This window comes from Candidatus Fusobacterium pullicola (assembly GCA_018883725.1).
GTDB lineage: Bacteria > Fusobacteriota > Fusobacteriia > Fusobacteriales > Fusobacteriaceae > Fusobacterium_A > Fusobacterium_A pullicola.
In genome coordinates this window covers 1-54582 of sequence record JAHLFN010000081.1, presented here as the reverse complement: position 1 = coordinate 54582, position 54582 = coordinate 1, and the positions used below count along the sequence as shown (strand labels likewise).

Genomic DNA, 54582 nt, shown 5'->3' with positions numbered 1-54582 from the left:
TTGCTAAAGTAATTTCTGGTGTTTCAGTAGGAAAACTAACTTTTTCAAAAATTTCTCCCTTTTCATTTCCAACACCACAGATAAATTTTGTTCCTCCAGCTTCTATTGCACCTATTATCATAAATTTCTCCACTGAGTTAATATAATCTTGCTTTGTCAATACAATTAAATAACTCTAATTTATGTTTTACAACTTTTTTTGCTTCATTTATTGCAGTTGAAAAAATTTCATGAGGCTCCATTAGTTTTTCATTTTCTTTTAATGTTTCTCTTACTTTTTTAAAGAATACACTTTTTATATCGCTAGAAATATTTATTTTACAAATACCTAATTTAACCGATTCCGCAATTTCATTATCAGGATTAGCAGATCCTCCATGTAATACTAATGGTATTCCTACTTGACTCTTTATTTCTTTTAATAATTCCAAATTTAATTTAGGAGTCATCCATTTAGGATATAACCCATGCGATGTTCCTATAGCAACAGCTAAAGTATCTATCCCTGTTCTCTCGACTAGTTCCCTTGCTTTAACTGGATCTGTATAAATTATTTCACTTGCTCCTCCTTCATATGAATCTCCTAAATTTCCAATTGTTCCTAACTCAGCTTCAACAGATACATTTAAAGGTTTCGCTATTTCAACTATCTCTTTTGTAATTCTTACATTTTCTTCAAATGAATAGTGCGAAGCATCTATCATAACTGAAGTAAATCCACATCTAATCGCTCTTATAACTTGCTCTTTAGTTCCACCATGATCTAAATGAATTACTGCTGGAATATGTGTTTTCATCGCTCTTACTTTTACATATTCTATAAACTCATCTGTTAAGTATTCTAACTCTGAGGGGTGAATAGCTAAAATTATCGGTGCATTATTCGCTTCACATTCTTCTAAAGCTGTTTTTAATAATTCTGCACTTCCTATGTTATAAGCTCCTACAGCAAACTTCTCCTTTTGTGCAACTTGTAATAATTCTTTCATGTTCATTAACATAATTTTACCTCCACTCAATTATTTTATATTTTAATAAAATTTTTAACTCCTTATAAACTTTCTATCTCAAAATCATCCAAATTCATATCCTCTTCCATAATTAACTCTCCTTCTTCTTCTTCAGGAGTAGGTACTTTTTTAGTTATTGAAAGAATTGCCGCCATTACACAACTTCCTATAATTAAAGCAGCTATAAATCCTAATGGATTTTGAACAAACGGTATTATAAACACTCCCCCTGATGGAATACTCGATCCTACATTCCACAACATTGATAATCCTCCAGCTATCATCCCACTTATTGTACTTGCTGCTATAACTCTAATTGGATCTCTTGCTGCTATTGGTATTACTCCCTCTGTTATCATACATAATCCCATTGGAAAAGCTACTTTTGCTCCTTCTATTTCTGCCTTAGTATACTTATTTTTAGTTAATAAAACAGATAATCCTAATCCTAATGGTGGAACCATTGCCACCATTACTTTAACTGCTTCTGGACCATATATTCCATTTAATAAAAGCCCATCAACAAAAATAGAAGCAGTTTTATTCACTGGTCCTCCAAAATCAAATCCTACCATTCCCCCTAATATTGCTCCTGTAAGAAATTTTCCCTTACCGTCCAAATTAACTAAAAAATCTAAAAGAAAATTTTGTAATGCTACTATGGGAACACCTACAATAAAATATGCACCTAAACCACAAATAATTATTGATAGTAATGGCAATAACATTACTGGAACTAATCCTTCCATTGATTTAGGAACTTTTATATTTTTCTTTAACCAAAGTACCACAAATCCAACAACAAATCCAAATAATATTCCTCCTAAAAATCCAGCTTTTATTTCATTCGCTAAATATCCTAAAACTAATCCTGGAGCTATTCCAGGCTTATCTGCTATTGAATATGCTATAGAGGCACAAAATACAGGTACTAATAAATTCATACCATAAACACCTAAATTCACAAGAACTTCACTAATTTTGGTTTCTATTCCAAACCTAGGTATAATTTGACCTATTGCTATACATAATCCTGCTGCTACAACTAGCGGTAACATAAATGATATTCCTGTTAATAAATGTTTTTTTATTTGTAAATTTTTTATCATAATCTTTCACCTCTTACTTATCTATATTTTCCTCCAATTTTTCATATAACTTTACTGTTCCTTTTATTGCTACATTAGTAGGAATTTTTATAACTTTCTTACCTTTAAATCTCTCAGTACCAATTTTTATATCTGTAGCTAATATTACAAAATCAGCATTTTTTATTTCTTCTGGAGAAAGTTCATTCTCAACCCCCATTGATCCTTGGGTTTCAATACTAACAAGATGTCCCCTTTCTTTACCAACGCTTAATAATTTCTTTTGAGCCATAAAAGTATGAGCTAATCCAGCTGTACATGCACAAACTCCAACAATTTTCATAATTACCACTCCTTTTCTAAAATTTTTATAATTTCTTTTTTATCATTTATTTCTTTTATCCTATTTATATTTTCTTCTTCTGATAAATTTCCAGCTATTTTAGCCAATAATTTTAAATGCAATTCATTTTTATCTTCTAACCTAACAGCAAATAAAACAACTAGATCAACTTTTGAATTATCTAAAGTTTCCCATTCAATTGCTTTTTTCAATTTTGCTACTACAATAGTTGTTTCTTTTACTCCTTCTGATTTACCATGTGGTAATGCTAATCCATTTTCAATTCCTGTAATACCTTCATTCTCTCTAATATATATATCTTTGATAAAGGTTGATTTGTTTATCAATTTTCCTGCTTTGTTTAACTTTTCAGCAAGTAACTCTAGCAACTCATCTTTTGTTTTAGCTTCAATTTCTAAAAAAATATTTTCTTCACTTAGAATCTTTTCCATTTTTATCACCTCTTTTTATTCTATACACAAATTTTACCAGTTTTTTTGTTTTTTTCAAGATAAATAACACTTCATTTTAAAACGAAATATTTTTTTTCAAAACAAAAAGAATAAATTATTTTCATTATATTTTGAAATAAATTTTAGAAGCATCTTCTCATAAAAAATGATATAATAAATTAAATATTTTTTTAAGGTGAAAACTATGAGTTTAAATAAAAAACATTTTGAATTACTTCTATCTTTAGAAAAATTAAACACTTTAAATGATCTATCTATATTTTTAAATACTTCTGAAAGAAATATACGTTACCAAATAGAAGAATTAAATTTTGAATTAAAAAATGAATATCAAATTTTAATAAATAAACAAAATATAAGTTGGAATGGTATCCATATACCTCTCGAAATTGTTTTTAATGATATTAACAAAATTTACTATTCATTTTCTACAAATGAAAGAATTGCATTATTTATACTTTTTTCTTTAATTTTTAAAGAAAATATAAATATAGCATTATTTAGTAAAAAATTAGAAGTTTCTAAACCTACTTTAAAAACAGATATTAAATTATTACAGAGTATATTAAAAGAAAATAAAATATATCTACTTCAAAATGAAAATTTAGAATATTATTTTAAATATACAGATATTGATTTTATTTTTTTTATGGTTTCATTTTTAAATAAATATATTATTTTTAAAAATGGAAAGTTTAAACCAAGAAAAAAATCTTTTTTCTATTCCTATTTTTTTGAATATTTAAATCCTAATAAAATATTTAAAATTAATAGTACTTCTTTAATGAATATTAGAGATAATGTTTATACCTCTGATGAAGCTTTTAATTTATTTATTATTTTTATTTGTCTTTTAAAATTTTACAAACCAAGATTACAATATAGAGAAAATATAAATTTTTTTAAATATTCTTCTGAATTTACAATTATAGATAAAAATTTTCCCAATCTAAATTTAGATGATAAATTATGGCTTTGTGATTTTTTAATTGGTACATCTTATAATATAAAAAATCCATTAAATATTTTTAAAAATTGGCTAAATATTGAAATTGAAACTTATAAGATTATTTTAGAGTATTCAAATTTAAAAAATATTACATTAACTGGAGATAAAATTTTATACCACGAATTATTAAACCATTTAAAACCCTTACTTTACAGAAGTTTAAAGAATATTACATTAGGTAATTCTATATTGAGAGAAATTAAACATGATTATAGTGATTCTTTTGAAATCTGTAAAAATATTTTTCTTAATTTTGAAAAAAACTTAAATTTAAAAATCTCTGAAGATGAAATTGCCTTTGTAGTATTATTATTTGAAAGAGCTATTCAAAGAACTTTAATAAATAAAAAAATCAAAAACATTGCTATAGTTTGTAATTTTGGTATTAGTACATCTAGTTTTTTAAAAATGAGATTAAAAGAATTATTTAAAATTAATTGTATTCAAACTTATTCATTACAAGAATACCAGAATATTAATAGTCAGTTTGACTTAATAATTACAACAATTGATCTAGAAGAGAGAAATGACAAAACTCCAATTGTCAAAGTTAGCCCTATATTAACTAAAGCTGACATAGAAAACTTGAAAAATTTTTCATTTGATATTTCTATGATAAATACTGAAGAATTTATTTATGAACTTGAAAAATTTTGTGATAATTTAGAAATCGAAAAATTAAAAATCTTTCTCAAAGATAACTACTCTCCTTTTTTTTATGAAAAGCCCTTAGATAATAAAGAAAAATTTATTGAACCATTTTTGATCAATGAAGTTGATGAAATTAGTTCAATAGAAGAAGGAATAAAACTTTGTACTGCTCCTCTTCTTGAACATAGATATATTGAAAATTCATATGTAGATTCATTAATAAAAGAAAGTATTTCAAATAAAAATAATAATATCTATATTGGAAATAGGACTATCTTTCCACATTATTTAAATGAAAATAATGTGTTTAGTACCAAATTTAGTTTTTTAAAATTAAAAAAACCTATTTTTTTTAAAGAGAAATATTGTAGTTTAATTATTTGTTTTTGTACAAATAAAAAAAATATTTATCATAACTTTTTATTTAATTTATTTGAACTTTTAGAAACAAAAGAAGATGAATTTCTTAATTTATCTTTATCTGAACTCTACAATTATCTAAAAGCTTTATAATCATTTAAAAATAAGAGGACTTTAGCTCATTTGCCAAAGTCCTCTTCAATTTTATCTCATCCCAACTTCTATCTTCGCTTTCTCTAGCTCAAAATATAGGATCCCATTTTTTAAAATTCCCTCTTTATCTAAATCCTCGTCAGAAAAATCAAATATAACCTCATTTAAAACAAGTGTGTAATTTCCTACTCCGACAGGAATTAAATCTAGTTTTGAGATATTTGAGCTCGAATATGTCATATCCTCACTCTCAATTATCATACTTATAATATTTTTTCCCTCTTCCATTAATAACTCTCTTAATCTCATTTTATCCCACCTCTATTTTTATTATTTTAATATAAGCCCTTCATCCATTACAAAGTTTGGTACTACTTCAATCTCTAATTCAGCTAAGCTTGCTCTTACTAAAGTTACCTTATATCTATCACCTATACTATAGAATTTACCAGTATCAGTATCTCTCATCACATACTCTCTATCATCAAACTCATAATAGTGTTTAGCTGAAACAACATCCCAGAAACACTCTACATGATCTTCAGTTTCAAAGAATACTCTCTTATTACTAAATCCTACTATTGTAGCTTCGTACTCTTCTCCAACCTTATCCATCATATATTCAACTAATTTTATTTTAACACTTTCATCTTCGATTTTCATTGCTGCTCTCTCTGTTTTAGATATGTGTGCACATGTTACTGGTAATTCTTCCATATTTCTCATTATAGTTTTCTTATTTGGATAACCATGTAATACAGAGTTTAATATTCTATGAACAGTCAAATCTGCATATCTTCTTATTGGAGATGTAAAATGAGTGTAGTACCCAGAAGCCAGTCCAAAGTGTCCATAGTTTTCAACTGTGTATTTAGCTTGTTTTAATGCCATTAATATCATCTTATGTACTAATAGATTAATTCCTCTCTCTTTAGAATCCTCTATTATTTTTTGGAATTGTTTTGGATGTATCTCCTCTAAAGAGTGTATTCTGTACTTAAACTTAGCTAAAGTTTCATTTAGATTTTTTATTCTTTCCATATCTGGTTTTTCGTGAGTTCTATATACAGATGGAATCTCTAACCAAAATAGCTTTTCTGCCACCGTTTCATTGGCTGCTATCATAAAATCCTCTATGATTCTTTCTGATTCTCCTCTATCTCTACTTTTTATATACTCAACTTTTCCCTTTTCGTCCAACACAAGTTTTATTTCTGGAATATCAAAATCTATACTTCCTCTTTTATATTTTACCTCTCTAATTATTTTAGAAAGTTCTAACATATCCATAACCATATCTTTTATAGGAGCATAAGTTTTTAAAGCCTCTTCATCTCCAGCTATCATCTTATTAACATTGTTATATGTCATTCTATAGACAGTTTTTATCACTGATTTATATGTATCAGAGTCTACAACTTTTCCCCTTTGGTCTATCTCCATCTCACAAGTAAAAGTCAGTTTATCCTCATTAGGATTTAAAGAGCATATTCCGTTTGATATCTCCTTTGGAAACATTGGTAACACTCTATCTACTAAATATACCGAGTTCCCTCTTTTATATGCTTCTCTATCCAATGCAGATCCTTCTGGAATATAGTGAGAAACATCAGCTATACTTACGATTAGTTTATAGTTTCCATTTTTTAATTTTTCTACATAGACAGCATCATCTAAGTCTTTAGCATCATCACCATCTATTGTTATAATTGGTAGGTGTCTTAAATCTCTTCTTCCTTCTAACTCCTTCTTACCTATCTCTACAGGTATACTTCTAGCTTCTGCCATCGCTTCTGGTGGAAAGCTTTCAGACATTCCCTCTCTAATAATCAATGCTTCTATCATATTTTTAGTATCATATGGATTTCCTAGTATCTCTACTATCTCTCCCTCTGGTTTTCTCTCATTATCTCCCCAGAAAGTTATTCTTACTACTACTAGTTGATTATTTTCAGCATTTTTCATTCTAATAGCTGGAATATAGATATCTCTTCCAAAAGAGTGAGTAGGAGTTACAAATCCAAAATTTTTATTTTTTTGGAATATTCCAATAACTATATCCTTATCTCTACTTATTACTCTTACTACTTCTCCCTCTTTTTTTCTATCTCCCTTCATTCCAGCTGTCAGTCTTACAAAAACTGTATCTCCATCAAGAGCTCCATTAAAACCACTTTTAGGAATGAAAATTCCCTCATCTTCAGTATCAACAAAGGCAAATCTATCTTTAATTATACTAAATACCCCTTTAATATATCCTTGAGTTTCTGGAAGATTGTATTTACCTCTATTATTTTTGATAAGTTCACCATCACTTACCCATTTCTCTATTATATCTCTATTCTCCTTTTTAAACTTTGGAGACCACCCCAATAACTTAGTTATCTCATCTAATTTTAAACCCTTTCCCTTTGTATTTTTAAATATTTCTTTTAATTTTTCTAACTCTTTTTCTATCTTCATAATTACCCCCTTAGGCTCTTTAGCCAATCTCTCATCTCTAAAGTATTTTTGTGTATTTTTCCTCCACAACTATCTAAATACTCTATCTTTCTATCTATCTCATAGATGATTCCTTCATCTAAATCTCTATCTGTTATCTCTCTTATCTTATCCACATTTGGATAATCTCTATTTTTTTCTATCCCATCAGCTATATATATCACTCTACCTAGCTTTGATAGTCCTTTTTTTCCTATAGTATGATATTTTATAGCTTCTAATATCTCTTCATCCTCTATTTTTAACTCATCTCTAGCTATCATATATCCTACAAAACCATGTAGTATCTCTGTTATCTTTATATCCTCTTCAGATAACTCATCTGAAAAATATTTTCTACATACCTCTTCTAAGCTATCTACATCTACACTTTTAGCAATATCATGTAGTATTGCTGCCACTCTAGCTTTCTCTTCATCAACACCATATTTATTAGCTAATTCTACAGCCTTCTCCTCTACTCCTAAGGTATGTATATATCTTTTCTGAGTAACTCTTGATTTTACAAGTTCCCTTAATCTATCTAACATTTCTCGGCTCTAACCCCCCTTAAAAAATACTCTTTTCCATTTTAATTATACCATATTTATTTAATTATATAAAAAATAGAGCAAATAAGCAAAGGAGAATGTAAAAAACACAACTTTTAAACAAAATAAATTTGTGTTTTTAGTACTCCAAGCTATACTTGCTCTTTATTCTTAATAACCACACCAAATTATTAAATATTTGTATTTCTAGTATAGACTTTTGAGAAACTTCCCTCTTCTTCCTCTCTTCCATCTATTAAAAATTTAATTTTTTGTATATTTCCTATCTCTGTAACACTATTTACTATTGAGTATATTGCCAATAAATTTTTTCTATTTTCAGATTTTAATTCTAACATATTAGCATCTACATCTATATATACCATATCTCCAGTTATAAAGATATTTCCTATCTCCACTTGAGAAGTTTTCAACACTTTATTTTTCCATAAATTTTCTATGCTAAGCTGTGTAATTTTTCTTATTTTATCCTTTGGTTTTATATATTGTGGAATCTCGTCCTCTTTTTTTATCAACCTATCTCCCTTATCAGAAAGTGTATAAAGAGTTATCTTCTCTACTTTTCCCTCTTCAACTACCATATTCTCTTTTTTATCCAGTTCAACTATATTTATTTGTTCAGAAGATTTTTTCATTTGAAAATATGCTATTCCAGTTACTACTACCAATCCCCATATTATTCCAACTACTACCAATACTTTTTTATTCAACTCTACACCTCTTTAATATTAATAGAAATTCTCTCTTACCATCTTAGCTATCTCTTGGGCCATCTTTTTTTGAGAGTTTGTATTAATCAATTTATTAATATCATCTTTATTGTTAATAAATCCCAACTCCACAAGCACTCCAGGTCCGTTAAAACCTCTTAGAACAGCAAAGTTTGCCCCATGAATTCCTCTATCCTTCATTCCCAATCCTTTAGCTAAAGCAGCAGATGTTTTTTTAGCAAATCCTATAGATATTTCTTGATTTTTCTTGTAAGCTAATTCTCCCATTATCTGCACTATATTACTAGTTTTCTCTCCATATTTATCCCCAACACTGTTTTCAAATGCAGCTATTCTTTCAGCATAAGGAGATGATTTTTTAGAGAAATAGAATACCTCCATACCTGATAAAGTATTTTTTACTGCCGAGTTCACATGTATACTTATAAACATATCAGCTTTAGCCCTATTAGCTATCCTTGGTCTCTCTCCAAGTGTTACGAACACATCACTGTCCCTAGTCATTACTATATTAAAATCCTTTTTCAAATCATCTCTTAAATATTTTGCTACAGCTAGGGCAATATTCTTTTCATAGTACTTATTGAATCCAATAGCTCCAGGGTCTTTTCCTCCATGTCCAGCATCAATAGCTATTGTATATTGTTTTTTAGCACTCTTATCATTAAATGTAAAAACAAAATCATTACCGCTAAAAGATGTTGAATAGGATATATTTTTATTAAGTTTTATGAAGAAACCTACTGAGCCCCCATAATCAATAGTAGAAAATTCTTCAACATACTTTGATGAGTAATTTTTATCATTAATTTTTGTTGATAGGTTACTTCCTGGAAATTCCACAAATATCAATCTATTGTATGAATCATAGTTTATTTGGTAAGCTGATTTATTACTCCCAGTAAAATTAAAAGTAAGCTTACTTCCACTTTTACTTACAGAGCTTATTGTTCCTCCAAAACAGAAACTTGTTATAATCAGAAATAATATAAAAAATTTTTTCATCAATCTCTCCATCTCTATCATGAAAAAAGAGGGTAGGGAATTGTCCCTTAAACCCTCCTTAAAATTTCTTTAATTATTATTGTAATACTGTTGATATAGCAGTTTTTCTAAAAGTTATTTTTACACCTTTATCTACTCTTACTTCTACATAATCTCCTAATACTGCTACTACTGTTCCCTTTATTCCTCCAACAGTAATAATCTCAGATCCTTCTTTTATAGAGTCTAACATCTCTTGTTGTTTCTTTTGTTTCTTTTTATTTGGTAATATTAATAGAAAATAGAATACTGCTATCCATATAGCAAAAGTAAGTATCATTCCACCATATTTACCTAGTAATTGTTCCATTATTATCCCCCTCTAACCAAATTTTTCTTCTCTTTAGTATAGCATAAAAACTTTTATTTTTCAAACTATTTAAAAAATGCTTTTACTTTATCTAACCATGTTTTATGCTTCGTATAGTTTTTATCTTTTAAGCTATCTTCAAAGGCTCTTAGTAATTCTCTTTGTTTTTCATTTAAATCTATTGGAGTTTCTACAACAACTTTTACAATTTCATCTCCTACCATAGATCCTCTCAATGCTGGTAATCCCTCTCCTCTCATTCTAAAGCTCTTACCTGTTTGAGTTCCTGCTGGTATTTTTATTATTTTCTTACCTTTTAAAGTAGGTACTTCTACCTCTCCACCTAGAGCAGCTGTTGTAAATTTAATAGGGATTTCACACATAATATCCATTTCATCTCTTTCAAAGATTGCATGGTCTTTAACTTTTACTATCACATATAAATCTCCATTTGGTCCACCAGATTCACTAGCTTCTCCCATACCATCAAGTCTTAATTTTTGTCCATTCTCTATTCCCGCTGGTATTCTTACTTTCTTTTCAACTGTCTCTTTTGCTATTCCAGTTCCACCACAAGATTTACATTTTTTCTCAGGTACTTTTCCTTTTCCATGGCACTCATCACATTCCATTTGACTTACCATATTACCTAAGATTGTTCTTTGAGTTACCTCTACATAACCTCTTCCATTACATTTTGGACAAGTTTTCATTGCACTTCCAGATTCTGCACCTGTTCCATCACAACTTTTACACTTTCCATTTCTCTTATATTTCAGAGTTTTTTCTACTCCTGTTGCTACCTCTTCAAGTGTTATCTCAACTTGGTATCTTAAGTCTCTTCCTGGCTCTACATAACTTCTTCTTGATGAACCTCCAAATCCACCACCGAATCCTCCAAATCCAGAACCTCCTCCACCGAAGAATGAACTGAATATATCTTCAAATCCTCCAGCTCCACCAAAGCCACCAAATCCACCACCGAATCCTCCAGCTCCTTGCTCAAATGCTGCATGTCCAAACTGATCATATTGAGCTTTCTTTTGTGCATCTGATAAAACTTGATAAGCTTCATTTACCTCTTTAAATTTTTCTTCAGCTTCTTTTTTCTCTTTTTCACTTGCATTACTGAACTTATCAGGGTGGTATTTCATGGCTGCTTTTCTATATGCTTTTTTTATTTCATCTTCTGAAGCTCCTTTAGATATTCCTAGGACTTCATAGTAATCTCTTTTATCTGCCATTTAATATTCTCTCTCCTTCAACAATAATTTTACACTCTTTTTTAATTATATCATAGATTTTAAATTTATAGAATTTCTATATCTATATTTCTTATAAATTTTTCTCCAACACCAATTACTTCAATACCTTTTTTTTCTTCTATATTACCACTACAATTATCATAATCAGATATTCCACACCAAGGCTCTAAACAAACATACTCAGCTCCTACCATATTCCAGAAAGCCATATACGTAAATCCTTTATATGTAAAACTTACATTGTAGTTAGTTTTATCATTTTTAATATTTACTTTTGAAGAGTTAGGATTCTCTATTATCAAAGCATCATTTTTGAATCTCTCTTTTGTTAAAACTATTTTTTTACCATCAAAAGCTTTTTCTGTTTTTTGAGAGTCAATTAGTGCATTATTTACTATTTTTATCTCTCCACTCTCCTCTTTTTCAAACTCTATATAGTAATCAGAATAGTCTATCCCATTACCTACTGGTAGTGCAAATGCTGGGTGTGCTCCTAAAGAGAAATACATCTTTTTATCTCCTAAATTTTCAACTCTATACTCCATCTTAAGCTTTTTTCCCTCTAGGATATATTTTAAATAAAGTTTAAAATTAAAAGGATAAATTTTTAGTGTTTCATCATTACTTTCAAATAGAAACTCAACACTTTTTTCATCTTGATGATTTACTTTAAACTCATAATCTCTTGCAAATCCATGTCTTGTTTTTACTTGATACTCTTTTCCTTCATAAAAATATCTGTTTTCTTTCAAAGCTCCAACAAAAGGAAATAGTATAGGAGAACATTTAGCCCAGAATCTTGGATCCTTTTGCCACATATACTCTCTACCATTTTTTAAATCTTTAAGCCCTACTAATTCTGCACCAAAACTTTCTAATCTAACTTCTAATAAACCATTATTTAATCTTATCTCCATATTCCATTCTCCCTTATAATTATAAGATAAGGGAAGAGGGGTATAACCCCTTCTCCCCTTCTATACTTTCATTAGAACTTTTTATCTATATTAGTCTACTACTTCAGCTTCAGCTACATCGTCATCTGCTTTTTTATTTTCTTGAGCTCCTGCTTGTTGTCCAGCTTGTGCCTTAGCTTGAGCTTCTTTATAGATCTCTTCAGCAAATTTGTGAGCTACTTGAGATAGGTGTTCCATAGCTTTGTCTATAGCTTCCTTATCTTCTCCATCTTTTACTTTTTTAAGCTCTTCTATAGCCGCTTCGATATCTTTTTTCTCTTGCTCAGAAGCTTTATCTCCATACTCTTTTAATGATTTTTCAGTAGAAGAGATTAACATATCTGCTTTATTTCTTGTTTCAACTAATTCTTTGAATTTTCTATCTTCAGCTTCATTAGCTTCAGCTTCTTTAGTCATTCTTTCGATATCTTCTTTAGATAGGTTAGTTGATCCAGAAATAGTTACTGTATTTTGTTTTCCAGTTCCTAAATCTTTTGCTGATACGTGTACGATTCCGTTTGCGTCGATATCAAATGTTACTTCGATTTGAGGTACTCCTCTAGGAGCTGCTGGAATTCCTTCTAAGTTGAATTCTCCTAATTTATGGTTGTCAGAAGCTTTCGCTCTTTCTCCTTGTAATACATTGATTGTAACAGCTGGTTGGTTATCTACTGCTGTTGAGAACACTTGAGATTTCTTAACTGGGATAGTTGTATTTTTCTCTATCATCTTAGTGAATACTCCTCCAAGAGTTTCAATTCCTAATGATAATGGAGTTACATCTAGTAATAATACGTCTTTAACGTCTCCCATTAATACTCCACCTTGAATAGCCGCTCCTGCTGCAACTACTTCATCTGGGTTGATTCCTTTATTTGGTTTTTTACCGAAGAATGATTCTACCCACTCTTGAACAGCTGGTATTCTTGTAGATCCTCCTACTAATAATACTTCATCTATTTCAGATGGATTTAATTTAGCATCTGCTAAAGCTGTTTTTGTAGGTCCTTGAGTTGCTTCTACTAAGTGTCTTGTTAAATCATTAAACTTAGCTCTTGTTAATTTCATCTCTAAGTGTTTAGGTCCTGTAGCATCCATAGTGATGAATGGTAAAGATATTGAAGTTTCCATCATTGATGATAACTCTTTTTTAGCTTTTTCAGCTGCATCTTTTAATCTTTGGTATGCCATTTTATCATTTGATAAATCTATTCCTGTTTCTTTCTTGAATTCTGAAGTTAACCAGTTGATGATAGCCGCGTCAAAGTCGTCTCCTCCTAAGTGGTTGTTTCCTGCAGTTGCTATAACTTCGATTACTCCATCAGCTATTTCAAGTACAGATACGTCAAAAGTTCCTCCTCCAAGGTCAAATACTAGAACTTTTTCCTCTTTTTTCTTTTCAAGTCCATAAGCTAGTGCTGCTGCAGTTGGTTCGTTAATGATTCTTTTTACATCTAATCCAGCTATTGCTCCAGCGTCTTTAGTTGCTTGTCTTTGAGAATCTGTAAAGTAAGCTGGTACAGTGATTACTGCTTCTTTGATTTCTTCTCCTAAGTAAGCTTCAGCATCTTTTTTAAGTTTTTTAAGTATCATAGCAGAAATTTCTTGTGGAGTGTATTTTTTTCCAAATATTTCCACTTTATAGTCAGAACCCATGTGAGTTTTGATTGAACTTACTGTTGAGTTTGGATTTGTTATAGCTTGTCTTTTTGCTATCTCCCCTACTATGATCTCTCCATTTTCTTTTATGTTTACTACTGATGGAGTAGTTCTTGCTCCTTCAGAGTTAGGGATAACTGTTACGTTACCTCCTTCCATTATTGCTACACAAGAGTTTGTTGTTCCTAAGTCAATACCAATTATTTTACTCATTTTAAAACCTCCTAAAATACTCTATCTATATTAAAACTTTATTTACTATGATTTGATTATCCTTTTTTACAAACTTTAACCATTGATGGTCTGATTACTTTTCCCTTCATTGTATATCCTTTTTGTAACTCTAATACAATGTGATCATCTTCAAACTCTGGGTTATCCTCTACCATTACGGCATGATGATACATAGGGTCATACTTTCCTTCTGACTTTATAGCCTCTACTCCCTCAGATTCCATAATTCCTTTTAATTGTCCTAGTATCATATCTACTCCTTTTACTAGTCCATCAAAGTCTTTAGTTGCTGATGAAGCTGCTATAGCTCTCTCTAAGTTATCTAGTCCATCTAAAAGTTTAGTTATTATCTTTTCAGAAGCAAACTTTCTAAGTTCTTCCATCTCTTTTTCTTTTCTCTTTGTAAAGTTTTGGAATTCAGCTTGCTTTCTTAAGTATGATTGTTTCCAATCCTCTACTTCAGCCTTTAATTTTCCTATTTCTTCATCTTTTTGTGCTAATATATCCTCTTGCTTTGGCTCTTCTACTTTCTCATCTTTACAAGAGCACTCACATTCAGGTCCACATCCACACTCTTTTTTATCTTCTTCTTTTTTTCCAAACATCTCTTTTATTTTATCTTTCATCAATTTCATCCTTTCTCTCAATCTGATTTTGATTTATTACCTTATTTACCTCTTGAGTTACATATTTTATAAGTCCCATTGTCTTCGAATAAGCCATTCTCTTAGGTCCTATTACTCCGATTACCCCTTGTGAATCTCCAATGCTATATGTTGAATATACAAAGCTATAATCCTCTAGTTCCTTTATTCCTAGCTCATCTCCAAATACTACCTCTACTCTTCCATTTGTAGTATTTCTTGTATTTATTATATGCTCAAATATTCCTCTGATATCTTTTCTTTGATTAAATAGTTCCAATGCTTCTGAAACTTCATTTACATTTTTATCTCTAAATATACTTGGTACATTATTAATAAATAGCTTCCCATCATCCTCATAATGCTGTGCTACCTTAGGAATAATTTTCTTCTTACCTAATATAAAATTTTCAATCTCTGTTGAACTTAAATCTTCAACTTTCAATCTCTCATTTATCTCTTCAGTAAGCTCAGCTAACTCATCTTTAGTTATTGGATTTGTCAGTATTACCTTTTTAGTTTTTACAGTTCTATTTTCTAAAACGATTATACTTATTATCATATAATCATCTATATGTACTAACTCAACTTTTTTTACCTTCTCTATTATTATAGCTGGCCCCATTGCTATTCCAGCATATGTAGTCAACTTTGAAAGAAGTGAAGATGTATGTTGTAATAACATATCCAATTCATTTACACGATTCTCATAAGAAAGTTCAATATTTTCTTTCTCCTGTTTCGTAAGTTTCTCTATTTTTAAAAGTTCATCAAGATAGTATTTATATCCCTTATCAGTAGGAATTCTTCCAGAAGAGGTATGAGTTTTTGCTATAAATCCCATATCTTCTAAATCAGCCATTACATTTCTAATAGTTGCTGAGGAAAGATCAATACCATATTTTTTTACCAATGTCCTAGAACCTATAGTATCACCAAAATTGAGGTAATAGTTTACTATAGCGTTTAATACGAGTTTTTCTCTCTCTGTTATAGACATTTTTACCACCTTTTTGTTAGCACTCGTTTATTAAGAGTGCTAATTCTTATAATGTAAATATATAATATTTTTTTCTTTTTGTCAAGTTTTTTTTTATTTTTTATAAAAAATAAGGACCTTTACCTCTTCTAAATTGTAAAAGTCCTACTCTATATATTTTATCTATATTGCTTTTAAAATATTAATTATTTTTTTTATATCGATAGGTTTTGGAATATGATCATTCATACCATAATATCTTGCTTTTTGAATATCATCTGAAAAAGCATTTGCTGACATAGCAACTATTACTATACTCCTTGCATCTTCTCTATCAAGCTCTCTTATATTTTTAGTAGCCATATAACCATCCATTATAGGCATTTGAATATCCATAAATATAATATCAAACTCTCCTATTTTAGAATTTTTAAAAATTTCTACTGCTTTTGTACCGTTTTCTGCTATTTTTACTTCTGCTCCTGTAAGACTTAAAAGCTCATAAGCAATCTCACAATTTAACTCATTATCCTCTACGAGTAATATTTTTTTACCTTTAAGGTTCAGCTCTTCCAATCTCTCTTCTTCAGCTTCTATCTCTTCTCTTTTTTCTTCTTTTTTTCTCTCTATTTCAAGCTCTAAAGTCACATATACGGTTGTTCCTTTACCTAACTCACTATCTATTTCTATATTTCCATTTAGTATTGAAACTAAGTTATGCACTATAGACATTCCTAATCCTGTTCCTATTTCTGAACTTTTTTCTCTACTAAAAGGTTCGTAAATTTTTTTTAAAAATTCCTTTGATATTCCTATTCCATTATCTTTAACTTCTAACTGATAGCTTTTCCTATCCTCTTTTTCATTTTTTAATTCTCTTACTACTATTTCTATTTTACCACCTTTTGGTGTATATTTTATTGCATTTGAAACAACATTAGTAAAAATCCTCTGCAAAGATACAATATTCGATTTTACATACTCATTTTTTAAGTTTTCATATCTTAAACTATAATCTTGCTTTTTCTTCTTAGCCAATTCACAATAAATTTGACTTAATTCATTTGTTAGATTTTTTAAATTAAAAGTTTCTATTTTTTCTATATAATTTTCATTCTCTATTTTACTCATATCTAGAACTTGATTTATTAACTCCAACAAAATATTACTTGCCTTTAAAATCTTTGTTAAACATCCGTCTACTTTATCTCTATCTTCTAAATTTCTTTTAGCTATTCCTACCATTCCTATTATGGCATTTATTGGAGTTCTTATATCATGAGACATTCTTGATAAAAAACTAGTTTTTGATATGTTAGCTTGCTTAGCTGCCTCATAAGCTTCTTTCAAATTTCTTGTATTCTCTTCCTCTTTACTTTTTCTATCAGTTATATCTTTTAATGTTATTATTAAGTATCTATTTTCTTCACTCTCTTTTTTAAAAAATATTGTATACTCATACCAATTATTTTTATTCTTTATCTCTCTTATCTTTACACTCTCTTTTTGAGTTAAAATTTTCTTCAAATTCTTTATTAAAAAATCATCCTTTAGTTGTTCTATCTCCTCACCTTCAAAATGCTTTTCCAATATTTCTAAAAACTCTTCATAACTTAATTTTTTTTCTATTTTCTTTTTAGAAAAAATAGATTTTAATATACTAATATCTCTTTTCTCTAAATCAATACGATATATTCCATCATAAAGTATTCCTAAGGAGTTTGTTATATCAATGTTTAATTTCTCTAACCATTCTTTTTCTTTTTTAGCTAAAGTAAGTTCAGTAATATCCTGATGATACCCTGAAATTCTAATTCCATCTAAATATTTAGAATCTAATGTTCCTCCACATCTTACATATGTTTTTCCCCTTTTAGGACTTTTCCAAGAATAACTTATTTCAGCTTTACCAACTTTAACTATCTCTTCTACAGTTTGATTTACTCTTTTATAATCCTCTTCCTCTATATTTTCAAACCATTTTCTATAAACAGCTTCTGGGGTATCATTTTTATTTGCTTCTATTAAACTTAACATAGTATCATTTGCAAACATTCTTGGTAATTTATTATTATCAATTTCTATTGTCCATATTCCTATATCAGCCTCTTGCAAAATATCATGGATAACTTTTTCATCTATCATCTATTCCACCAACTTTCCTTAAAAATTTACAACCAACTTATATCCGTCTTTCTTTTCTCTTTTTATATCATACATTAAGTCATCTGCAGCTAAATAAAGAGTTTCAAAATCTTTCTTACTATTGAAAGTTACTACTACTCCTATTGAAGCACTTATCTCTATTTTTTTTCCTTGCTCTTTATAAACTCTTTTCAAAGCGGTAGTTAATAATTTTGCTTTTCTTTCTGCAATTTCACTACTTTTAATATCCTTCATAAAAACAACAAACTCATCTCCACCTAATCTAGCTACTAAATCCTCTTCTCTAAAACTATTTACTAAAATTTTTGCTGTATCTTTTAAAACAATATCTCCATATTGATGACCATAGTTATCATTTATACTTTTGAAATTATCTAAATCTAAAATAAAGAATGCTCCACTTCTTACATCATGAGAGAAAAAATCATTTATTCTATTTTTTATAGCACTTCTATTGTATAATCCTGTCAACATATCTCTTTCTGCTTGATTTATTAAAGACATCTCCCTTTTTTTCTCTTCATCTATATCTCTAACTACTATTACAATATTCAACTCATCATTTTTAGGAGTCGCTGTAAAATAAATATTTGCTCTTACCCAAATATATCTTTCTTCATGAAGACAACGATACTCTACTGTAAAAGCTTTACTCCCATATTCAAAATATTTTTTTTTACATCCTTCTATACTTAAAGCTTTCTCTAGCCATTTTTGGTCATCTTCATAAATATTATTTTTTATATATTTTTTTATGAAACTCTCATACTCTATTTTATTCTCTTCAAAATTTTCAACATTTAATAACAGTATGCTATTTGCTGTAATATTTCCCTCTAAATAAAATACAGAACCTTCATTCAAGGCATTCTTATAATGTCTTTCTCTTTCTAACTTTAACTCTTTTTCTTTAGAATCAGTTATATTTTCAACTACTCCAATTATTTTTCTCATACCATATTTATCAACAAAGGGATTTAGCAGTGTTATTTTTTCCCAAATATATCTATATTTTTCATTTTTCTTTTTAACTATGCAAGAAGCACTCTTTCTTCCACCTTTTATCGCCGAGAATATCTCTATAAGTTTTTCTTTTCCCTCTTCTATAATTAGACTTCCCTCTAACATTTCAGGGTATATCTCTGTATAATTACTATATTCCTCTATAAAATATCTTTTATTTCTAAAAATTATTTTTCCAGTTTCATCATCATATGTAAAGATAACCATATTACTATTTTCTAAAGCTACTTCAAATAACTCCTTTTCTAATTCTAGCTCTTCAAGTAACATACGATTTTCTTTATATCTATGTGAAAGATTTGATAGTATTAGAGTCAAAATAATCAAACTCACAAATACAACCAAAACTCCATCTAATTTCCCCAGAAAATTAATTGGTTCTAAGGCTATTTTCCACTTATTATTAAAAATGTTTACAGTAAATACTCTAGGTAATGTCATCTCACCTTTACTTTTAGCAATTAATTTTTCCTCTCCATTTGAAAATGTAGTTATTTTATAGTTATAATCTGAAACCTCATTTAAGTCAATACTATCTATAAAATCTGGAAATTTTGCAATAACAACACTAAATCCAATAAATTTATCACTACCATCCTCTTCTTCCATAAAAATCGGATTTCTTATAATTAATCCTCTACCACCTTGGTATAAATCATATGGTCCAGATACTACTGCTTGTTTTTTCTCCATTGCTAAATAAGCATCTTCTTTCCTATCTTCAGCCTTAAAAATATCTAAACCTAATGTCCCTACATTTCTTTTCAATGGATATATATATTCAACTTTTCCACCTTTTAAATAAAATATCCCCATAATTTCATTATCTTTATAAAGTGAATATAAATATTTGGAAATTTTATAAAAATCCTCTTGTGATAAATTTCCCTTTCTTATTATAGTAAATTCTTTCAAATACTCTGTTACATCCTCCAAAACTTCCATCTTAACCTTTATTTTATTAGTTAAAATTATCCCTACATTTTTAATTTGATTCTCTTCTGTTATTCTATGTTTATATATTTGAAAGATAACTATTAATATAGTAAATAATATCCCTATTATCATTATTTTCATATCAAAAAATTTGTTTCTCATAACTAAATAACCCCTTTTATTCTATATATCTATATACTATAAGTATAACAAAGAGCATAGTTTTTAGCAATAAAAAAAGTGCTGATAGCTGACTCTACCAGCACATACTTCCATTTTTTAAAATACCATATTAAATCCTAAAGCCATAAATGGTTGCCATCTCCAATTTTTAGCTGTGGATTCTGTAGTTATATCCCAATTTCTATACTCTGCTCCAATTAAAGTATAAATTTGATACTCTAGAGTTACATTATAAAATAATCTCAACTGTGGATCTGCTTTTAAAGAGTAAGTAGTAGCATCAGTTTCCTTCTCATGTTTCGCTGTCCATGTATATGGGTCATATCCAGCTTCAACAAAAAAATCTAACACTAAGTTCTCGTTACTATATAGTATAGTATTTTGAGTAATATAAAATTTTACAGCTAAATCTGTATTTTTATCACTATATTTGCCATCTTCATCAATTACATTTCCATATTTATCATTTCCATAAAAATGAAATCCAAATGTATCTACTTCTAGTTGAGTACCAAAACCAAATGGTAAATCATATTGAAAGTTAAAATAAAGCCCTAACTCATTGTCATAGTCTGAACTATTATTTTGATTCCAAGTATATCTATAATATGGAGCTATTGTTAGATCTACAGGTTTTACATATTCATTGCTAAATAGGTAATCTACAAAATTAAATCTTGCTTGATACTCTATCTCTTGTTTATCATGGTTATCATTCCCATTTTTCATATAGTGTACTCTTGAAGTAAAATTAATTTTGCTTTCTGACAATACCCCATGATCAAAGTAGTATCTTAACCTTGTCTCTGTATAATTAGGTCTATCTATCTCATCTTCATTTAAATTGTTATAATCTCTTATTCTAAACTCTAACTTTTGACTCTCAGTTGTATTTATAATTCCCTCTAATTGAGTTCTTGAATAATTATTATTATACCCATTCCAACTATTTTTATTTTGTCTCTCTGTATCTCCATAATATCTATACTCAAGATTTAACTCACCATTAGGTCTAAAGCTATTATCTACTTCCCTGTCTCTATATACTATTATCTCTTTTTCTATAACCTTTACTGGTTCTTCTACTAATATCTCTGGTGGAGCTTGCTCTATTTCCTTAGCTGAAGCTAATACTCCTAGTACTAATGTTCCTAATAATAATCCTAATTTTCTCATTTCTCTCCCTCTATAAAAAATACCCTAGTAGTTTCCCACTAGGGTATATAATAATCTCTAATTATGCTTTTATTAAATTATTTATCAGCAAATTTTACATAAGAAACACGAGCTGTTAAAACAGCACTATATTCACCTGGAGTAGCATTTTCTGGTACATCTAATTTTCCTTTTACATCTATATCTTTCCAACCATAACCACCATTATCAACTAATCCATAATCTTTAGTAGAAAATTCTGGATGATAATCAATATTTTCTTTAGTATTAGATGAAGTAGGTCCCCATAATCTTACTACAGTTCCTTTTTTAACTTCATTCCCACCTTCATCTTTCAACATAACTTTTACTGTTGCTCCAGCCTCACCTTTTATTTCTATTTTCCCATTTTGTTTAGGTGCTATTCCTTTCATTCCTGCTGCCACTTCACCAAATTTAACATCCTGTGTATCTATTTCTAGATTTTTTACAACTGTTGCTGTTACTTGTAATTTTTTTTCTACTGAATTGCTACTCCAATCAGCTTCTCCTGCAAAAGATGCTACTCCAACTACTAAGATTCCTGCTAATAATAATAATTTTTTCATATAAATCCCTCCTAAAATTTTTTAATAAAAAAAGGATAATTTAATTAAATTATCCTGCAACTGGCTGCCATTTTAGAAGGCCCTATAGCTTTGCGTCACAGCGTTTCCACTGTTTTGCCAAATATTTTTCTTTCTTTATATTCTAATTGTACACCTGTTTTTTTATTTTTGCAAGCTTTTTTTTATTTTTTATAATTTTATTTTTTGGTTAAAATACTCTTTATTAACTTGGTCATAAATTCTCAATGTTCCACTCTTTCCTTTTAATCCCTCTTTAAGTTCCATACTTATTTCTAACTTTCCTTCTCCATCTCTTTTGCTATAACCAAGTATTCCCTCTAAAGGCTCCTCTCCATCTATTTTTAAGCTATATTTATAGATTACAGCAGTATTCCCTTCAGACTTTGTATCAAAAGAAAATGCCATATCTTTGCCATCATAATGATACTTAAAGTTCGACATCTCTCCCTTTACTATCTTATTCTCTCCTATACTAAACACTGGTATTGATATCTCTGTTATAAAGTTAATTCCTGTTGTTACCCCTTCAGCTTCCTTCTTTTCCTCACTAGCTGTAGATTTTATATCATAAGGTATCTCTTTAAATGTAATATAACTTCTGTACTCTCCATCTTTCATTTTTGTGTCAGGTTTTACTCTAAATCTTACAGCTTGCTTACCTCCTGGTTTTACTGCTACAGCCTTAGGGAAAAGTTTAATATTTGAATTCAAATTATACTCTTCTCCAAACTCTATATCCCCCTCTGGATATATCTCTACTCTCAGTGGACCATTTGTATTATTTACAATTGTCATCTCTTCAGTAGTTACTTTCTTACTATCTACCTCAAATCTTGTTGGATAAACAGTAAAGTTTAAAGAGTATGACATAACACCTAAAATAAAAAACAATAAACTCGCTGTTAACTTTTTCATGTGTCTCTCCTTCTATTCTCTTAATTATAGTAAACTCTTATTGCCATATTAGTAGTATAGTTTCCTGTATTTATTGTTTTTGGAACTACTAATTTTCCACCGACATTCATAGTAGCCGTTCTACCATTTAATATAAATTTATTTCCTGTTATCTTCTTTTTCTCTATACCACTAGAAAACTCTGGATAATAACTTATTCCTTCTAATTTCTCATCTTTAGAATTTTTCAATTCTACCTGTTTGCTATTATCTGCCATATCTATTCTATTTCCATTGTGGTTAATTGCAATAGTTACCCCTCTTCCAATCTCTCCTGTAATGTTTATCTTCCCATCCACTTTGGGATTACTTCTCTCTACTCCCGATACTACACTTCCAAATTCAACACTTTGAGTTTCTACACTTACATCCTCAACAACTGTAGCACTTATCTTTAATCTTGCTTCAACCTCTTCATCTGTAGTACTTACATAGCTTTCAAGGGCTAAAGATAGAGTTGAAATAGTAAATAGAAGTGAGCATATTTTTAATATCTTCTTCATTACTTCTCTCCTTTTACTCCTATTATTCTAACCGCTAATTCAGTTATAAATGAAAATTCAGTAATTATCTCATCACTTTTATTAGTTCCTGTAGTTTTTACATCCTTTGGAATCTCTTTAAATACTAATAAACTTCTGTATTCTCCATCTTTTAGGTTCTCTGTATCTTTAACTCTAAATCTTACTGTCTGTTTTCCCCCTGGTCTCACTGATACTTTTTTAGGGAAAATTACTATATTAGAGTTTAAATTTTTTTCTTCATATCCCTCAAGTGTATCTAAATATACCTCTATTCTTAGAGGAGAAGAAGTATTATTAATTATAAAAGCTTCTTGTGTCTCTCTTTTATTTAAATCTACTTCAAATTTTGTAGGAGCTATCGAGAAGTTCAGTGAATAGCTCAATGTTGAGAATATTGCTAAGATAAATATAAGTATTATTTTTTTCATTATTTCCTCCACTAAACTTCTGATAAAGCTTTATTGACCTTTAAGCTATTTAGATTAGCATTAAACTTTTTAAATTTTTCTACTATTCCATCCTTAAATGGTTTTGCTTCTCTTATTAATTTTCCATCTGCTGTAACTTCATTGTTATCTTTATAATAGTTTACTTGAACTATTCCTCCTGCTCTATCATATACAATAGACTTTCCAGATTTTAATCCATTTCTATATGGAACAGTAACCTTTAAATCACCACTTGTATAATAAAGTTTCCATACTGATACCCTTTTATTGTCTTTATAATTTCCCTCTAATTGTAAACTATTTATCGAAAAAACTTCTACTTTTCCATTAAGTTTTCCTTTATCAAAATTTGCTACTGTATCTAGTACCCCTTTACTTTCATAAAAAACTACTTCTCCTTGTAAAAAACCATTCAAATAATTGGCTTTTTTCAACACATTTCTCTCTTCATCATAAACTGCAACCTCTCCTGAAAGTACTCCACTCTTATCAAAAGTTTCTTCACTTTCTAATTGTCCATTTTCATAGTAGTATTTCCATTTATTTACTGGCTTATCATAACTATACTCAACTACAGCTCTTTTTTTGCCATTTAAATATTTTAAAGTCCAAATTCCGTCCTTGATCCCCTCAACATATTTTCCTTCATATAGGTAATCTTTTCCATCTATTTGAATTTTTCCTTTAAATATTCCATTTTTAATTCCATTTCTGTACTCTTGCTCTATTCCCCCATCTTGTATTTTACCCGAAAAGGGAGTTTTCTCCCCTTTCAGATATACTACATTATTTTTTACTGTTTTATCACTAAGTTTTGCAACTCTGTTTACTTCAGCATAAGAACAGGTAAATAGAAACATAATCATAAAAATTTTCACTAAATTTGAATTCTTCAATGTTATTACTCCTTTTTAATAATTATTAATATCCTCTGTATTTTCTACCTCTTCTTCTCTTACCATCTTAGTATCTAAACCTTCAAAATACTCTCCTTCATCTGGATCTTGTAATTTTACATTTACCTCTATATTTTCAGGTGAAAACTTAACATTTTCCTGTCCTAAATAAATAAATTTCATATTATATTTTCCAGGAGGAATATCGTCAAAGAAGAATAATCCATCAAACTCTGGGTCTATCTCTTTATAAACCTTTCCATCTTTTTCTAATTGAATACTTGACATAACAATATTTTGAGTAAACTCTCTCTCTGTAAAGTCTTCTGTATTCCAAATATTTCCAGTTAGCATTGATACTACTTCGATCGGAATATCTACCTTTAAAGAGTTAGAGTTACGTGCTTTTATTCTTATAGTTCCCTTAGAATTTTTATACATAGGATCTATTGTTTTTCTATTTACATCTAGTGTTATTATCTCGTCTATAATTGAATTATCTCCTAGATAGTTTCCATACTTATCTGTTAAAAATTCTTGGTTATTTATTAAAACTCCAACACCTTCTAAAGGAACATCTATTTTCTTATCATATACTCCATTTCCATTTCTATCTAAGAAAACTTTTCCTTGAATTGTATAGTTATTAACAGATATATCATTATCCATTTTTGCTAAAGGAGTTGCTAAATTTATTGCTTTAGTTACTGTTAAACCAGTAGTAGAAGTACTTTTTCCATTATCTGCAACCTCTATATCACTATTTACATCTATATTGATATAATCTTCTAAATCCATACTGAATGTAATTCCATAAACAAAGCTATCTTTATTTCCTGAAGTAACTCCCTTTACAAATTTTGCTTCTAAACCTAGATCCATATACAATCTATCTTTCAATATCTCTACTCTTCTTTTATCTGCTCTTAATCCATATGATTCAAAATATTTACTATAATCATCATACTTTGTTATTTCTGCATCTAAAACTATAAGTGCCCAACCCGAATAAGAGATACTTGGTTCATAAGTTATATATTTATAGTCTCCACTTAAAGTTCTAGTTACTCTAAAAGAAAATGACCATGGATTAAAATAGGATGTATAGAAAGCACCATAAATATCTTTTGTAGTATTTTCTATGCTCTCATTTGTATTAAAGGATCTCATTAACTCTGTAGTTTTAGACACTCCTATTTCATATGAATTATATTCAAAAGGTTTGTACAAAGATAACGAATCATATTTTTTTGTTCCCTCTTCTCCTACAACAAATGGTGAATACTTTTCCTCTGTAAATTTTAGTTCATAATCATTTATATTTTGACTAATACTTAAATTATAACTCTCTTCATTCTTATCTACTTCATAATAATTCGTAAAGTTAATTAAAGTTGGATAATTCAGATGTCTTGTATTATAGATAAAGTCATTCTCTATCATTTTCAAGTTTCTTCCATCTGAGTTAATTAAATTCAGATATCCTGCTCCTAGAGTAAACTTATCTGTTACCCCATAGTAACTCTTAACTAATGCTTGAAAATCTCCTTTTTCTTTTGTTTTTCCTATTTGAATAACTGGCTTCCATTTTCCTTTTGCAAGAGCATCCATATCATTTAAAGAATATACATATCTCTCCTCTATTCCACCATTTTTATAATATATTTTTAATAAATATCTTGCATTAGTACTTCCATCTGCCAATCTAAATTCAAAATTTCTTGGTGGAGAAGTTAAGTAATCTACTAACATTCCATTTCTATATAACTCTATCGAATCCGCATCATCTGCTTCTCCTCTAATTACTGTTATTCCATTCTCTGTTTGTGAATATGTATCGTAGTTATCCAAACTTATCCCTATTAAATCTGACTCTAAACTTGCAAAACTAGGAAAAGTAGTATCTAAATATCCTATTGTTAAATCATTATCTTCTATAATATCAGTATATTTTAAATTGATCTCATTTAATTCACTTTCAGGCTTTATATCTCCAGATACATAAAGTTCACCATATAGAAGTTGTGAACCATACTCATAACTAAAGTTATAATCATCACTATTTTTTACATCATTTAAGTCATACTTTAACTTCAATATCCCTGGAGAAATCAATTTTCTTTTCATCTCTAAATCAAATTGCTCTCCCTCAAGTACTTTTCTTTCCTCTAATCTAAGTCTCTCTACTCTTCCTTGCTCTTTCTCTTCATAAGGTAATACGAAATTAGGATTTACATCTAAGACTAAAGTTTCCATGTCTAAAGTTAGATACTCAAAATCCATTTTTTCAATTAATGCTTTACTTTTTACATATAACTCATCATTTTCATCTACAAAGGCTTCATCTTGAGTAAATCTTGTAGATATATCTTTTCCGTTTATCATTCCACTAACTGTATAGTTTTGAGTATTTACATCTAAACTAAATAATTGTAAAAAGAAGAAAAATGATTTTAACCCTATATATGCTTCATTTTTACTATTATCATACTTTATCATATAGAAATCATCATTTAATCTTTCAGCTCTTATCTCTAAATATACATCCTCGATATCTTTCTCTGGATTTTTAGTATACACTGTCTGAGTTCCTAATAAAAAAACAATTATCCCTATGATTGATAACTTATTTTTTAGTCTCCACATCAGTAAATCACTCTCACTTTAAAAGCTCCTTTATATACTCCAGATGGCGTATTTTTTTCTGTTTTACTATATCCATTTATTTTTATCTCTACAGAATCATTTGTTGGTTTTAACTCTATAACTGATTTATCACTAGTTTGACGTGCTTTATAATTTTCTACGTCAAGCATTACATTTAAAGAGCTTTTCTTAGCTTCATTTATGATTGCTACTTCTTTTTCTACTTCTACTCTTGCTCCATTACTTTTTATTCCTTTTATCTCTACAATAGCTGGTTTACTACTTCTTAATGGATATCCAGCTACAGCTACTCCTAAGTCCATATCTCTTACAACTCTTAAACTTACTGTATCCTCTTTTTTTAGTATACTATAGTCAAATGTTAAATAAACTCCTCTTTTATGATTTTTTTCTTGTATATCACCAATTTTTATTCTCTCTGTACCAACTAGATTCTCAATTCCATTTTTTAAATTTATTCTTCCAGTCACTTTCAATTTCATCTCATCTAACTTATTATCACTGTTAATAGGAAAGTAATATTTTGGTCTTCCTTCAAGCAATTGTATCTTATCTAGAGTCATAATTATTTTGCTATTCTCTGCTTTATCTTCTTTAATAAAATAATCGTCTTCTAAAGCATTTCCATTATTTCTTGGTTCAATACATATATCAAAATTATACTCTACACCTTGTGCTGTATCTCCTATAAAAGTACCAATTGAGTTAACTCTTTTTATATAAGCTGTATACTCATTGTCTCCATAAGAAAAAGAAAATAATATCAAGCTTAGTATTATACAATATAATCTTTTCATTTCCCTTCTCCCCCTTTTATCTGATTAATATCCTACTATCTTATGAAATCTTTTCATATTCTCTTCTTCAGCTATTTGGAAAGTTTCCTTATGTTCAATAGGAATATATAACATATTCTTATTAACCAAAGATAAAACCTTATCAAATATTTTTTTTACTTTCTCAGGATTTTTTTCTTTTCTCATCAATTCAATAAAAGGAAGTAAAGCATTCGCTGTTTCCTTATCCCCTATATCATAGATCAGTATTTTTTCCAAACTTAATATTGGATAAACTGTACTAATATTTATATTGTATATTGCAGTATCATAATCTCTAGCATAAAGTTTTTGATAAAAAGATATCATTCCATGAGGAAGTAAAGTTACTTTCATTCCAGCGTCTTCTAAATTTTTCTTAACATAATTTGCAATTTTCATATTATGTTCAGTATTTAAGACCATTATATCTATTTTCTTAGATTTTAAACCTACTTCACTAATTAATTTTTTAGCTTCATTTAAATTATAATTTTTATCAATCTTAGAAAGCTCTGCTTCAACTAAATCTTCTGGGAAAAAACCATCTACATTTTGATATATAGCTCTCTCTATAGCTACTCTCTCATCTATAGTATATTTTTTTCCAAACATCAATCCTAAAGTATCATAAATTGGACTTTTCTCTACTACTGCTTCATCACTTAGTAAATCATAATCCTCTGCCTTCTCTATATCCTCTTTATACAAATCAAAAACAAAATTGTTAATATCATTCGTATACTTTATGATTCTTTGATTAGGATTTAGATCCCATCTTATCTCTATCTCTTTATACATATTTTCATTTCTATCAAAGCATTTATCAAAATTCTTTAATTTTAAAACACCTTCATTAAAAACTTCTATTGAATATGGTCCTGTTCCATAAAATTTACCATTATCCACTTTTACAATACTTGAAAAAGAGTTTGATAAAGCATTTAATAATAATCCATCTCTTATATTTAAATTAATTATAAAACTATACTTATCTACTATCTCTATTCCTAGAATAGAGTTGTACATCTCTGATACTGTACCCTCTTTCTTTAATCTCATTAACGAATTCTCAATATCTTTAGAAGTAAGCTCACTTCCATCATGAAATCTTATTCCTGATTTAAGTTTTATAAATAATTTATTTTCCTCTTGCCAATTATATCTTTCAACTAAATTTGGAACAATCTCTCCATTACTATTTACAAAAAGAGTATCATAAATTAAGCCTGTTACTCTTCTTGAATAACTATCTGCTAATTTCACAGGATCTACAGTCTGTATCATCAATTCCTGTTCTATTTTTAGATTTTCAGTTGAGCTTTCTTCTGTATATTCTGTTATAAAAAACTCTTCTTTTATATTTCCAATATTTTCCCCCAAAACACCTATTGAAGAACAAACAAGAAATAAGAAAATCAAAAATTTATTTTTCAAGTCTTCACCTTCTTTTTGCCTATTGCATTTATTTCATTATTCTATAGTACTCTTCTACTAGATCTATTTTTCCAGAAGTTTTGTTATAGATATCTTCAAATAGTTTTTCATTTTCTAAAAACACTTTTACTATTTTTGGATCAAAACTTACCCCTCTCTCATTTTTAATAATTTCAATCGCTTCTTGATGAGATAATCCTTTTTTATATACTTTATCCTCTCTCATACTATCATATACATCTAAAATACCTATTACTCTTCCCTCTAATGGAATCTCTTCTCCTTTTAATCCTAATGGATATCCCTTTCCATTCCATTTTTCATGGTGATATCTAGCTACATTTTCTGCTATCTTACCTAATTCAAGTTCTTTTATAATCTCATATCCAAACTCTGAGTGTTTTTTCATTACTTCAAACTCTTCTGGAGTTAACTTTCCACTCTTATTTAAGATATCAGCTGGAACAATAACTTTTCCAATATCATGGATTATTGCATATTGTTTCATTCCATCTATTAAATCTTTTGATAATCCTAACTTCTCTCCTAAAACTTCAGCATGAAGAGATATTCTTTTAGCATGTAATCCTGACTCTGTTTGTTTTAATTGATTTACCTTTACCATTGTTTCTAATAAAGTATTACCTATTTTCTCTGCTTTTCTTTTATTAATTACAGCCTTTCTTAAAGCTATTGCTAATATAAGAGCTATAATTGCTAATGGAATTCCAATTTTAGCAGCCATAGAATAGTCTGTTTTTATTATTACTTGAGCTGTTCTATTTGTTTCTAATGTTGTTTCTTCTACTGAATAACTATTTAATATTGTATTAATTATATTAAATAGTGCTTCATCATCTGCTTTTACTCCCATAGAGATACCAAATTTTTCATTAATTCTCCCTATAATTCCCACCTTTTTATCAACAAAGGTATTTAAAATTACCCCTCTTAAAGGGTTACTATATGAAACTATGTATTCTCCCTCTCCAGCAATTAGTTTATTTACTCCCTCTTGAATTGTAGGAGCTGTCACCAAAGTTACTCCCTCAGTTCTATCTTCTACATACTTTCCTACAGTTTGATTTTCAACTACTATAACTTTTGAGTTATCCAAATCGCTTATCTCTGTCATCAAATAAGATTTTTTTGTACTTGCAACAGCTATGTCAGTTTTATAGTAAGGTTTTGTAGCTACAAGATTTGCATCTGTTTCCTTACTTATATATAATCCTCTTATATCAGCTTTTTCTCTATCAGCTATAACTTCAAAAGGTATTCCTACTATTTTTTCTATATCATCTAAGATATTAAATAATAACCCTTTATATATTCCATTTTCTTCATAGTAAATTGGTAAATAATATTTATCTTTTGGTAAAGATATTTTTAAACTCTTATATTTCTCCTTTATAAAACTATAATCTGGAGTATCTTTTAAAAGGTATGTATAAAAAGCTATTCTATTTTTATCAACAATCTCGTTAAGAGTCGTATCATTTAAAGTTTCAAAATATTTTTTTAGACTTTCATATAAATCAACTTTTGTTTTATTAACTCCAATTTGTTCCTTTGTAAGTACAGTACTAATTACTCTAAAATTCTTTTCTAATGGATTACTTTCATTCCAATCTTTTAAAACAATAGCATCTACTTTTTTATTTTTTAAAGCTAATATTGCTTGATTTTCATTTTCAAAAGAAGTCTTATAAAACTCTACTCCTTTATTTCTACCTTCAATCGCTTCTATTCCTCTTTGATTTTTTATATATCCTACTGTTAGTCCATATAAATCATCTACCTTAGTAAACATACTATCCATATTTACTAACACAACCGCTCTATAACTAAATGGAGTAACTATATAGTTATAATTCCCATTTTCTTCAGTTTGTGTTACTCTTAAAACTAAATCTCCTGTTTCATTTCCACCTTGATACTCAAAATCATATTTACCATCTTTATTAAAATCCTTTAATAAATCACTATAAATTCCTTTATAGGCAATACTTTCTAAATCTTTGTAAAAATACATATCTGTAAGATTTAAAGGATATCCTACCTTTAACCCTTCTCCCCCAAAAACTATACTAGTTATTAGGAAAAAATAAAATACTAATCTTTTCACTCGCAACTCAATCCTCCCTCTATTTCTCTTTTTTATTAATCTATATACTCTGCTCTTACTGTGAAGTTTCCAGAATAACTACCTGGAGCCACTTCTGGTACTTTATCTATTTTTCCACTAAACACTATTGTTTCTTGAGTACCATTTAAGTTTAAAACTCCATTTGAAACTTCTTCAGTTGATATTAGTGTCTTAATCTCATTTTCTCCATTAGCTATAGTAACCACTATCGGATCATTTATCTTATTAAATCCGTGACCATCTTCAGCTTTCCAACTTACTCTTATTTTTTCCTCTCCAGAAAAAGTTATAGAACCATTTGACTTTGCTTTTACATTCTCTTGTCCAACTACAATAGTTCCAAATTCTACATCCTTTTTATTTACAACTTCAATAGGTTTTATTACCCTTGCTGTAACTTGTACATCTACAGATTTTTCATTCTCTCCCATTAATAAGCTAGACATAATTCCAAATAATAATAATAATTTTTTCATAATATCCTCCTAAACTTTTTATTTTGATTAAAAAAAATGCAACTTGAAAGATTTTTATATCTTTTAAGTTGCAACTGGCTGTCTCCATAAGACCCTATAGCTTTGCGTCATAACGTTGCCGTTATTTTGCCATATTTCCTTTTTTTCATTATACTATATTACTTTGAAAAAATCAATTTTAAATATTAATATCCTTTATTATTTTTTATAATTCTTTCTCTATCTCTATAAAAGCTTTTATCAACTCTGGATTAAATTCTCCACACTCTCCATTCACTATCATATCAACAGCTTTCTGTCTTTCATATGGATCCTTATAACATCTCTTACTTATTAAAGCATCATAAACATCTGCTAAAGCTACTACTTGAGCCCAAATTTTATTCTCTTTTCCAACTAAACCATCAGGATATCCCTTTCCATTCCAACGCTCATGATGATGACGACAAATATCATAAGCATATCTAAATAATGGTCTTTTTTCTTTACATGGTATCCTCTCTATTATCTCGCCTCCCCTTGCTGAATGAGTTTTCATTATTTCAAACTCTTCTGGAGTAAATCTTCCTGGTTTATTTAATATAGCATCTGGAATAGCTATTTTCCCTATATCGTGTAGTATAGAAGCATTTGTAATATTTTCTATATCTTCATCTGTTAAGTTTACACATTCTTCATAATTTTCCTGTTTTAATTTTCTTAAAAGTTTAAAAGTTAACTTTCTTATATTTTGTACATGTTGACCTGTCTCTCCACTTCTAAACTCAATAGCTAAGGCTAATGTTTCAAGCATAGTGTTACTCAAAATTTTTATATCCTTTACTTTCTCCTCAATAATTTCAGCTTGATGTTCAACTATATTATTTAATCTTTCCTTTGTTTTATATAATTCTACAATACTATTTATTCTTTTTTCTAGAAAAAATGGAACAAATGGTTTTTCGATAATATCATTTACCCCTAATTCATATCCCTCTCTCATTTTCTCTTGAGAGGTATCTGCTGTTATTAAAAAAATAGGAATATTCTCTTCTAGTTCTTCTTTTTTTAGAATTCTTAATAGCTCCATTCCATCCATTTCTGGCATTATTATATCCAATAATATCGCTACTATTCTTTCTTTATTATTTTTTATATATTCTAAGGCCACTTTTCCATTTTCAGCTTCTACAATTTGATATTTCTCTATAAAAATTTGACTTAATATTGCTCTATTGATTTCTTGGTCATCAACTATTAGAATCGTATCTCTATTATTCATCATCTACTCCTTTACTTTCTTTTTAAATATTCTTTCAATTTCTTCTCTAATATATTAAAATCTATCGGCTTAGATATATGTCCATTCATTCCTGCTAAAGTTGTTGCTGATATATCCTCAGGAAAAGCATTGGCTGTTACTGCCACTATTGGAATACTCTTAGCATCACTTCTACCTAGATTTCTAATTCTTTTAGCTGCTTCACATCCATCTAACTCTGGCATTTGCATATCCATTAGTATAACATCAATACTTCCTACTTTAGAAGCTTCAAATTTCTCAACTGCCTCCAATCCATTCCAAGCTTGTATTATATTTAATCCTTTCATTTGTAAAAATTCTGTAGCTATTTCCATATTAATCTCATTATCTTCAGCAATTAATATTGTTCTTCCTTCAAGTGAAGTTTCAAATCCGTTCTCTTCTTTGACTTTTACTTCCACTTTTTCTTTAGAAATCTCCAATGGAATAATTATAGAAACTGTTGTTCCCTTCTCTATTTCACTTGTTATAGCAATCTCTCCCTCTAATTGTGTAACTAGATTTTTTACAATCGGCATTCCTAGACCAGTTCCCTTTATACCTTTAGCTCCAAATCTTGTTTCTCTTTCAAAAGGAAGAAATATTCTTTCTAAAAATTCTTCAGTCATTCCATAACCGGTATCTTTTACTTCAAAACGGAAATTAGAATACTTTTCTCTTTTTATCTCTTCTATTGTTAAAGTTATTTTATCTCCAACTCTTGTATATTTAAAAGCATTTGAGATAATATTATTTAAAATTTGACGTATTTTATTAAAATCACCAATAACTCTATTATTTTCTATTTTATATATAACTTCAAAATCTTTTTCCATTTTTTTAGCATCTACTTCAAAAAGAATTAGACTCTCTTCTATACTCTCTTTTAGAGAAAATTCCTCTCTATTCAATTTATATTTTCCGAAGTCTGCTTTAGACAAATCTAAAATATCATTTATTAGATTTAAAAGTTGTTTACTTGAACTATTAATTTTTTCTAGATATTTTAATATTTCACTTGGACTTTCTACATGAGATTTTGCCAACTCAGATAAACCAATTATTCCGTTTAAAGGAGTTCTCATATCGTGGGACATATTTGAGAAAAATATATTTCTAGATTTCATATTTTTTTCCATTGTTTTCAATGAATCTTTTAGTAATTCTGTGTGTTCTAATTGTTGCTTCTTCTCATCATTAATCTCTTTAAAACATAAAATAACTTCATTAATACTTAAAGCTTCATCATAAAGAACTCTTACGTTTACCCATTTATATTCTGAACCAAATTTTCTTTTGAAATCCCCACCAAAATCCTTTACTCTTCTTTTAACTAAATCTCTGATGCTTTCTAATGAAAATCCTTTTCTAAATTCTTCCCTTGCTTCTGGTTCTATTACTTCGATTAAAGCTTCTATAAAAATTTGATAATTTCCCGAACGAGATAATAGTTCTTGCATATACCCAGAACCCTTTAACATAAAATATCTCTCTTTTTTAAAATCAATTCTATAAATAGCATAATATGAATTTCCTAAAACTCTTACAGCTTCATTAGTTTCTTCTATTTTTTTATTCAAGCAAACTTCTCTATAATAAGACACTATTCCTATTAATATAAGTAATACGAAGCTTCCTATATAAAAGTAATATAATTCCTCTACTTCAATTAATAAAGTGGTATACGGTATTGTTAATATAGATATCCATCCATTTTTTGATAAGGAGTAATACACTCCTCTTTTTTTCCCTTCTAAATCAATAGTAAAAGAATCTGCTACATCATGTTTTCCATCTAATATCTCATATATTACCTTTTGAATATATCTATTTATTTCATTTTCACTATTTTTACTTCTATGTATACTATAAACTATATTTCCCTTAGCATCACAAAGAAAATATGAACTTCCAAGAGGTAAATCCTTATAAAATCCTGGTTCTGATAACTCGTCTAAATATATATCTACAGCTAAAACATCTCCATTCTCATTTATTTTTTTAGCTACTGTAAAACTCGACTCTCCTGTTCTGATATCTTTATAAGTATCTGTATAAATAACTTTTCCGTTAGTCAATATAGCCAAATTATACCACTCAGCTTCATCTACATTAAAATGTTCATTTCCTTTCCAATAAGTAACACCTATAATTTTTTTATCTATAGCCGCATAGATTTCTACTTTTTTAGTATTTAACTCCTGATTAATATAATCTGTATATTCTTTCATCCACTCTCTTAACTCATCATCAGATTTGTGTTTCTCTATTTGGTCATTTAACCAAATTCCTGCAGTTCTAACAAACATCTCATAATTTCCAATTTTTTCATTCTCTTTTATTAATAATTGTTCTGATATTTGTTTCCCCATTAGCTGTATATTATCTAAAATTTTATCTTTCACTACTAATAGTGAAAAAATAGATAGAATCATAAAAAATGAAAGTATTGTTAAACCAAATATTGCTCTTTTCCTAATATACTTTTTCAATCTTTCCTTCATAATTCCTACTCCCTAAAAAATTTATATATTAATTTTTTCTACTTTAATATAAATTATATCACATCTTAATTTAATTGTATATTCTATACTCAAAAGATAATGAATAACTTATAACTTTGATTTTTACAAAATAAAAATCAAGAATAATATTTATATAATGTAAAAAACTGTTACACTCTTAATTTAGAAGTATAACAGTTTTTTTATTTAAATATATTTTTTAAACAGAGATATCTCTAGCTCCGTTCTCGATATCTTTCAAGAATCCCTTTATTTTATTTTTAAAATTCTCATCTGGCATCTTATCTAAAGCTTCTAATATTGCTTTGCTTCCTAAATTTTTAAGATCTTCATCTGCATAATCTAATAGGAACTCTTTTAATGTCATAAGGGCATTAGCCTCACACATAACATTTATTTTTCCACTCTTAGCTATCTCCATAAATCTGTCTCCTGTTCTTCCTGAACGGTAACAAGCTGTACAGTAACTTGGGATATATCCACTATTTATTAAACTCTCTAACATCTCCATTGGAGAACGATGATCTCCTACTTCAAATTGAGCAGTATTCTCATTGGCTTCAGAGTATCCTCCTACACCTGTACAAGAACCAGTACTTACTTGTGAAATTCCTAATTCAATAACCTCATCTCTGAAGTTAGCTTCCTCTCTTGTTGAAAGTATCATTCCTGTATATGGAACAGCCAATCTTAATACAGCTACTAATCTTTTAAACTCCTCATTATTTACAAGATGCGGATATTGTTCAAGAGTAACATTACTTGCCTCTCTTAATCTAGGCACAGATATAGTATGTGGTCCTACTCCAGTAGCTCTCTCTAACTCATTAGCATACAATATCATAGCTACTGTCTCATATTTATGCTCATATAATCCATATAGTACTCCAATACCTACATCATCTATTCCAGCTTCTCTAGCTCTAAACATAGCAGTTGTATGATAATAGTAGTCTTTTTTAGGACCTGAAAGATGTAATTTTTCATAAGTTGGCTTATGGAATGTCTCTTGGAATAAAGTATATGTTCCTATCTCAGCTTCCTTTAATTTTTTATAATTTTCCACTGTCGTAGCTGCTATATTTATATTTATTCTTCTTATATTTCCATTTTCAAACTTGATTGAATAAATGTCCTTAATACATTGTAATATATAGTCTAAAGAGCAATTAATTGGGTCCTCTCCAGCCTCTAAAACGATTCTTTTATGACCTAATTTCTCTAGAGCTTTTACTTCATTTACTAACTCTTCTCTTGTTAATTTTTTTCTATTTAAATCCTCATTACAGTGTTGATATCCACAGTAAACACAATTATTTACGCAATAGTTACTTACATACAGTGGAGCAAACATAACTATTCTTTTACCATATATTTTCTCTTTAATTTGCTTAGCTACTTTAAACATTTTTTTAAGTAACTCTTTATCTTCAATATTTAAAAGAACTGCTGATTCCTCTGCTGTTATTCCCTCTGCTAAGGCTGCTTTTTCGATTATCTCTTCTACATATTTTCTATCCTTAGCCTTTTCAGTTGCAGATTTTAATATATTATTAATTTTTTCTTCATTTAGAAAACTGATATCATATTTTTCCTCTCTCATTTTCTCCTCCAATTAAAAATTGACTTTTAAAGTAAATAATTCTTATTATACCATAATCTTGAGAAAAAAGTTATATTTTTTAACTTTTTATTTATTTCTAAAAGAAACAGCCTCCATCAAGTGTTCCTTCTCTATATTTTCACTTCCCTCTAAGTCAGCTATTGTTCTAGCTACCTTTAAAATTTTATCATATCCTCTTGCTGAAATTTCCATAACTTGAATTACTTTTTTAAAATACTCTCTATTCTCTTCAGATAATTTACAATATTTTTGTATCTGTTTTTGGGATATAGTTCCGTTATATACTCCTTCTCCGTATCTTCTTTTCTGTAGTTCTCTTGCTTTCATAACCCTAGCTTTTATACTATTAGAACTCTCTCCTATACTATAGTTCATAAGTTCTTCATCTGTTAACTTTCTCATTTCAACATGTAAATCTATTCTATCCATAATTGGACCGGATATCTTTTTCATATACTTATTTATCTCAGTCGAAGTACAATTACATCTTCCATTATCATCTAGTAAAAATCCACATGGACATGGATTACTTGCTCCAATAAAGATAAAATCTGTCTTAAACTCAACTCTATATTGAGCTCTTGATATAGATACAACTCCATCTTCTAATGGCTGTCTCAAACTTTCTAAAACACTTCTTGGAAACTCTGCCAATTCATCTAAAAAAAGTACTCCTCCTGAAGCAAGACTAACCTCTCCAGGAACAACTTTTTTCCCCCCACCTATTATAGCTACAGGGGTACTTGTATGGTGTGGAGCCCTAAAAGGTGGGGTGTTTATTATTGGTCTTCCCTCTGAAAGTTCTCCAGCTATACTATATATTTTTGTACTTTCAATTATCTCTTGTTCATTTAAAGGTGGTAGTATTGTTGTAATTCTTTTACAAAGCATGGTTTTTCCAGAGCCCGGACTTCCTATTAAAATTATGTTATGCTTTCCAGCAGCAGCAATCTCTAAAGCTCTCTTTGCCATACTTTGTCCCTTTACATCAGAAAAATCTAATTCACTCTCCTCCTTAGGTAAAAGAATTTGCTCTTGTACACTCTTCACTATATTTTTAGAGATAAATTCTCCTACCTCTTGAAGATTTTTTACTGGAATTATATCCACTCCTTTTATCAAAATTGCCTCTTGATAGTTCTCTATTGGTAATACAACTCCCTTATACCCCTTTTCCTTTGCAAATATTACACTATTTAATGCTCCTCTTACTCTTTTTATCTCTCCAGTTAGTGAAAGTTCTCCTAAAAAAAGATAGTTATCCAAAATACTATATCTATCTTTCAAAAATCCCATTGCCATCATTATTCCCACAGCAATAGGTAAATCAAAATGAGCTCCCTCTTTCTTTACTCCTGCTGGAGATAGATTTACTATAATTTTTTTGGGTTCTAATTTAAATCCACTATTTTTTAATGCTGTCCTTATCCTATCCTTACTCTCTGAAATTGCTGTATCCCCTAAACCTATTATTGAAAAATTTGGAAGTCCATTACTTATATCCACTTCCACATCAACTAAAAATGACTCCACTCCAATATAACTAGAACTTAACACCCTCTTATTCATAGTCTAATTCCCCCTTTAGAGATTTTTTCTCTTTTATATCATTATACCACATTTATTCTAATAAGAAATTAGGATATATTTAAATTATGTGGTAAAATAGTAGTGAATAAAATCAATGATGGAGGAGCCTATGAGTAAAGATAAAATATCAAAATATTTATTAAGTAGCTGTAATAAAGCTCTCAAGCAAAAAATTGAGAACTATTTATTTAATGAAGAAGATATAGAGTTTTCTAAATCTGAGTTAAATAAGATAAAATTTTATAACCATACTCTTTTTTCTGAGCTAGATCTTTTTAATAAAAATAAAACTCTTAAAAAAAGTGAAGATAGTAATATCATTAAGAGATTATTTACATTAGGATACACTTACTGCCCAGATAAATTAATAGCTGAATTATCTTCTTGCCCTTTTAGTAATAAAACAACTATATATAAAAGTTTAGGGATAGATAATGAATTTTTAGCTAAAGATTTAGAATACATTTTCACTAATATAAATGATGAAGAGATACTCTATTCTATGATCGAAGATGTAAATAAAAAATTCCCAAGTTTTTTAGAATACTATCTATCTTCTGATAATAGTAAAAAAAATAGATACCTTATTGCTAAAATATTAAAATTGAAATATACCCTTAAAATTGAAAAAGATGCATCTGCTGTTGAAGCTTTCATATTAAACTCTCTTTGTGAAATCTACTCAAGTGAAAGAATAAAAAATATTTTAAACTATGATTTTAATGCAACTGAGTTAGCAAATAGCTTAAAGGATACTGATGTTATAAATTTTGATGAAGAATTGATTCATTTCTTAAAAAACATCTACTTTACATTAAATATTGAAAATGAGAATAGAAAAACTATCTCTGGATTATTTGAAATACTTACTTTCTCTTATTCTATAGAAAATTTAGTAACAGAAGATGAAAACGAGTATTTTGATTTAGTTAATAACTCTAAGCTTCCTTTTATCTATAAACTTGTATATCTATATAGAGGAAGTGAGAAATACAATATAGTAACTCCTATGAGAAAATTTATACTAGATAATCATGAAAAAGCACTTGAAGTTCTAGAGAGAATGCTTTTACAAAATATTGAGCTTGGAGCCTATATCTTAGGAATACTTATCAATAATAATTTTATATCTAAGGATTTAGAAATAAATTTTATCAGTAAATTTAAAACTGAAATAGAAACTCTTCTTGAAACCTTAGAAGAAACAAAAGATAGAGAACTTGGAGTGGAGCTTATCAATACTTTAGGATATATGTTAACTTATTCAGATGTTGAGGAATATATAGCTACACTTTCTAAATTTTATGAGAATAATAAATGGGACATAAATGAATTTATAAATATGGTTGCTCATTTTGAAAGATTAAAAAATAATGGTAAAAATCCATGGGAGATTTTGTCTAAAAATACCTCTATCAGTAAAAAATTTCTAATTAGTGGAACTATTGACTTTGTAAATATCTTATCTGAAGAGCAATTTTCAAAATTTTTAAAGGATAATGAAGATATTTTCTACGAATTACTTGAAAAAAAGACATTCATAGATTATACACTTGATGAGGTTTTAAGACTTTCTTATCAAACAGATTATAACTTTGATGTAACTAAGCTACTTTCATATCTGTCTACGTCTGATGGATTTATTCTTGAAGAGATATTTGATATACTAAAAGATAGTGAGAAAGAGTGTAGTGAAGAGATTGAAAAACTTTCTAAAACAAAAAATAAAAGAGTTTTAGCAAATATTAAAGCTCTAAAAAAAGTTTGGGAAAGTAATAAAGGAAAGGATTTCAGTATCTATTCTCAACTTGAAAATTATGTATTTTCAATCTATGACAACTATAAAAAAGATATTTTCTATCCTAAATCAGAAGCTTATTCTATGGTAAGAAAGAAAAACTCTGATGATTTTGTTGATGAAAGAGTTATCAAACTATATGTAGCTCTTTATATGAATAATAACAATTCTGAAGATATTGAAATAGGAAAAACTATTAGAGAATTTGTAAATATAGATGACTTGAATAGATGTTTAGATTCTCTTTTTACTACTTGGGTTAAGGATAACTCTCCAGTACACACTAGTTCCATTGTAAGAACATACCTTCTTACAGCTGATGATTATGGAATGGATAAAATATTTGATTTTCTAGAAGATATTATAACTAAACCAAAACTTGAATTAACTAGAAGTTTACTCTCTCTATTTTTCACTATAAAAAGAGAGGAATTTAATAATGAATTAAAATTTATTAAAGCTGATATTCATCATAATGAATTAGGAAGAACTTTATCTTTGGTTGAACAGAAAAATTTTAATACAACAACTCTTTTACTTAGCTCAAATATGAGTTTTTCTATGAATTTTGATAAAAATGGAGAGAAATTTCTTAATTTTGGAAAAAGAAAAATAAAATTAGCATTGAATAAAGAGTTAGAACTTACTATTTTTAATCAAGATAATAAAGAGGTAAAATCTCTTCCTAAATATTCAGCTAAATTTGAAGATGATGAGGATAGAGTGAGTTTTTATCAAAAAGAGATAAAAAGATTTAAAAAGAAAAAAGAGTTTCTTCTATATGAAATAAAAAAATATATGTTCTACAATATGATAGGAGAGAGAATTTGGTCATTAGAAAGTTGGAAAAATGAGATTGAAAGCTCTTATTTTACAAAGGTAATTGCTGAAAACATCTTATGGGTAGCTACATTTAAAAATACAGAATATTACTGTTATTATGATGGAGAAAAATTTATAGATATTAAAAGTGGAGAGCCTCTATCAAATATAGAAAATATTAAAATTTTCTATTCTGGTGAAATTGAAGAAAATTTAGAAAATATTAATAAAAACTTTAAAGCTTTTTTACCACAACAATTTAATATTTTTAAAACTTCAACTATTAATATTAAGAAGTTTATTGGATTATCTTTAACTATGAAAAAAATAAATTCACTTTTAAATGATTATTTTGCTGAAATGTATTCTCCAGAGTTTAATGAAGATAAGTTAATATTAGTAGATAAGATAAATCGTAACTTTGTTGAAATCTCATTTTCTCTTTTCTCTAAATCTAGAGCTATTAAAGAGATTAAAATAAACTCAATTTTTGAAGATAATATTGAAGCAGAAAAACTTAATTCTAGATTTTTAAACTTCATATATTTTGTACTAGAAGAGATAACAACTCTTGATATGTAAAAAAATTAAATATAATCAAATTAAAACAGAAGGGGGAACAATATGTTTTATAATGTATTTTTTAAACTAAAGAACGAAGAGGATATAAAAAAGATTTTAAATCTTCCAACTAAAGAGGAGATTTTAAAAACTGTATATCTTCCATTTAAGAATGAGGGAAAATTTGAATTTAACGGAGCTATAATCAATAAAGAAAATATCGAGTTTTTTCAAATAGTGGAAACTGGGTTTAAAGCTCCTGAAGAGTATGAAAATATAAAAAGATATCTAAAAGAAACGCAACAACTTGGTGAAAAATTTTTAAATGAAAAATTTCCAAATTACTATGCCAAAGATATAACGAAAGAGTTTTAGTAAAATATTAAAACTCAAGGATAATTATATGAAAAAGAAAGAATTGGTCAAACTTAGAAAGTTTACTCTAAAACTGCCCTTTACTTCTTTACTCATATACATCCTTGAGTTTTTTATTTACCTTAATTTAATTATTTAATTTGAATATTTTATCCTTCTATTTGTATATATTTTTTATTTTCTATTTTCTCTTTAGGCTCTTTTTTAGGAACTTCTAATTTTAAAAGTCCATTTTCAAATTTTCCTTTGATATCTTCTTGAGAAACATTATCTCCTACATAGAAACTTCTTGTACATTGTCCTGTATATCTCTCTTTTCTAATATATTTTCCATCTTTATCTTTTTCATCTTTATTTTCATCATGAGTTGCTGTAATAATTAGATATCCATTATTTACTTCCGCTTTAATATCCTCTTTATTGAATCCAGGTAATTCAACCTCTAAAAGATACCTATCTTTTAACTCTTTAATATCTGTTTTTCCAACTAAATTTTGATTTCTAAAGTTGTCTTTAAAGAAATCATCTTCAAAAATATCATTCATAAATCCTTTTCTAAAAATACTAGGCATTAACATATAAACCATCTCCTTAATATTTAATAATATCTAATTTTTTAAGTTTCATATAGCTTTAATACCTTCTTCCTTTTATAATTTAATTATACTCCTTTTTATTAGCTACGTCAATACTTGAGTGCTAATTTTTTTTAAAGTTTTATCTATATTTTCAACTAAGGCTTTATCATCTTTACCAACTGCTATTGGATACTCCTCCTTTGCCTTGATTTGAAATAATCTTATCACAACATTTTTATATTCTCAATAACTTTTCATTTTTTTATAAATATTAATATTTTTTAATAAAATAAAAAAGAGAGCCTCGTAAGAACTCTCTTAATTTTCTATTTAATCTAAATTATAGAGCTGCTTTTGCAGTTTCTGCTAATTTAGCAAATTCAGCTGCGTTGTTTAAAGCGATATCAGCTAAAACTTTTCTATCTAAAACGATTCCAGCTTTCTTAAGTCCATTCATTAAAGTAGAATAAGTTAATCCATTTAATCTAGCTGCAGTATTTATTCTGATGATCCATAATTGTCTCATTCTTCTCTTAGTTACTTTTCTATCTCTTGTAGAGTAAGCTGCTGCTCTCATTGTAGCTTGTTTAGCTTGTTTTATAACGTCACCAGAAGCACCTCTAAATCCTTTAGCTGCTTTTAAAACTTTTTTATGTTTTCTTCTTCTAACTATACCAGTTTTAACTCTCATTACATTTCCTCCTAATTATTTCACAAAAATATGATTTTATGATAAACTAATTATCTTCCTGCTCCATATGGTAATAAAGCTTTCATGTGTCTTGTTAAAGTTTCAGTTACTACGAAATCTTTCTTTAAGTTGTTCTTTCTTTTTCTATCTTTCTTAGTTAAGATGTGGCTTTTTCCTGAGTGTTTAACTACGAATTTACCTGTTCCTGTAACTTTAATTCTTTTTTTAGCTCCTTTATGAGTCTTCATTTTTGGCATAATAATGTCCTCCTCTCAAATATCTAAATCTGTTTTTTTATTATTTTTTTGGTGATAAGATTATATGTTTTTGCTTATCACTATATTTCTTATCAGCTTCAGCTATATCAGCAAATTTTTCAGCTATATCATCAAGTGTATCTACACCTAATGTTGCATGCATCTTTTCTCTTCCAAATAAAACTAAAGTTACTTTAACTTTATTTTCTTTTTCTAAGAATTTTCTAATTTGAGACATCTTAGTTTCTAAATCATGACTATCTATTCTAGCTGTTACTTTTACCTCTTTTACAACTGTTTGCTTTTGATTTTTCTTAGCTTCTTTAGCTTTTCTTGTTTGCTCATATCTGTATTTTCCAAAATCCATTATTTTACATACAGGTGGCTTTGCAGTAGCTGCTATTTCAACTAAGTCTAATCCCTCTTGTCTAGCTAATTCAAGTGCTGCATTTGCACTCATAACTCCTAATTGTTCCCCAGAAGATGAGATTATTCTAAATTCTTTTCCTTTGATTTTTTCATTGATTCTAATTTTATCAGTAATAGTAAGCACCTCCATTTTTAATTATAAATAAAAAACAGGACAAACTATGCCCTGTGTCTCAACCTTTATAATAAACAAATGTTAATTCTCATTTTAAAAGTTTTGACCTTGTGTAAGCCTCTAGCCCATAAGGTGAGAAACAGGTAGTTTCTTCTTCAATATTTATTTAATTACCTTTATAATTATATTAAATTTACTACAAAAAGTCAAGTATTTTATTTATTTCTTTCAAGTTAGCTATTTATCTTTGCTCTAAGCAAATTTATTCCCAATACAATAAATATTGTCCCAGAAATTTTGTTTATTACTTTTCCAAAGTTTTGATTTTTTTTAAGAAAAACTGCTATAAATGAAGCAAAAATTGAAAGTGATACACACCATATTCCAGATATTACAAAGGATGTTAATCCTAAAATAGCAAAAGGAAGAGCCCCATAACTATTTGTAGTATCTACAAATTGAGGTAAAAAAGCTAAGAAAAATAATGCTACCTTTGGATTTAATATATTAGTTATCATTCCTTGAAAAAATGATTTTTTTAAGTTTTCTTTTGGAGTGGCTCCCTCTGTCACCAATAAACTCTCTTTTGATTTTATACTCTTTATTCCCATATAAACAAGATACATAGCTCCCAAAAATTTTACAACATTAAATGCTGTCAATGAATTTTTTAAAATTAATGATAAACCAAAAGCTGCTAAAAAAGTGTGTACAAGTATTCCCGAACATATACCTAAAGCTGAATATACTCCTGATTTTCTACTATTCATTATTGATTGCCCCAATATAAACATAGTATCACTTCCAGGAATCAATGCTAGTATAATACAAGATGTAATAAAAACTTGATAATTTAATATTCCAAACATAACCTCTCCTATCTTTTACTATTTTTATGATATATTAATCAATTTATATTTTTAATAAAAAAAGAGAGTATAAACTCTCTAACATTATTTTAATCATAGGTGGCGCGCTCGAGAGGAATCGAACCCCTAACCTTCTGATCCGTAGTCAGACGCTCTATCCAATTGAGCTACGAACGCATTTTTATAAAAAAAGGGTAGTCTTACTACCCGTTTCATTCAAATGGCGGTGAAGGAGAGATTTGAACTCTCGGTACCGTTTATAGGTACTCTCCCTTAGCAGGGGAGTGCATTAGGCCACTCTGCCACTTCACCGTTTATGGCGGAAGATCAGAGATTCGAACTCTGAAGCCTTGCGGCGCCGGTTTTCAAGACCGGTTCCTTACCAATTAGGATAACCTTCCAAGCACATAAGATAATATCATAATTTTATATTTTTGTCAAATATTTTTTTAATTATTATTGCTATTTTGACTCATCTCTTTAGATTTTTTTATAGTTTCAGTAACAGCTTTTATTACAGCACCTCTGAATCCGGCTTCTTCAAGATATCTAACTCCAACTATTGTTGTACCCCCTGGAGAACAAACACTATCTTTTAATTCTCCTGGATGTTTCCCACTCTCTAAAAATAATTTTCCACAACCTACTAAAGTTTGTCCTACTAACTTATAAGCATCACTTCTTGGTAATCCTTCATAAACAGCTGCATCTGCAAGAGCCTCTATAAACATAAACATAAAAGCTGGAGATGATCCAGATGCTCCTATAACAGCATCAAATAGTTCCTCTTTTGTTTCAATAGCTACTCCAATTCTTTCAAATAAATTTTTGAAAAATTTTTTCTCTTCCTCTTCTATATTTTCATTAAAAGCATATGCTATACAGCCCTCTTGAACCATAAGTGGAAGATTTGGCATAGTTCTTATTATCTTGCTATTTCTATTATCTATCTCGTCTAAAATATTCTCCATAGTTATACCAGGAGCCATAGCAACAATAATTTTACTACTATTAACACTATCCTTAATTTTATCTATTACATCAAAATACACATTGGGTTTCACTGCTAAAAATATGATATCACACTCTTCTACTATAGCTAATTCATTAGATAAAAGAGTTACACTATATCTATCAGCTACTTCTTTTCCTCTTAATTTGTCATATACATATATATTTTTTGTCTCTACCTCTTCCGAATTTATAATTCCTTTTAAAAAGGCTTCCCCCATATTTCCACAACCTATAAATCCTAACTTCATAATCAACTCCTAACTATTTATCTAAATAAATATTAAATCTATCTGTGATCTCTTTTAATTTATCTAACTTTTTAACAGTATTTTCTTTATCTTCTATCCCTAACTTTACAAGTAAAGCATTTATTATTACAGTTCCAGGTACAAAAGTATAGGCTTTCTCTCCATTTTTAGTAGTTAAAACTAAGTCAGAAATATTTCCTAAAGTTGAATCCTTTTTATCTGTAACTGTTATAACTTTATTTCCATGTTCTTTGAAAAATTCCGTAACTTGATATGTAAAATTAGTGTATGGATGGAATGAAATTGTAAATAATAAGTCTTCTGGTTGAGTATATAGTAATTTGTCTGTAAAATCTGAAGCTCCAGATATCATCAATTCTACACCTTCTCTAAATTCTTTGAGCATAAAATATAGATAATATGCTAAAGCATATGATCCTCTTGCTCCTAATATATATAGTTTTCTACTATTTTTTATCCATTCTACAGCCTGATCTAAGCTTTTCTCTATCTCTAAAACATCCATCTCTTGTAAAAGTTCTATATTAGTGTTTATCATCTCTTGCAATACAGAACTACTATCTTCTCTCTCTGTAATACTACTTTTTAGCCCTTTCATATAAGATGTTTGTTGTTCTACTTCTTTTTGAAATATTTTTTGAAAATCTGGATAACCTTTAAATCCTAAATTTTTAGAAAATCTTGTTATTGTAGCTGGACTTGTCTTTGTTTCCTTTGCTAATTCATTTATTGAAATAAAAGATATTATACTCTGATTATATTTTATATATTCAGCTATTTTTTTAAAACTTTTACTGAAAGAATTATAATTTTCATCTAAATATCCCAATACTTTCTTTTTCATGGAATTCCCTCTCTTTTTTATACAATTATATTATTTTATATTTTATTATAGTCCATTATCAAAATAAATGCAAAATAATTTTTACTTTTTTGATAATTATATTACCATTTTTTCTTTTAAATATGAATCATTCTCTAAACTACTATTAAAAATATTTTCAAGATATTTAAATGTATTATCCAAATTATTTGTTTGTATAGTTACTTCATTTCCGTTATAAGAAAATTTTATGCTAAATATATTATTTTTACCAGTTACTTCACATATTAATTTAACCTTCTCAAAAGAAGTTTCCCATTTTTTATTTCTTATTAATATTTTCATAAATAACCTCCAATCACCAAATATTATATTTACAAATAGATAACTATATTTATAAATATATATTATATCTATTTTTTAAGTTTGTCAACCCTTTATTTTATAAAGTTTTTTGTTGCTATTTTTTAAAAAATATATTATAATTAATTATATATAAATAGGAGGTAATGATATGGATTTTAAAACTTATTTAAAAACTAGAAGAGAAGCTCTTGGATTTAGTCAAAATAAATTTGCAAAAATGGCTGGTATTACCCAATCATACTATAATGGAATTGAAAGAGGAGAGGTAAAAAATCCTCCTAGCGAAGAGATACTAGATAAGTTTGTAAAAATATTACTTCTTACTCCTTCTGAGGGTGACAAATTAAAATATCTTGCAGCTATTGAAAGAACTCCTGCTATTATTTTAAATGAAATAAAAAGATTATCTGATGAAAAAGAACTTTCTAAAAGAAAAGTAATTAAAGATATTTCAAATAATAATGTACTTATTCCTCTATTTTCAAGAATAAGTGCTGGAATAGGTATGATTACTGACGAAGAACCAATAGATTATATCTCTTTACCTGGTATCAAAAATTCTGAAAATATTTTTGCTATAAATGTAAAAGGTGATTCAATGGAGCCTACGATCAAAAATCAATCAATCATTCTTTGTAGACAAGGCAATGAATTAAGAGATGGAGAAGTTGGTGCATTTTTAGTAAATGGTGAGTCATTTGTCAAAAGAATAAAAGTTACTAAAAATTTCTTTGCCCTTTTAAGTGATAATCCTAATTATCAACCTATCTATGTTTATCCTCAAGATGAGTTCAAAGTAATAGGAAAAGTTTTAAAAGTTATTAATGATGTTAGATAAAATAAAAAATTTCATAACCCTAAAAAAATTATAGATAAAAAAGAAGAAAGTTTTACTTTGTTAATAGCTGATGCTTACTTTAGTAAAATTTTCTTCTTTTTATTAATTATTTAAAAACAAATTAAAAAAGAATTGGGTATTCTTCTCTTTATTCTTATATTCTCCAGAGCCATATATTATCTCTCCAGTTATGAGAAAACTTATCATTATTGCTAAAGAAAATCCTATTTTTTTCTTTAAATATCTCTTTATTATTTTTTCATAATCTTGAATACACATAACTTTCCCCTTCCCTACCATATTCCCTTTTTCAAATATATCATCTTAATTTAGTATACATATAGATATATTATAACATTTTTTTAAATGTAAATCAGATTATAAAAAAATATAATAAAAAAAGGCTATAGATATTAATTTAATCTATAACCTTTGATCATATATTATTGTAAATTCATTAATACTCCAGCTATAACAAATAACGAACCAAAGAAAAATAAAATTCCTTGAAACTTTAATTGAAATTTAGCCCAAACTATCCAATCTAATTTCGCTATTCCTAATATTGCAATTAATATACCTGAAGTTGGAACTATTAGATTAGTAAATCCATCCCCTAATTGGAAGGCAAGTACGGCAACTTGTCTTGGAACTCCAACTAAATCTGATAATGGTGCCATTATTGGCATAGTAAGAGCTGCTTGTCCAGATCCAGAAACTACAAAGAAATTAAATATAGATTGGAAAATATACATCATCCAAGCACATATTGCTGATGGTAATCCACTTAATCCTGTTGCTACCCAATTTAGAACTGTATTTAAAACACTTGGCTCTCCTGCTTCTGCTCCACCTAATACTAATACAATTCCTTTTGCCATTCCAACAACTATAGCTGCTCCTATTAAATCCTCTGCTCCTTTTCTAAAAGATGAAGCTATATCATTGATTCTCATATCATCAAGTTTAAATATAACACCAACAATTCCAGATGCTACTCCCATTATTACAAATTGAGTTGCTATTTCTGGTAAGAAATATCCAAATTTTACAACTCCATAAATTATCCATGCCATTCCTAAAACTACGATTGCTAATACTAATTTATGTCCTAGCTTAAACTCCATATCTTGATGCTCTTCAATACTGAATTCACTTCTATAATACGCATCTGTTTCGTAAGAGATTGATGACTCTGGATTCTCTTTTACTCTTTTTGCATATCTTAAAGTAAATGCTATACCTAATCCCGTAAAAAATATCCACATAGCAATTCTGAATCCTGCTCCTGATAACACTGGAACTCCTGCAACTCCTTGAGCTATAGCTACACTAAAAGGATTCATCCATGAAGTTGCAAATCCTATTTGAGTTGAAACATAAGTTATTAAAATTCCAGTTATAGCATCATATCCCATTCCAATAACTATTGGAATTAGTACCATTGCAAATGGAATAGCTTCCTCTCCCATTCCAAAAACTGCTCCTCCTAGTGAGAAAAAGAAAAATACTATTGGTAATAGAAGATACTCAGATCCTTTTGTTTTCTTAATTAAAGAAAATAGTCCAGCTTCTACTGCCTTAGTTCTTAGTATTATACCAAAAGCTCCTCCTGTTATTAGAATAAAAGCTATTACTCCTACAGCAGTTCCCCATTTATCTCCACTTGTTATTCCTTCAAACACATAGTTAGCTACACCAACGTTTCCACCTGGCTCAAAAAATTTAACACCTTTTACTAACGGTTCCCCTTGTTCATTTAATTCATATGCAAAACTTCCTGCTACTGGAACAACTCTTGTTTTTTCTGCTCCTGTTTCAGTGATGTAAGTTACTTTTTCCATTTGGAATTTCCCTACAGGTACAGTATGTGTAAGTATTGCTGCAAAAATTACAACAAAAAATATTATCACATATGTATCTGGCATATTAAATTTCTTTTTCATCTCTACCTCCCTTTTTAATTTAAGACTTTATAATTATACTTTATCTCATTAATTTTATCAATATATTTTTACTAGAAAATAAAAAAACTAGATAGGAATCCTACCTAGTTTTTCTTTATTACTTATGAATTAATTAGAATTTTTTTCCGAAATATCTTTCTAATAATCCTGCGAAAGCTCTTCCGTGTCTAGCTTCGTCTTTAGCCATTTCATGAACTGTATCGTGGATAGCATCAAATCCTAATTGTTTTGCTCTCTTAGCGATATCGAATTTTCCTGAAGTTGCTCCATACTCAGCTTCAACTCTTCTTGATAAGTTTTCTTCAGTAGAAGCAGTTACACATTCTCCTAATAATTCTGCGAATTTAGCTGCGTGCTCAGCTTCTTCGAAAGCTATTCTTTTGTAAGCTTCTGCTACTTCTGGATATCCTTCTCTGTCAGCTACTCTTGACATTGCTAGGTACATTCCAACTTCTGTACACTCTCCTTCGAAGTTTGCTCTTAATCCAGCGATTATTTCAGCATCTCCACAAGCTAATCCTTCTCCGATTTTGTGCTCAGTAGCCCAAACTCTTCCAGCTCCTTCTACTACTTCTTCCCATTTATCTTTTCCAGCCTTACATACAGGACATTGAGTCATAGTCTCATCAGTTATAATTTCTCCACAAACTTTACATCTCCATTTTGCCATTTTAATTCCTCCTTAAATCTCATATAAAAATTTTAACTTCTATATTTAATTACTTTTTGTAATCATTTCATTTTTACCACAATAATAATATACTATATATTACCTTTTTTGTCAAGTTTTTTTTAAATTATTTTTCATATTATTTTCTTCTTATAATATGTTTTTGAGGTTGAATAATTACCTCAGTAATTACTGTTCCTCTTCTTTGAGAAAGGATATTTTCTACAGCATCAGCTACACACTCTGGTAGAATATAGCTTTCTTCCTCTTCTCCCTCTCTAAAGTTTAACTCATCATAAAAAGGGGTTTTAGTTATATCTGGTAAGATTGATATGACCTGAACTCCTGTTTTTCTTACCTCATCAAATAATCCCTTTGAAAAATGAACTAGTCCAGCCTTAGTAGCTGAATATGCACATCCATATGTACTAGATTTAGTAGCTGTAATAGAAGATATGTTTATAATAACTCCCTCTCTTTTTTTCAAATCTCTCAATAAAAGTTGAGTTAATATTAAAGGAGCTTCTAAATTAAGAGCTATCATTTTATGGAGCTTTGTTGGATTAATCTCTTCATGAGGTCCAAAATAACCAATCCCAGCACAATTAATTAGTATATCTATCTCAACTTCTTTTTTTAATTTTTTTACCATCTCTTCTATATTCTGATACTTTATAAGATCACATACTATTGTATAAAAATTATTGTTCTCTATATCAACTTTACTGAAATCTCTTCCCACTCCATAAACAACATGTCCCATTGATAGTAACTTTTTTGATATAGCCAATCCTATCCCTGAGGTAGCCCCTGTTATCAATACTCTTTTCATCTCTTCTCCTCTATATAAATATTTTTTTCTCCTCTACATACTCCAATATCAAGTTTTTCATAAAATTTAGCATTTTTTCATTTTCCTCTGCCGAGTAAGTATACACTCCCTCTTGACATTGGAATGGATAATTTAAAATAATCGAGTTCTTTCTATTATTTTTCATTCTTTTCATATACTCTTTAGATATTCTAAAAGTTCCAATACTTACATCTAACACCTTTGAACTATCAATCTCTTTGAATGTATCTCTTACCATCTCTCCATATATTTGATTAAAATTTTCTATTTTTATCATAGGGTCAAAGCATACCCTTATATTCCAACCACTCTCTATTAAACTCTTAGCTACCTTTATTCTCATATCAAAAGATACAGCTCCTCTTTCATGTTTTTGAGCAAACTCTTTAGGAGATATAGTCCAAGCTATTATAAAATTAGGATTTGGTTTCAAGTTCTGAAATACCTTTATACTGGCACTTTTTGTACGAAGCTCTATCTTCAAATTTTTATATTTATCTACAAACTCATACCATCTTTTCACAAACCCTGTTATCTCTTCAAGAGCCATCAAATCTGTATCATAGGAGATACATATATACATAGATTTACTCTTTAATATCTCTTCTATTTCTCGGAACATATCCTCAAGATTTACAAATATAACTATGTTTCCAGATGAATATACCCCCTGAAGATAGCAGTATTCACAATCGTAGATACAGTTTAAAATAGATGAAGAGTAATAAAAATTTTCATTTCCAAAACTTTCACACACCTTTGCTCCTTCATAGAGATAATTCTCTTTCTTTACTGCCAATATCAATTTAGGTGTCTTTTTCTGTAATGAAAAATTTTGATTATTTCTAGAAAAAACTTCTTTATAATCTTCAATTTCAACTATTTGAGCCTTTGGAAATTTTTCTATTATCTGCTTACTCTCAAGATACTTTTTTGCTTCCCTTTCAATATATATATGAGAGAAACTTCTATTTAATAAATCCATCTATTAAAATTTTCCTTTCTATACTATCTCTTTTCTGTTGTAATCTGTAACATCAGTTTTTAATTTTTTCAATAGTTCTTCTACTTTTAATTTACCACTATCAATACTTTTTAACTCTTTATCAGTAGCTCCTACTAGCTCTATAAATTGAACCTTTCCATTTGGTGTAGATATCTCTCCAGCTATATCCATAGTAGTTATAAAACCTGTTATCTTAGATTTTTTATTGGCATCTATTCCCTCTTTCTGCCCAGTCCAAATATACTCATTTGCTTGGAATATCTCTCCTGTTTCAAATACATATCTTGCTAATTCTTGAAAAATAGAACAGATATTTTTTAACTCTTTATCCTTTGCATCTAAATCCTTTTTCTTTCTCTTTTTTTGCTCTTCAGTCATCTTTAATTTAAAAGTAAGTTCAAAGCCATAACCACTATACTCCATATCATCACTTTCTTTTTCATAAAGTTCACTAAATCCAAAAGTAACAAAGTGATAATATCCATCACCTCTAAAGATACTTATTCCATCTAATGGATCATCTCCACCCAATCTAGATGAAAGTTGTGTATGGAAATGAAGTTCATCTTGTTTTGGATAAAGTTTCTTAAATCTATTCTCTATAGCATCAAATCCAGCTGTATCTATTATTTCAAATTCATTATTCTCTCTCATATTCTCTCTCTAATCTCCTCTAAAATTCTTTTACTCTCTCTCTTATCCTTTATCTCTATATCTCTATATTTTTTTAAAATATTTAATATATTTTCTCCTCTTAATTTATAGTAAATCAATAGGTTATCCAGTTCATTCTCCATTGTAACTGTAAATCTTCCCCTACTTTTTACTCTCTCTATCTC

At 28.5% G+C, this 54582-nt stretch carries 52 protein-coding genes, 3 tRNA genes and 2 riboswitches; of the genes, 4 read left to right on the top strand and 51 right to left on the bottom strand.

The annotated features are described in order from the left end of the window. From IAA47_09415 to IAA47_09395, 5 genes are all read right to left on the bottom strand, one after another. Positions 1–121, bottom strand: a 121-nt coding sequence (locus tag IAA47_09415) for an ROK family protein (protein ID MBU3843179.1), incomplete at its 3' end; no start/stop codon positions are given. A 16-nt stretch (positions 122–137) separates the two neighbouring features. Continuing rightward, a complete protein-coding gene (locus tag IAA47_09410) occupies positions 138–1001 on the bottom strand; it encodes a ketose-bisphosphate aldolase (GenBank protein MBU3843178.1) in 864 nt (287 codons plus the stop codon). Between the two features lie 50 nt (positions 1002–1051). Then, positions 1052–2116: a PTS fructose transporter subunit IIC gene (locus IAA47_09405; GenBank protein MBU3843177.1), complete on the bottom strand. Its 1065-nt coding sequence runs from the start codon at positions 2114–2116 to the stop codon at positions 1052–1054. Between the two features lie 16 nt (positions 2117–2132). Continuing rightward, positions 2133–2441 carry a fructose PTS transporter subunit IIB gene (locus tag IAA47_09400; GenBank protein MBU3843176.1) on the bottom strand — a complete coding sequence of 103 codons (309 nt, stop codon included), beginning with the start codon at positions 2439–2441 and terminating at the stop codon, positions 2133–2135. A 2-nt stretch (positions 2442–2443) separates the two neighbouring features. Then, positions 2444–2893 carry a PTS sugar transporter subunit IIA gene (locus tag IAA47_09395; protein MBU3843175.1) on the bottom strand — a complete coding sequence of 150 codons (450 nt, stop codon included), beginning with the start codon at positions 2891–2893 and terminating at the stop codon, positions 2444–2446. 205 nt (positions 2894–3098) lie between these two features. On the opposite strand from IAA47_09395, the gene IAA47_09390 reads away from it, so the two are divergent. Next, positions 3099–5087, top strand: coding sequence for a PRD domain-containing protein (locus IAA47_09390; GenBank protein MBU3843174.1), 1989 nt, complete (start codon positions 3099–3101; stop codon positions 5085–5087). 51 nt (positions 5088–5138) lie between these two features. On the opposite strand, the gene IAA47_09385 is transcribed toward IAA47_09390, so the two are convergent. The 28 genes from IAA47_09385 to IAA47_09250 form a co-directional block, all read right to left on the bottom strand. Beyond that, positions 5139–5396 (bottom strand): hypothetical protein, encoded by a 258-nt coding sequence (locus IAA47_09385; GenBank protein MBU3843173.1) that lies wholly within the window; start codon positions 5394–5396, stop codon positions 5139–5141. 21 nt (positions 5397–5417) lie between these two features. Then, positions 5418–7550 carry a ribonuclease R gene (gene rnr, locus IAA47_09380; GenBank protein ID MBU3843172.1) on the bottom strand — a complete coding sequence of 711 codons (2133 nt, stop codon included), beginning with the start codon at positions 7548–7550 and terminating at the stop codon, positions 5418–5420. Positions 7551–7552: 2 nt separating this feature from the next. Further along, a complete protein-coding gene (gene yqeK, locus IAA47_09375; GenBank protein ID MBU3843171.1) occupies positions 7553–8119 on the bottom strand; it encodes a bis(5'-nucleosyl)-tetraphosphatase (symmetrical) YqeK in 567 nt (188 codons plus the stop codon). A 191-nt stretch (positions 8120–8310) separates the two neighbouring features. Next, positions 8311–8850, bottom strand: coding sequence for a GerMN domain-containing protein (locus IAA47_09370; GenBank protein MBU3843170.1), 540 nt, complete (start codon positions 8848–8850; stop codon positions 8311–8313). A gap of 18 nt (positions 8851–8868) precedes the next feature. Continuing rightward, a complete protein-coding gene (locus IAA47_09365; protein MBU3843169.1) occupies positions 8869–9888 on the bottom strand; it encodes an N-acetylmuramoyl-L-alanine amidase in 1020 nt (339 codons plus the stop codon). 64 nt (positions 9889–9952) lie between these two features. Beyond that, positions 9953–10225: a preprotein translocase subunit YajC gene (yajC, locus tag IAA47_09360; protein ID MBU3843168.1), complete on the bottom strand. Its 273-nt coding sequence runs from the start codon at positions 10223–10225 to the stop codon at positions 9953–9955. A 65-nt stretch (positions 10226–10290) separates the two neighbouring features. After that, positions 10291–11469: a molecular chaperone DnaJ gene (gene dnaJ / locus IAA47_09355; GenBank protein ID MBU3843167.1), complete on the bottom strand. Its 1179-nt coding sequence runs from the start codon at positions 11467–11469 to the stop codon at positions 10291–10293. A gap of 65 nt (positions 11470–11534) precedes the next feature. Continuing rightward, entirely contained in the window at positions 11535–12407 is an 873-nt protein-coding gene (locus IAA47_09350; GenBank protein MBU3843166.1) for an aldose 1-epimerase family protein, read from the bottom strand. A 90-nt stretch (positions 12408–12497) separates the two neighbouring features. Next, positions 12498–14318, bottom strand: coding sequence for a molecular chaperone DnaK (gene dnaK / locus IAA47_09345; protein ID MBU3843165.1), 1821 nt, complete (start codon positions 14316–14318; stop codon positions 12498–12500). Positions 14319–14374: 56 nt separating this feature from the next. Continuing rightward, on the bottom strand, positions 14375–14965 hold the full coding sequence (grpE, locus tag IAA47_09340; protein ID MBU3843164.1) for a nucleotide exchange factor GrpE: 591 nt from the start codon (positions 14963–14965) through the stop codon (positions 14375–14377). Next, positions 14955–15983 (bottom strand): heat-inducible transcriptional repressor HrcA, encoded by a 1029-nt coding sequence (gene hrcA, locus IAA47_09335; protein ID MBU3843163.1) that lies wholly within the window; start codon positions 15981–15983, stop codon positions 14955–14957. The genes grpE and hrcA overlap by 11 nt, the downstream gene beginning before the upstream one ends. Positions 15984–16145: 162 nt before the next feature. Further along, positions 16146–18107, bottom strand: coding sequence for a response regulator (locus IAA47_09330; GenBank protein MBU3843162.1), 1962 nt, complete (start codon positions 18105–18107; stop codon positions 16146–16148). 18 nt (positions 18108–18125) lie between these two features. After that, entirely contained in the window at positions 18126–20249 is a 2124-nt protein-coding gene (locus IAA47_09325; GenBank protein ID MBU3843161.1) for a sensor domain-containing diguanylate cyclase, read from the bottom strand. A gap of 117 nt (positions 20250–20366) precedes the next feature. Then, positions 20367–21446: a hypothetical protein gene (locus tag IAA47_09320; GenBank protein ID MBU3843160.1), complete on the bottom strand. Its 1080-nt coding sequence runs from the start codon at positions 21444–21446 to the stop codon at positions 20367–20369. A 77-nt stretch (positions 21447–21523) separates the two neighbouring features. After that, complete coding sequence (locus tag IAA47_09315; protein MBU3843159.1) at positions 21524–22033, bottom strand: hypothetical protein; 510 nt, start codon at positions 22031–22033, stop codon at positions 21524–21526. A 52-nt stretch (positions 22034–22085) separates the two neighbouring features. Continuing rightward, a riboswitch (cyclic di-GMP riboswitch) is annotated at positions 22086–22162 on the bottom strand. A gap of 60 nt (positions 22163–22222) precedes the next feature. Then, a complete protein-coding gene (locus IAA47_09310; GenBank protein ID MBU3843158.1) occupies positions 22223–22969 on the bottom strand; it encodes a fimbria/pilus periplasmic chaperone in 747 nt (248 codons plus the stop codon). Positions 22970–22989: 20 nt separating this feature from the next. Further along, entirely contained in the window at positions 22990–23511 is a 522-nt protein-coding gene (locus tag IAA47_09305; GenBank protein MBU3843157.1) for a DUF4402 domain-containing protein, read from the bottom strand. Further along, on the bottom strand, positions 23511–23960 hold the full coding sequence (locus IAA47_09300) for a fimbria/pilus periplasmic chaperone (GenBank protein MBU3843156.1): 450 nt from the start codon (positions 23958–23960) through the stop codon (positions 23511–23513). The genes IAA47_09305 and IAA47_09300 overlap by 1 nt, the downstream gene beginning before the upstream one ends. A gap of 11 nt (positions 23961–23971) precedes the next feature. Continuing rightward, complete coding sequence (locus tag IAA47_09295; protein MBU3843155.1) at positions 23972–24877, bottom strand: toxin-antitoxin system YwqK family antitoxin; 906 nt, start codon at positions 24875–24877, stop codon at positions 23972–23974. 15 nt (positions 24878–24892) lie between these two features. After that, positions 24893–27523: a hypothetical protein gene (locus IAA47_09290; protein MBU3843154.1), complete on the bottom strand. Its 2631-nt coding sequence runs from the start codon at positions 27521–27523 to the stop codon at positions 24893–24895. Continuing rightward, entirely contained in the window at positions 27523–28341 is an 819-nt protein-coding gene (locus IAA47_09285; protein MBU3843153.1) for a hypothetical protein, read from the bottom strand. Before IAA47_09285 ends, IAA47_09290 begins: the two co-directional genes overlap by 1 nt. A 24-nt stretch (positions 28342–28365) precedes the next feature. Beyond that, the gene (locus IAA47_09280; protein MBU3843152.1) at positions 28366–29796 is read right to left on the bottom strand and encodes an ABC transporter substrate-binding protein; all 1431 of its coding nucleotides are present in this window, start codon (positions 29794–29796) and stop codon (positions 28366–28368) included. A gap of 28 nt (positions 29797–29824) precedes the next feature. Then, on the bottom strand, positions 29825–31924 hold the full coding sequence (locus tag IAA47_09275; protein ID MBU3843151.1) for a transporter substrate-binding domain-containing protein: 2100 nt from the start codon (positions 31922–31924) through the stop codon (positions 29825–29827). A 35-nt stretch (positions 31925–31959) separates the two neighbouring features. Continuing rightward, positions 31960–32421: a hypothetical protein gene (locus IAA47_09270; GenBank protein MBU3843150.1), complete on the bottom strand. Its 462-nt coding sequence runs from the start codon at positions 32419–32421 to the stop codon at positions 31960–31962. 66 nt (positions 32422–32487) lie between these two features. Beyond that, a riboswitch (cyclic di-GMP riboswitch) is annotated at positions 32488–32562 on the bottom strand. A gap of 64 nt (positions 32563–32626) precedes the next feature. Next, a complete protein-coding gene (locus IAA47_09265; protein MBU3843149.1) occupies positions 32627–33682 on the bottom strand; it encodes a response regulator in 1056 nt (351 codons plus the stop codon). An 11-nt stretch (positions 33683–33693) separates the two neighbouring features. Next, positions 33694–36207, bottom strand: coding sequence for a response regulator (locus IAA47_09260; GenBank protein ID MBU3843148.1), 2514 nt, complete (start codon positions 36205–36207; stop codon positions 33694–33696). Between the two features lie 220 nt (positions 36208–36427). Then, positions 36428–37831 (bottom strand): [FeFe] hydrogenase H-cluster radical SAM maturase HydG, encoded by a 1404-nt coding sequence (gene hydG / locus IAA47_09255; GenBank protein MBU3843147.1) that lies wholly within the window; start codon positions 37829–37831, stop codon positions 36428–36430. A gap of 87 nt (positions 37832–37918) precedes the next feature. Beyond that, positions 37919–39421: a YifB family Mg chelatase-like AAA ATPase gene (locus tag IAA47_09250; GenBank protein ID MBU3843146.1), complete on the bottom strand. Its 1503-nt coding sequence runs from the start codon at positions 39419–39421 to the stop codon at positions 37919–37921. 130 nt (positions 39422–39551) lie between these two features. Here IAA47_09250 and IAA47_09245 point away from each other — a divergent pair, with 130 nt between their 5' ends. Beyond that, positions 39552–42644 (top strand): hypothetical protein, encoded by a 3093-nt coding sequence (locus tag IAA47_09245; protein ID MBU3843145.1) that lies wholly within the window; start codon positions 39552–39554, stop codon positions 42642–42644. Positions 42645–42686: 42 nt separating this feature from the next. Further along, the gene (locus IAA47_09240; protein MBU3843144.1) at positions 42687–42998 is read left to right on the top strand and encodes a hypothetical protein; all 312 of its coding nucleotides are present in this window, start codon (positions 42687–42689) and stop codon (positions 42996–42998) included. A gap of 149 nt (positions 42999–43147) precedes the next feature. Here IAA47_09240 and IAA47_09235 read toward each other — a convergent pair whose 3' ends face one another. The 11 genes from IAA47_09235 to IAA47_09185 all read right to left on the bottom strand — a co-directional run bounded on the left by IAA47_09235 (position 43148) and on the right by IAA47_09185 (position 48388). Next, entirely contained in the window at positions 43148–43576 is a 429-nt protein-coding gene (locus IAA47_09235; GenBank protein ID MBU3843143.1) for an Hsp20/alpha crystallin family protein, read from the bottom strand. A gap of 340 nt (positions 43577–43916) precedes the next feature. Beyond that, positions 43917–44267, bottom strand: a complete 351-nt coding sequence (rplT, locus tag IAA47_09230) for a 50S ribosomal protein L20 (protein MBU3843142.1) — start codon at positions 44265–44267, stop codon at positions 43917–43919. A 50-nt stretch (positions 44268–44317) separates the two neighbouring features. Beyond that, positions 44318–44524 (bottom strand): 50S ribosomal protein L35, encoded by a 207-nt coding sequence (gene rpmI / locus IAA47_09225; GenBank protein ID MBU3843141.1) that lies wholly within the window; start codon positions 44522–44524, stop codon positions 44318–44320. Positions 44525–44564: 40 nt separating this feature from the next. Next, positions 44565–45083, bottom strand: coding sequence for a translation initiation factor IF-3 (infC, locus tag IAA47_09220; protein MBU3843140.1), 519 nt, complete (start codon positions 45081–45083; stop codon positions 44565–44567). 218 nt (positions 45084–45301) lie between these two features. Further along, positions 45302–45937 carry a LysE family translocator gene (locus IAA47_09215; GenBank protein ID MBU3843139.1) on the bottom strand — a complete coding sequence of 212 codons (636 nt, stop codon included), beginning with the start codon at positions 45935–45937 and terminating at the stop codon, positions 45302–45304. Between the two features lie 100 nt (positions 45938–46037). After that, positions 46038–46114, bottom strand: a tRNA-Arg gene (locus tag IAA47_09210). A gap of 44 nt (positions 46115–46158) precedes the next feature. Continuing rightward, a tRNA-Ser gene (locus IAA47_09205) sits at positions 46159–46249 on the bottom strand. Positions 46250–46254: 5 nt separating this feature from the next. Next, positions 46255–46338 (bottom strand) — tRNA-Ser (locus IAA47_09200). A gap of 48 nt (positions 46339–46386) precedes the next feature. Then, positions 46387–47202 carry a pyrroline-5-carboxylate reductase gene (gene proC / locus IAA47_09195; protein ID MBU3843138.1) on the bottom strand — a complete coding sequence of 272 codons (816 nt, stop codon included), beginning with the start codon at positions 47200–47202 and terminating at the stop codon, positions 46387–46389. A 10-nt stretch (positions 47203–47212) separates the two neighbouring features. Continuing rightward, positions 47213–48064 carry a MurR/RpiR family transcriptional regulator gene (locus IAA47_09190; GenBank protein ID MBU3843137.1) on the bottom strand — a complete coding sequence of 284 codons (852 nt, stop codon included), beginning with the start codon at positions 48062–48064 and terminating at the stop codon, positions 47213–47215. Positions 48065–48160: 96 nt separating this feature from the next. Beyond that, positions 48161–48388: a hypothetical protein gene (locus IAA47_09185; GenBank protein ID MBU3843136.1), complete on the bottom strand. Its 228-nt coding sequence runs from the start codon at positions 48386–48388 to the stop codon at positions 48161–48163. A gap of 169 nt (positions 48389–48557) precedes the next feature. Here IAA47_09185 and IAA47_09180 point away from each other — a divergent pair, with 169 nt between their 5' ends. Further along, a complete protein-coding gene (locus IAA47_09180; GenBank protein ID MBU3843135.1) occupies positions 48558–49247 on the top strand; it encodes a LexA family transcriptional regulator in 690 nt (229 codons plus the stop codon). A 102-nt stretch (positions 49248–49349) separates the two neighbouring features. Here the strand turns inward: IAA47_09180 and IAA47_09175 are convergent, their stop codons facing one another. From IAA47_09175 to IAA47_09145, 7 genes are all read right to left on the bottom strand, one after another. Next, positions 49350–49526, bottom strand: coding sequence for a hypothetical protein (locus tag IAA47_09175; protein ID MBU3843134.1), 177 nt, complete (start codon positions 49524–49526; stop codon positions 49350–49352). A gap of 164 nt (positions 49527–49690) precedes the next feature. After that, positions 49691–51193 (bottom strand): putative basic amino acid antiporter YfcC, encoded by a 1503-nt coding sequence (yfcC, locus tag IAA47_09170; protein MBU3843133.1) that lies wholly within the window; start codon positions 51191–51193, stop codon positions 49691–49693. A gap of 133 nt (positions 51194–51326) precedes the next feature. After that, entirely contained in the window at positions 51327–51884 is a 558-nt protein-coding gene (locus IAA47_09165) for an NADH peroxidase (GenBank protein MBU3843132.1), read from the bottom strand. Between the two features lie 139 nt (positions 51885–52023). Next, positions 52024–52716, bottom strand: a complete 693-nt coding sequence (locus IAA47_09160) for an SDR family NAD(P)-dependent oxidoreductase (protein MBU3843131.1) — start codon at positions 52714–52716, stop codon at positions 52024–52026. Positions 52717–52726: 10 nt separating this feature from the next. Next, entirely contained in the window at positions 52727–53722 is a 996-nt protein-coding gene (locus tag IAA47_09155) for a radical SAM protein (protein MBU3843130.1), read from the bottom strand. A gap of 18 nt (positions 53723–53740) precedes the next feature. Next, on the bottom strand, positions 53741–54397 hold the full coding sequence (locus tag IAA47_09150; GenBank protein ID MBU3843129.1) for a suppressor of fused domain protein: 657 nt from the start codon (positions 54395–54397) through the stop codon (positions 53741–53743). Beyond that, positions 54394–54582 (bottom strand): spore photoproduct lyase (locus IAA47_09145; protein ID MBU3843128.1); only part of this gene is annotated, 189 nt, incomplete at its 5' end. The genes IAA47_09145 and IAA47_09150, both read right to left, overlap by 4 nt.

Coding starts and splice junctions, on each gene's coding strand:
- IAA47_09410 (MBU3843178.1), bottom strand. CDS start 1,001: ATGTTAATGAACATGAAAGAATTATTACAAGTTGCACAAAAGGAGAAG.
- IAA47_09400 (MBU3843176.1), bottom strand. CDS start 2,441: ATGAAAATTGTTGGAGTTTGTGCATGTACAGCTGGATTAGCTCATACT.
- IAA47_09395 (MBU3843175.1), bottom strand. CDS start 2,893: ATGGAAAAGATTCTAAGTGAAGAAAATATTTTTTTAGAAATTGAAGCT.
- IAA47_09390 (MBU3843174.1), top strand. CDS start 3,099: ATGAGTTTAAATAAAAAACATTTTGAATTACTTCTATCTTTAGAAAAA.
- IAA47_09385 (MBU3843173.1), bottom strand. CDS start 5,396: ATGAGATTAAGAGAGTTATTAATGGAAGAGGGAAAAAATATTATAAGT.
- rnr (MBU3843172.1), bottom strand. CDS start 7,550: ATGAAGATAGAAAAAGAGTTAGAAAAATTAAAAGAAATATTTAAAAAT.
- yqeK (MBU3843171.1), bottom strand. CDS start 8,119: ATGTTAGATAGATTAAGGGAACTTGTAAAATCAAGAGTTACTCAGAAA.
- IAA47_09365 (MBU3843169.1), bottom strand. CDS start 9,888: ATGGAGAGATTGATGAAAAAATTTTTTATATTATTTCTGATTATAACA.
- yajC (MBU3843168.1), bottom strand. CDS start 10,225: ATGGAACAATTACTAGGTAAATATGGTGGAATGATACTTACTTTTGCT.
- dnaJ (MBU3843167.1), bottom strand. CDS start 11,469: ATGGCAGATAAAAGAGATTACTATGAAGTCCTAGGAATATCTAAAGGA.
- IAA47_09350 (MBU3843166.1), bottom strand. CDS start 12,407: ATGGAGATAAGATTAAATAATGGTTTATTAGAAGTTAGATTAGAAAGT.
- dnaK (MBU3843165.1), bottom strand. CDS start 14,318: ATGAGTAAAATAATTGGTATTGACTTAGGAACAACAAACTCTTGTGTA.
- grpE (MBU3843164.1), bottom strand. CDS start 14,965: ATGAAAGATAAAATAAAAGAGATGTTTGGAAAAAAAGAAGAAGATAAA.
- hrcA (MBU3843163.1), bottom strand. CDS start 15,983: ATGTCTATAACAGAGAGAGAAAAACTCGTATTAAACGCTATAGTAAAC.
- IAA47_09330 (MBU3843162.1), bottom strand. CDS start 18,107: ATGATAGATGAAAAAGTTATCCATGATATTTTGCAAGAGGCTGATATA.
- IAA47_09325 (MBU3843161.1), bottom strand. CDS start 20,249: ATGAGAAACAAATTTTTTGATATGAAAATAATGATAATAGGGATATTA.
- IAA47_09320 (MBU3843160.1), bottom strand. CDS start 21,446: ATGAGAAAATTAGGATTATTATTAGGAACATTAGTACTAGGAGTATTA.
- IAA47_09315 (MBU3843159.1), bottom strand. CDS start 22,033: ATGAAAAAATTATTATTATTAGCAGGAATCTTAGTAGTTGGAGTAGCA.
- IAA47_09310 (MBU3843158.1), bottom strand. CDS start 22,969: ATGAAAAAGTTAACAGCGAGTTTATTGTTTTTTATTTTAGGTGTTATG.
- IAA47_09305 (MBU3843157.1), bottom strand. CDS start 23,511: ATGAAGAAGATATTAAAAATATGCTCACTTCTATTTACTATTTCAACT.
- IAA47_09300 (MBU3843156.1), bottom strand. CDS start 23,960: ATGAAAAAAATAATACTTATATTTATCTTAGCAATATTCTCAACATTG.
- IAA47_09290 (MBU3843154.1), bottom strand. CDS start 27,523: ATGTGGAGACTAAAAAATAAGTTATCAATCATAGGGATAATTGTTTTT.
- IAA47_09285 (MBU3843153.1), bottom strand. CDS start 28,341: ATGAAAAGATTATATTGTATAATACTAAGCTTGATATTATTTTCTTTT.
- IAA47_09270 (MBU3843150.1), bottom strand. CDS start 32,421: ATGAAAAAATTATTATTATTATTTGGAATTATGTCTAGCTTATTAATG.
- IAA47_09265 (MBU3843149.1), bottom strand. CDS start 33,682: ATGAATAATAGAGATACGATTCTAATAGTTGATGACCAAGAAATCAAT.
- IAA47_09260 (MBU3843148.1), bottom strand. CDS start 36,207: ATGAAGGAAAGATTGAAAAAGTATATTAGGAAAAGAGCAATATTTGGT.
- hydG (MBU3843147.1), bottom strand. CDS start 37,831: ATGAGAGAGGAAAAATATGATATCAGTTTTCTAAATGAAGAAAAAATT.
- IAA47_09250 (MBU3843146.1), bottom strand. CDS start 39,421: ATGAATAAGAGGGTGTTAAGTTCTAGTTATATTGGAGTGGAGTCATTT.
- IAA47_09245 (MBU3843145.1), top strand. CDS start 39,552: ATGAGTAAAGATAAAATATCAAAATATTTATTAAGTAGCTGTAATAAA.
- IAA47_09240 (MBU3843144.1), top strand. CDS start 42,687: ATGTTTTATAATGTATTTTTTAAACTAAAGAACGAAGAGGATATAAAA.
- IAA47_09235 (MBU3843143.1), bottom strand. CDS start 43,576: ATGTTAATGCCTAGTATTTTTAGAAAAGGATTTATGAATGATATTTTT.
- rplT (MBU3843142.1), bottom strand. CDS start 44,267: ATGAGAGTTAAAACTGGTATAGTTAGAAGAAGAAAACATAAAAAAGTT.
- rpmI (MBU3843141.1), bottom strand. CDS start 44,524: ATGCCAAAAATGAAGACTCATAAAGGAGCTAAAAAAAGAATTAAAGTT.
- infC (MBU3843140.1), bottom strand. CDS start 45,083: ATGGAGGTGCTTACTATTACTGATAAAATTAGAATCAATGAAAAAATC.
- IAA47_09215 (MBU3843139.1), bottom strand. CDS start 45,937: ATGTTTGGAATATTAAATTATCAAGTTTTTATTACATCTTGTATTATA.
- IAA47_09190 (MBU3843137.1), bottom strand. CDS start 48,064: ATGAAAAAGAAAGTATTGGGATATTTAGATGAAAATTATAATTCTTTC.
- IAA47_09185 (MBU3843136.1), bottom strand. CDS start 48,388: ATGAAAATATTAATAAGAAATAAAAAATGGGAAACTTCTTTTGAGAAG.
- IAA47_09180 (MBU3843135.1), top strand. CDS start 48,558: ATGGATTTTAAAACTTATTTAAAAACTAGAAGAGAAGCTCTTGGATTT.
- IAA47_09175 (MBU3843134.1), bottom strand. CDS start 49,526: ATGTGTATTCAAGATTATGAAAAAATAATAAAGAGATATTTAAAGAAA.
- yfcC (MBU3843133.1), bottom strand. CDS start 51,193: ATGAAAAAGAAATTTAATATGCCAGATACATATGTGATAATATTTTTT.
- IAA47_09165 (MBU3843132.1), bottom strand. CDS start 51,884: ATGGCAAAATGGAGATGTAAAGTTTGTGGAGAAATTATAACTGATGAG.
- IAA47_09160 (MBU3843131.1), bottom strand. CDS start 52,716: ATGAAAAGAGTATTGATAACAGGGGCTACCTCAGGGATAGGATTGGCT.
- IAA47_09155 (MBU3843130.1), bottom strand. CDS start 53,722: ATGGATTTATTAAATAGAAGTTTCTCTCATATATATATTGAAAGGGAA.
- IAA47_09150 (MBU3843129.1), bottom strand. CDS start 54,397: ATGAGAGAGAATAATGAATTTGAAATAATAGATACAGCTGGATTTGAT.